Consider the following 57,671-nt stretch of genomic DNA (forward strand, 5'->3'; position numbering starts at 1 on the left):
GCAAGCTAAAGCGTTCTCGTGCGACTTGCATGTGTTAAGCACGCCGCCAGCGTTCATTCTGAGCCAGGATCAAACTCTCCAATTAAACCCTCTGCGGCCAATAAATCGACCGAGAATTGACTCTTGACCCTCTCTTCTCTCCCACTACCCAGTTTTCAAAGATCAAATCGCTCGACCCAATGGGCCAAAACACCAAATTAAGCGCGAAAACTTTTTTGGCAAGCGCTTTTTTTGAATTCAAAAAAAGCCAGGCTTCTTTACAGGGCAGTTGACCTGTTGTCAACTGAAAAAAGTTTTTTCGCACCGATTTTCGGTGAATCCGAACCGCCTTCACCAAAACCAGAGATAACTACACGGACCTTTTGGACTTGTCAACAAAAAAATCTTTTTTTTCCGGGGTCCTCAAGCCCACAGCACCGATTCGCCCGGAGGACTTCGCCGCCCCTTTGCCGGGAAATCGCGTGCCAGGGGCTGCCATCACCCATTGCCGCCCCGCAACAAGATGCTGGCTGCGTCTCAAGAGGGTTGGCCGAAGCGCTGGAAAGCGCTATAGAAATAAATCGGGTGCAAAACACCGGTATCCTTTCCGGGGCTGTGGGGCGGCGATGAGGTGCCGCGGCTGCCATCGATTTGAGGAAATTTGAAATATGTTATCAGAGCACAGGCGGTGGGCAAGCGGGCCGGCGCCGGCGGCCCTGATCGCTTTCGAGGCGGTCTCCCTGCGAATTGGCCGAAGCCGCATTCTCGAGGGGGTTACCTGGCGGGTCAGGCGGGGGGAGCAATGGGTTGTACTGGGACCCAACGGCGCCGGCAAATCCACCTTGCTAGCGGCGGTCGCCGGGCGAGTGGCGGCAGTGGCCGGACGAACTTACCGGTCAGACGAGATGGCGCGCCGCAGTGCGGTCGGTTATATCTCCTTCGATCTCCAGCGTCGGATTCTGCAACAGGATGCCGACCGGGACCAAGCCCGGTATTTCAGCCGCGATTTCAGTCGCGGGCTTCCGGTTCGAAGCCTCGTTTTTCCCGATGGCGAAGGGGAGCAAGGCATGCTGCAGGGCCCCGGTCTCATCGGGCGCCTCAAAATCGGACATCTGATGGACCGCGAGATACGGGCGCTTTCAACCGGTGAGATGCGCAAGGTGCTGATCGCCCGGGCGCTGGTGGGAAAGCCGGGCCTGCTGATTCTCGATGAGCCCTTCGACGGGCTCGACCGCGGTGCCCGGGAAGACCTCGCCGCCATGGTGGACGTCTTGATGCGCGCCGGCTTGACGGTGATTCTGGCAACCAACCGTTTGGAGGAAATTCCCCAGGGCGTCTCCCACGTCCTTGGGCTGAAAGAGGGGCGGGTGATGTTCAGCGGCTCCCGCGCATCACTTCTGAAGGCGGCATTTCTCGATCGGTTGTATGGCGCGCCGGCGGCGGCCGCCGGCCGTGGGCGGGTTTCTGGATCACCCCGCTCGGCCGCACGGGAATGGGGCGGGCGGCAACCCCTGGTTGAGATGCGAAAGATAACGGTCCGCCATGGCCCGCTGACGGTGGTTGAAAATCTCGACTGGGTCATCCGAAGGGGTGAAAATTGGGCCTTGGTGGGCCCCAACGGATCAGGCAAGACCACGCTGGTCAAAATGATCAGCGGTGATCATCTCCAGGCGTACGCCAATGAAATTTATCTGTTCGGCAGGCGCCGGGGCAGCGGTGAGAGCATCTGGGAGATCAAAGAAAAAATCGGTCTGGTATCCTTCGAGCTTCAGGTGGGCTACCGGGCGGAAATTGCGGCTTTATCCGTGGTGGTCTCCGGGTTTTACAGTTCCATCGGGCTCTACCGGATCGCCGAGCGCGAGCAGCGTCGGGCCGCTTTGGGCTGGTTGGCCTTGCTGGGGATCGAAGACCTGGCCCCAAAGCCTTTCGCCCACCTTTCCCAGGGTCAGCAGCGGATGGTGCTGCTGGCGCGGGCGATGGTGAAACGGCCGCTGCTGCTCTTGCTGGACGAACCTTGTCAGGGGTTGGACCCGTCCAATCGCCGGATGGTGTTTGAAGTCATCGAGGCCATCGGGCGCCAAGCCGGGACCCAGATCCTGCTGGTGACCCATTTCGAAAGCGAAATGCCGGACTGTATCCGCCATGTCCTGCGGTTGGGAGGCGGCTTGCAGACCGATCAGAGCGTCCGCAAAGCGCGGTAGGTTGAAAGCGCGCCCCAGAGGGTTCAGGGATTGAGGCGGAGGGGTTTGGCGTGGGGAATGCGTTCGTCTTTTTTCCCTTTACGGCGTCGAATGACGCTGCAGCTTCCGACGGCAACGGATTCCTCGATTCTGGGGTTCTGGGTTCGCCCGCTTTGTTCAATCAACTTGCGAAGCCGGGCTTCAATCTCGTTTTTTTTGTTTTCATCCATTCTTTAATCTTTCAAAACGTCATCATCGGCCCCTTTTTTGGGGTTTTTTCGGCGAATTATGCCGGCAAGTCCGATCATGACACAGCCTGTTGCAAAGACGGCCAGGGGTTCCGGGTTGAGGCCCTGCACTGATCCCTCAAGGGGAGTGAAAGGGCTGTAATAGACCGCGTAAGCGATCCCTGAAAAGAGCGAAATCCCCACAAGCACACTGCTGAACAGCCATTTCATTTTCTGCCTCCTCCAAATCGCGGGTGAAGTTGCGCTGAGGAGTCAGCAATAAGTGTGCCCTGGGAGTGTTTTTGGTGTTAAGTCTAATAAAAAAAATAGGTTGTGGTTAAATTGGTATTGGTCGGGGCCTCAGTTTTTGGGATGGCGCCTTCTTGTATCTTGGGAAAAGCGTTTCTCAATTGGTAAAAAACCTTCTCACGTCCGAATGCCGCCGCAAGGACCCGTCGCTGGACAAAAGCGCGAATTCTGTGTGGTTGAAGGGCAAAGGGCAATCCGCAGCCGGCGCTGGGGCGGTAAGGCATCCCCGGCCGTCGCTGCGAAAAACCCGGTTTTTCGGCAACGGCTGCGTTTTTGCGGGGTGAAACGCTCAATTCTGGGCTGCGGTCGAAGTTTGGGCATATTTTGCTGGGCGGGCCCGACGGCATGACGTGGTATTGTGCTGATTGGGTTAACGATCCCAGGGTTTATGCGCGGTGCGGCGCTTTCCGCAAGAAATTGTGCTGGAGAACTTATCGGTTGTCATTCGGGATGACTTGATGGTGTCGGGCGGCCCGCAGCACCGGGGCGGTTGTGCAAGCGCCCGATTTCTGTCTTCCACGGTTTCCGGGTGTTTGTGACAAAACCTGAAGCCCGCGCTATTTGTCGCAATTTCTGCGGCGCAAGTTGACCTTTTCAAGGGGCGTCATTTTTTTCGAGGCTGTTTAGAAAATCGCGAAACCAAGCCGGGTTCCATATCAAGATGTAGGCCAGAAAAAGAGCCGTCAACGGCAAGTAAAAAACCACGGCATCCACGATGAGAATGACCAGCGCCACCACTATCCGATATGCACCGCGCATGGGTCTGGTTGTCAAAAGCAGGGAAAGTCAGGAAAAGCGGCCAATCGGTTGAGCACATGGATCGGCCGCTGATTTGAGATTCGCGCCCGCGTGTGAACCATATGGGCCTTGAAAGGGAGTAACGAGTTGATTTTTTTTGGTGGAGCTGAGGGGGCTCGAACCCCTGACCTCATGACTGCCAGTCATGCGCTCTCCCAGCTGAGCTACAGCCCCTTACCGAAAAGGCTCTATTAGCGGGGATTGCCGGAATTGTCAATCTTTTTTTTATCCACCCATCGACGGCCAGAAGGACCCGCACGCTTGGCCTCGCCCCGCCTCTGGCGGCGGCTTGCGGCGCAGACTGCGGGACTTTCCGCAGGAGCTTGCTTCATATCGAATTTGTTGACAAAAAAGGAGATTCTCCATAGGATTGGGCCAACCACTAAAGGCCTGCCGCCGGCGCGGCGGCCCAAAATAAAGATTGCATCATGAGACCCAAAGGTGATTTCAAGAGCCGGCTGATGCCCGGATTTCAGACCCCTTCGGCCGCTGCGAGGTTCAGTCCGAAGCCCACAGACGCGCAGGGTTTTTTCGAGGACTTCGATGCCGCCGAACTTTACTGTCCCCAGTGTGGACAGGCCGTCCCCGTCATTAAACGGCTGTTTTTGATCCTTCCGGAAGGAGACAGATACGAATACCGGTGCCGTTTTTGCGGGACAACGGTGGGCACCAAGATCGAACGCTCCGGGCGTCCCAATATTCTGGTCAAATAGCCGGTTTCCAACCTGCCCTGGCGGGTTGCGTCGGATGCGCAACCACCTTGGCAGCCGGTTCACGTGTCATCCTCTGGCGCCAGGGCCTCGCGACCCTTAACCTGCCCGAAAAACCGCTGCGAGTCGCCACCCGCGGGGCGGTCACGACGTGGGTCAAGGCTCACCCGACGCTGACCGCAGCCTGTCCGCCGGCAGTTCGCAGCGTTCTGTCGGCGGCTTTGCGCACGGGGTTTGCCGAATGGTGCGGTGATTAAAACTTTATTGCCTCTCGTCGATAATTACTGAACTAAAGGTGAAATAAAATGTTGAGACTCATGCGCGACTACGCGACCAGTTGGTTGATCAAGGTCTTGTTGGGTGCGTTTGTTATCGTCTTTATTTTCTGGGGGGTGGGCAGCTTTCGGGAGCGGCGCGCGGGGCGGGTGGCGCTGGTCAACGGCCAACCCATCGACGTTGCGGCCTACAACCGTGCTTACAACAACCTGATTGAACAATACCGCGGGCGATTTGGCGGCAACCTGACCGATGAGATGCTCCAGATGTTCGGGGTCAGAAAACAGGCCCTGGAAGCCCTCGTCAACCAGAAACTGCTGCTTCAGGAGGCGCAGAAACTGGAATTCCATGTTTCCGAAGACGAGCTGGCCGCGGCAATCCGTGAAATTCCGGCCTTCCAGCAGGCCGGCAGCTTCGACCCGCGCCGCTACAACGCGCTCCTGACGCAGTTGCGTTTTAGCCCCGAGGAGTTTGAAGTCCAGCAAAAGGAAGCCATGCTCATCGACCGGTTGCGGGCGTTTGTGCTGGGCAATGTCAAAGTATCAGAGGGCGAGGCCCGCGCCTGGTACGATTGGCAGAATACCGAGGTGAATCTCGACTATGTGCGCTTCAGCCCGGAGTCCTACGGGGAAATTGAATTAACGGCCGAGGCGCTCAAGGCCTACTACGATCAGCATCAGGAAAACTACAAGACCGAGCCCCAGGTCAGGGCCTCCTACCTGGTCTTTAATTTCGATGCCTACAACGACCGCGCTACGGTGGGCGATGACGAGCTCCAGGAGTACTATGACCTGCATCGCAGCGAGTTTGAGCAAGCTGAAACCGCTGAGGCGCGCCATATTCTGTTCAAACTGGAGGCCGGCGCCACCGCGGAAGAGGCTGCCAGGGCAGAGCAGAAGGCCCGCGAGGTCCTCAAGCTGGCGCGATCAGGCCAGGATTTTGCTGAACTGGCCAAGCAGTACTCCCAAGGCCCGTCCAAGGATCGGGGCGGGTTTTTGGGGGCCTTTACGCGCGAGGAGATGGCCGCCCCCTTCGCGGAAAAGGCCTTTTCCATGAAAGCCGGCGAAATCAGCGAGCCGGTGCGCACCGAATTCGGGTGGCACATCATCAAGCTGGAGAAGATCACCCCGGCTTCGGTCCAAAGCCTGGATCAGGCCAAGCCCGGCATCCTTGAGAAGCTAAAAGCCGAACGGGCCAAAAGCCTGGCCTATGATGATGCCGAGGCGGCCTACGAGGCGTCGCGGGACGGCGAAGATCTTGCCGAACTGGCCAAACGCCTGAATCTTGCGGTCCAAACCACCGGTTTTTTCTCCCGCCAGGGGACTGAAATCGATCTCAAGGAACCTGCCCGCTTTGCGGCCGAAGCCTTCGAACTGGCGCCGATGGCGATCAGCGATATCCAGGATTTCGGTGATGGTTATTACCTGTTGCAGACCACCGAAAAAAAACCGGCCCAGGTGCAACCGCTGGAGTCGGTGGCGGCGGCGGTGCGGGCCGATCTTCTCAAAGAAAGACAGGCTGAACAGGCCGCCAAGGACGCCGAAGCTTTCCTGGCGGAAGTCAGGCAGGGGAAAACGCTCGCCCAAGCGGCCGCGCCGCTTAACCTCACGCCGATGGAAACCGGCTTTTTCAAGCGCAATGCCGCTATTCCCGAAATCGGCTATGAGCAGGATCTCTCCGCGACGGCCTTTGAGTTGAACGCCCAAAACCCGCTGCCGGAAAATATCATTAAAGGCGCCGAAGGGGTTTATGTAATTCATTTCAAAGCCCGCAGGGCCCCGGAAGCCGATGGATTTCAGGCTGAAAAGGCGGATATCGAAGCGATGCTCCTGCAACAGAAAAAATCCAAGGTTTTCAGCGAGTGGCTGGGGCAGATCAGGAGCCGAAGTGAAATTAGCTACGAGGAGAACTACCGGGAGTAGGGGTAGTGGCTGCTGAAAGCGGCGCCTTGCATCGGCCTGGTCACCCCCGGCCAATGCGGACAGGCCCCCTTTTCAGGCGGCGCGTGTGAAACACCCTTTTCAGGGAGAGACACCCAATGGGATTCTTGAGGCCAAAAGCGCAAAACACGGATCATTTCGCCATGAAAAAATGCCCGGAGTGTCTGACCGAGTTGCCCATAGAGGCCAAGGTCTGCGATGCTTGCCGACGAAAGGTCGGTCCGGTCACACCTTACGGGCACGCCAAAAAACCTTTTGACTGGAGGGCCTACAGTCTCTGCCTGGTGGCCTGGGCCACTCTGGGCATTTATGTCTGGTGGGCCTTTCTGAGATGAAGCCACAAACCACGAGGAATTCCATGGCGGCATTGTCCCGGACGGAGAAGGCGCGCCTGCTGCACCTGGCGCGCTCGGCGATTGTGACCTGGCTGGACACGGGGGCCTCCCCCCCGTTGCCGGCGGATCTGACACCGATAATGCTTCAAAAACGGGGGTGCTTCGTCACCCTTCACAAACACGGAGCGCTGCGCGGCTGCATCGGCACGCTTGAACCGGTCAAAGCCCTGGGGGCCTGCGTTGTTGAAAACGCCATCAACGCGGCTTTCCGCGATCCGCGCTTCACACCCCTGGAGTCCTCCGAACTGCCCGCCGTGGAAATTGAAATAAGCGTCCTGACGCCCCCCCGGGAGCTGCATTTTCAGGAGCCGGAAGGGTTGAAAAAGCAGCTCGAGCCCGGCAAACACGGGGTCATTCTCAGCCAGGGGGGGGGCTCGCGCGACGTTTCTGCCCCAGGTCTGGCAGCAGTTGCCCGATGTCGAAACCTTCCTCACCCACCTCTGTCAAAAGGGGGGCATGCCAGGCGCCTGCTGGAAAGACCCAAACACACGGGTATCGGTCTACGAGGTTGAGTACTTCAAGTGAGGCGGGCGGCTGCGGCTGCCGCCCGACCTGCTTTGAGGGCCCCGGAAAAAAAATAATTCCACATCTTGCTTGTCTTTTGGCCCGTCCCCGGCGTTACAGCCGCCGGCACATATCTCGATATGCGCCAACGGATGTGCCTTGGTGACGAACCAAAATCCGGCGCCATATTGTGGAATTATTTTTTACCGTGACCCTGAATCAGCGGGCGATCATGGCCCGCATCATATCCCCGGCGTTCTGGGCATGATCTGCGATGGAGCCGACAATCTCCGCCAGGCGGACCATATGGAATACGGTGATGGGATCGGTTTCGATCTGAAAGATTCTCAACTTCAGATGGTCTTCGGCCTCATCGGCCAGGCGCTCCTGCTCCCTTAAGGTGCGGACAATTCTTTTGACGACCATCCGCTGATTTTCAGAATAGCTGCTGAAGTACTTGCGTGCTTCGGCCACCATCCTGCTGAGCTCATCCACCGGGTCGATAACCGCATCCACCAGCAGAAGAAAATCTTTTTCGAGTTCCCCGGGAACGCCGGGCTCGATCCTGAAGGAAATCCAGTTCAGGGCATCTTCCAGCGCATCCAAAACGCTGTCCTGTTCGCCCAGGTAGCGGAAGAGGGTGAATTTGTCCACCTGCAGGATCGCCCCTTTGGGGATATGGCCCCGGATGCGGCGCTTGATGGCGTCGGCCTGGCTTTCGATCCGGGCGACCTCTTTGCGCAATTCCTCGAAGGAATCGCATTTCTGGACCAGGAGGCACTCGATTGCGTGCTGGAATATCCAGGCGCATTCTTTGACCTTTTCCGCGTGCTCCTCCAAACCGCTGAAGGGCGAGGTCATGAACATTGAAACGAAGGGGATACGCATCACCGTCTCCTCAGATGAAAAACCGGAGCAGTTTGAAAATCACCATGCTGGTGAGGGCTGCAGCCGGGACCGTTAACACCCAGTAGATCATTATTTGAACGACCACCCCGAAGTTAACCGCCTCCATGCCGCGCGCAAGACCCACGCCCATGACACCCCCCACCGCCGCGTGGGTCGTGGACACCGGCAGCCCCAGCTTGGAGGCCAAAAGGACGGTGGTGGCGGCCGCGAAGTCCACGCAGAACCCGCGCGTGTTGGTCAGCGTCGTAATCTTGTTGCCGATTGTGTGCATCACCCGGTGCCCGGCCATGGCGATCCCGCAGGCGATTCCCACACCGCCGAAAAACAGCAGAAAAATCGGAACCGGGACCTTTGTGCCGACATTCCCGGTTTTGACCAAAAAATAGATGACCGCCACCGGCCCGATGGCGTTGGCGACGTCATTGGCGCCCTGGGCCAGGGCCACGTAACAGGAGGTACCGATCTGGATTCGGCGGAAGATCTCCTCCACGCCGCTGCGGTGGTCCCGGATATAACGTCGGATCAGCCCTTTGCCGGCCATTCCGAAAAAAACGGCCAGCAGGAAGGCCAGGAGCACCGCCATTGGGGCGCCGATGGCGATCTTGCTGCCCAGCGGGGTCTTGAAAAGAAACGAGAGGGCGATCACAAAAATGGTTGCGCCGATAAACCCGGGTGAGAGCCTGATCGCCGACTGGAAGGCATCCTCACGGGAAAGGATGAACTTCAGGATGATCTTGAAAAGGGCGATGGCGATAATCAGACTGAAAACCGGCGAAATGACCCAGCTCAGGACCACCGCCGCGAGTTTGCCCCATCGAATGCAGTCCGTCCCGCCGGCCATGATGCCGAAGCCGATCATCGCCCCGACAATGGAGTGGGTGGTGGAAACCGGGAGGGATTTCCAGGTGGCGAAACTGACCCACAGGGCGGCCGCCAGCAGTGCGGACAGCGCGCCGATGAGCGCCAGGTGGGGATCGGTCAGGATGTCGGTGGAAACGATGCCTTTGCGGATGGTGTCGGTCACGTGGGAGCCCATGAAAACCGCGCCCACCACGTTGAGGATCCCGGCGATGAAGATCGCTTGGCGGATGGTGATGGCCTTGGCGCCCACCGCGGAGGCCATCGAATTGGCGACGTCGTTGGCGCCGATGTTCCACGCCATGTAGAAGCCAAACGTAAAGCCGATTATCAGAATAGAATATTCTGGCGTCATCGAAATTTCAAGCCGGGTTTCCGGTTGGCCGGATCGTCTCAGCGTCTGCGCCCCCGCAACCGGCGGCGGGGATTGCGGCCGGAGCTGAAAATGATGACACTCCTGGGGCCGAGTCTTTCAGTGCGCACCGCAGCAGTGCCTCACACCGATGCGCAGCGAGAATTCCGCCGTTCGGCCGGGTCCGGCCAGGCTGCGCGCTCACGCTGACGGGGCTTAACACGCCGGGGGCGAAAAATAAACCCCCAGACCCAAACCGAATTCCCCTTCGATGGCTCGCCCCGCTTGGCTGCGGTTTATCAGCCAAGCACTGCAGCCGATCAGCGGAGACGTTTGGGTCGGCCGGCCGCAAGGCGGTTGAATTCCCGGCGGGTGCGCTTATCTTGTCCGTCATGCGCGTCGGCTCGCGGCCCTTTTCCGCCGCTGAGGGTGTGTTTACGGCCGGAGGTTGCGGTCGGCCCGACGCTCCGCCGCGCTTCCGTTGACCGCCGAAATATCCTTCCCAAGGAGCTGTCATGACCCACACCACATCCGCAGGCCGATATCTCAAGGCCAAGCGTTGGCCGCTGGTTATTTTTCTGATCATTTTGCTGGGCTTGCTGGGCGGCCTGCCGGGCGCATCCCCGGGCGAGGCTGCGGGGCCCGGCTGGCCCCATGAAACCAGCGACCTGGCACCGGATCCGGAGGTGACTTTTGGCCGGCTGCCCAACGGGTTCCGCTATGTTTTGATGCCCAACCGAACCCCCCGCGCGCGGGTCAGCATGCACCTCAACATTCAATCCGGGTCTTTGCAGGAATCCGATGCCCAGCAAGGCCTGGCCCACTTTCTGGAGCACATGCTTTTTAACGGCTCCACCCATTTCCCGCCCGGAGAGCTGGTGAAGTATTTTCAGAGCATCGGGATGCAGTTCGGGCCGGATGCCAACGCCCATACCGGCTTCGACGAGACCGTCTACGACATTCTGCTGCCCGACGGCGACCGCGCCAGCATCGAAAAAGGTCTTCTGGTGCTGCGGGATTACGCCGACGGCGCACTATTGCTGCCGGCTGAAATCGACCGCGAGCGCAAGGTCATTCTGGCGGAAAAGCGGACCCGCGACAGCGCAGCCTACCGCACGTTCGTGGCCTCTTTTGCATTTTCGTTCGGTGATGCGCGGATTGCCCGACGGCTGCCCATCGGCCTTGCGGAGGTCATCGAAAAAGCCGGCCGGGCGGAGCTCGAGGACTACTATGAAACCTGGTACCGGCCCGAGCGCATGGTTCTCGTGATGGTCGGGGATTTCGATCTGCCGACGGTCGCTTCGGCCATCCAGGAGCGGTTTGCCAGTCTCACCGCCCGGCGCACCCCCCAGCCCGATCCCGACCCCGGCCAACCGGAGAACAACGGGGAGCGTTTTTTTCACCATTTTGAAAAAGAGGCCGGAAAAACCCGGGTGAGCATCGAGGTGTTGAGCAGGGTCGACGAGGAGGCCGATAGCGTCGCCCTGCGCCACCGTGAACTGCTTGAAGAGATGGCCGACCGCATGGTCCAGAATCGACTCGACGCCCTGCTGGGCGAGCCGGAAACCCCCTTTACGGCCGCGAGCGTGGGATCCGGGCGTTATCTGGGACATTTCGACTACGCCGAAATATCGGCGGACTGCGACCCGCAAAAATGGGCCGAGGCCCTTTCCCAAATTGAACAGGTGCTGCGCCAGGCCCTGGCCTACGGGTTCACCGTGGCTGAACTGGATCGCGTCAAAAAGGACCTTCAATCCGAGTTGGATAAGGCCCTGGAACAAGCCGGTACCCGCGATAGCCGTGACCTGGCGCGCAGCATCATCCGCAGCGTCAACACGGGCCGGGTGTTCACCTCCCCCGCCCAGGAGAAAGCACTGCTCTCCGATGCCGTTCAGGCCGCCACCCCGGAGTCAGTTGCTGCTGCCTTCAGAGGCAACTGGCCGTCCGATCACCGCCTGGTGCTGGTGACCGGCAATGCCCCCCTCGGGGATACGACCCTGGCGGCACGCGATGCGATTCGGGCCGTGTACCAGACCAGCCGAAGCGTGGCCGTGCTCCGGCCGAGTGAAGCCGAGACGCCCCGCTTCCCCTACCTGGCGCCGCCCACCGCCGGTGGGGTAATCGTTCGGCGGGAGCATTTCGCCGATAACGGGGTCACCCGTCTGAGCTTTGCCAACGGCGTGAAGCTCAACCTCAAGCCCACCGATTTCAAGGAAGGCGAAGTGCTGGCCACCCTTATTTTCGGCGACGGCCGTTCCGCTCAGCCGCTGGACAAACCGGGGCTGGCGCCGCTGGCCGAGGCGCTGATTAACGAAAGCGGCCTCGGCGGGCTGACCAAAGACGCCTTGGAACAGGCCCTGGCCGGCAAAACCAGCCGGGTGGAGTTCAGCGTCGAGGATCAGTGGTTTGTCCTGCGCGGGCGGACCTTGCCAGCGGAGCTCGACCTCCTGTTTGCGCTGCTCTATGCGCATCTGCAGGACCCGGGGATGCGGGTTGAGGCCTTCGGTCTGGTGATGCAGCGCTTCGATCAGGCCTTCGAGGCCCTGTCCCGTTCGCCGGACGGTGCCATGGAGCTTGAAGGGAGCCGTTTCCTGGCCGGCGGCGATCCGCGCTTCGGACTGCCGCCGCGCGAAAAACTCCAGACCCTTACCCTGGCCGATGTTCGCACCTGGCTCATGCCGGCCTTTGAAACCGAGCCGCTTGAAATCTCAGTGGTCGGGGATTTCGATCCTGAAGCGGTGGTCCAGGCGGCCGCCCGCTACTTCGGCGGCCTGCATGCGCGGCCCGGCCGCAAGGGCCCGGCGGCAGCTGCGGCGCCGCAGTTTCCGGTGGATCAACACCTGGCGCTGGAGGTAAAATCCGACATCCCCAAGGGCCTGGTGGTGGTGGCCTACCCGACGGATGACTTCTGGGACATTCACCGCACCCGCCGGCTGTCGGTGCTGGCCGAGGTTTTTTCCGACCGCTTGCGCCTGCGGGTGCGTGAAAAACTCGGGGCGGCCTATTCCCCCCATGCCTACAACTGGTCTAGCCGAGCCTTTCCGGGTTTCGGGATTCTGCGGGCGATGGTTTCGGTTGATCCCCGGGACGCCGAGCGGATTGCGGCCGAGGTGCGCGACATCGCCGCTGCGTTGGCCCGCGAGGGGGTCGCCGCCGACGAGCGCCAGCGCGCGTTGGAGCCGATTCTGACCAGCCTGCGGGAGATGCAGCGGACCAACCGCTACTGGCTGGAGCGGGTGTTGACCGGCTCCGCGCGCTACCCCCAACAGTTGGACTGGAGTCGCAGCCTCACCCGCGACTACGCGTCCATCAGCGAGGCGGAGTTGTCGGGGCTGGCACGGCGCTTTCTGGACAACCGGCGCTCCGCCGAGATCATCATCAGGCCGGAGGCGGGGGCGGACGGCAGTCTGGCGGATGCCGCCGGCGATGGCAGCGCCGCAGGCCACAGGAGATAGAGCTCTGCCGGCGCTTCTGGCGGATGCCTTCCGGCGGGCCCGAGAGGTCCCCGTTTGCTCCCTTTTTTACGTGACCCCAGCGCGGTTGGGTGTTTTTTAGGAGGCTGAGATGCTGTTGGATAAAGAAGCGCTGCGCTATCACCGGGAGCCGCGCCCCGGGAAGATCGAAGTGGTGCCCACCAAGCCGACCCTCTCCCAGGCCGACCTGAGCCTGGCCTACACCCCCGGTGTGGCCGCTCCCTGCCGTGCAATTCACCAAAACCCTGAAGCCTCCTACGAGTACACCGCCCGCAGCAACCTGGTGGGCGTCATCACCAACGGCTCGGCGGTTCTCGGTTTGGGCAATATCGGACCCCTGGCGGGAAAACCGGTGATGGAGGGCAAGGCCGTTCTTTTCAAACGCTTTGCCAACCTGGACGTGTTCGATATCGAGATCGACGCCGCCGACCCAGACGAGTTCATCGCCACCGTGGCGCGTCTGGAGCCGACCTTCGGCGGCATCAATCTCGAGGATATCCGGGCGCCGGAGTGCTTCTACATCGAGGAGCAGCTCAAGGCCCGCATGCAGATCCCCGTCTTTCACGACGACCAGCACGGGACCGCGATCATTTCCGGGGCTGCGCTGCTCAACGCCTGTCACCTGACCGGGCGGCGGATGGCCGATATCCGTCTGGTGATCAACGGCGCCGGGGCCGCGGCCCTCGCCTGCGCCCGGATCTACTGCAAACTGGGGGTGCAGCCGGCGCATCTCCTGGTGGTGGACTCGCGCGGGGTGATCCACACGGGCCGCACCGAGGGCATGAACCCCTACAAAGCGGCGTTTGCGGCCGACACTGCGGCCCGCACCCTGCTGGAAGCCGTCCGGGGTGCGGACGTCCTGGTGGGCCTTTCGGTCAAGGGCGCCTTCACCCCGGAAATGCTGGCCGCCATGGCCCCCAAGCCGGTCGTGTTTGCGCTGGCCAACCCCGACTCCGAAATCGACTACCAGCAGGCCAGGTCCCTGCGGCCGGATGCGGTGGTGGCCACCGGCCGTTCCGACACCCCCAACCAGGTGAACAACGTGCTGGGGTTTCCCTATATCTTCAGGGGCGCCCTGGACGTCCGGGCAACCGCCATCAACGATGAGATGAAAATCGCCGCGGTCATGGCTCTGGCGGCGCTTGCGCGCGAAGACGTGCCCGACAGCGTGGTGCGCGCCTACGGGGGGCGGCCGATCCGGTTCGGGCCGGAGTACATTATTCCCAAGCCCCTGGACTCCCGGGTCCTGCTGCGGGTGGTGCCGGCCGTGGCCGCCGCGGCGGTGAAATCCGGCGTGGCCCGCCTGCCCCTGCCCGGGCAGAGCGCTTACGTGAACCGCCTGGAGACCCTGCTGGGGCCCGAGCGCGAGATCCTGCGCAAGATCATCACCCGTGCCCAGCAGGCCCCCCGGCGGATCGTGCTGCCCGAGGGCAACCACCCGGTCATTCTGCGGGCCGCGCACCATGCCGCCAGGGAAAATATCGCTCGCCCGGTCCTGTTGGGCAACGAAGCCGAAATCAGAAACCTGGCCGACGAACTGCAGCTCTCCCTGGAGGGCATCGAAATCCTGGACAACCTCAAAAGCCCGCTCTACAATTCCTTCGTGGCCAAACTCTTTGCCGCCCGCGGCCGCAAGGGGTGGTCGCTGGCCCACACCCAGCGGCGGATGCGCAGCCGTTACGTCTTCGGGGCCATGTTGGTGCTGGAAGGGCTGGTGGACGGGCAGGTGCACGGGATTGTGCGTTCCTACCCTGAGGCGATCCGGCCGGTGCTGCAGGTGATCCCCCGGCGGGCGGGGGCGGCCAAGGTGTCGGGGGTGTACCTGATGATCACCCGCGACCGGACCCTGCTGTTTGCCGATACCACCGTCAACATCCACCCCGACGCCGCCGATCTGGCCGAAATTGCCCTCATGACGGCCGAGATGGCGGAATTTTTCGACCTTCGGCCGCGGGTTGCGATGCTTTCCTTCTCCAATTTCGGCAGCGTGCGGCATCCGGACGCCCTGCGGGTGGCGGCGGCGGTTGACCTGGCCCGTAGGCGCCGCCCGGACCTGATCATCGACGGTGAAATGCAGGCGGACACCGCCGTGGTGGGGGAGATCCTCAACCGCGAATTTCCCTTCAACCGGCTCGCGGAAGCCGCCAATGTGCTGATTTTCCCGGATTTGGCGGCCGGCAACACCGCCTACAAGCTGTTGGAGCGCCTGGGCGGGGCCAAAGCGGTGGGGCCCCTTTTGATGGGCATCAGCAAGCCCTTTAATGTTCTTCAGCGGGGAGCCGATATGGAGAATGTCGTCAATGTCATGGCGATTACCGCCGCCCAGGCCCAAGACCTGGCCGCAGCCCGGGGGACGGCCGTGGTTGGCTGAGAGGTGCCCGGCCGGATCCGCGGATGCCATCACCGGGGAGGCTGCCCAGCAGCCGGCGCGGCCCGATGGCGCTGAGAAAGAAACCGTCGCGGCGCGCGCTGCGTGGCAATCCTGGTCACGCGTCCACCCCAGCACCGCAGGCAGGGAGTCTAGTCAATGGCCGTTGCCGCAGATTTTGCGCCTTTGATGCCGCTGATTCGTAAAATCCTGATCTTCTCTTATTTCACCGACGGGGAACTCAACCGCATGCTGGGGCTCTGCGATCTGCTTCGATTGCAGGCCGGTGAAAAGCTGTTTGTTCAGGGCGACGACAGCCTGGCGGTCTATGTTCTGATCCAGGGCCAGGTGGATCTTTCCTTTCGCAAAGCCAGCGGCACCCGCGTCAGTGTGGGGGCCGTTTCGGCGGGAGAGGTGTTCGGTGAGGCGGGGGTCTTCATGACAGTCAAACGCTCCGCGGACGCACTGGTGGCCGTCGAGAGCACCTTGCTGAGGATCACCCGCAGGAACATGATGGCCTTCATCAAGCAGCATCCCGTGGGCGGCAACAAGCTTTTGATGCTGATGATCTACGGTCTGCTGAGCAAGCTGCGCGAGGCCAACCAGATGCTTTCGCTGGAAAACCCGGGGGCCATCGCGGTGGATTCGATCGATCCCCTCTTCCAGGATTTCATGAACGAAACCTGACCCCCGGCAGTCGTCCGCCGCCCTGCCGCGGGCGTGGGTCTAACCCAGCAGCAGGGTGCGCGCCCTTTCATGGGCCGCCGGCGTCGATCCGGCCCCGCTGGCGCGCCACCGACTGCAGCCACCTGGGGTTGCCCCGCAGATAGAGTTCGGCCAGTCGGTTGAACTCCCGCGCCTGATCAAAATTCCCCTTTTGCAGCCAAGCTTCGCCAAGAAAATAGTAGTTGCGCCCGTTTTCCGCGTCCAGGCTCAGGGCCCGCTCCAGGACCGTGATGGCGTCGTCGGGGCGATCGGCGGCCAGCAGTTTGCGCCCCTCTTCGGTCAGCTGGTGCGCGGCGATCTGCTGCGGGGTGGGCGCCGGGGCTGCGGGGGGCTCGGGAAGCCTGATTGCCGGGCGCGGCGGCGCTGCCGGCCGATCGCTGGGTACGCGGGCCACCAGCGGCTTCTGGCAGGCGGCCAAAAAAATCGCCGCCGCCAGCGCCGCCAGCGTGCAGCGCAGCTTATTTGTGGATCGAGCTGTTTTGGCTGTCATCCCAGAAGCTCCTGAAGGACTTGCGGCGCCCATGCAGCGGACAGGGCGCCGTGGGCGCATTGTTTTCCAGGAAGTATTCGCTGATCGGCTTGGGGCAGTTTTTCTGCGCCAGTTGACCGGATTGGCTGCAGACCCTGCGCTGAACGACGCCCGGAGGGGCGCTGAACCAGGCGCCGGAGACCGTCTGGGGGATCGCTTTGAGCAGGTCGGCCCAGATGGGCAGGGCTGCCGAAGAACCCGACGCGTGAATGCTGGCGCCGTCATCGAATCCCACCCAGACCAGCGCCAGCAGCTCCGGGGTGTAGCCCACGAACCAGGCATCCCGTGAATTGTCGGTGGTGCCGGTTTTACCGGCCGCCGGAAAGTTGATGCCGTGCTTGGCCAGGGAGGCCGCCGTTCCCTCGGTCACGACGCTGGCCAGGAGCGAATTCATGATAAACGCCGCGGCCGGGCTGATAACCCGCTGGATTTTCATGTGCCGCCGCTCGAGCACCTCGCCCGCCTCGTTGACCACCGCCTTGAGGGACAGCGGAAAGGGCGCCAGGCCCCCGGCCGGAAACGTGCAGTAGGCCCTGGCCAGCTCCAGCGGGATCACCTCGAAGGCGCCCAGGGCGATGGCGGGCAGCGGGCGGAGGCGGGTGGAGAAGCCGAAGCGTTCGGCGGTGGCCACCACCGCCTCCAGGCCGGTCTGCATGGCCAGGTAGACCGTCGCCCGGTTGGCGGAGTGCGCCAGGGCCTGGCGCAGGCTGAGTTCAGGCACGCTTTCACGCTCGAAGTTGCGGGGCTCCCAGCGCCGGCCGTCGTGTTCAACCACCTGGGGGCGGTTGGACAGGCGTGAGGCCGGCGTGAAGCGCTCCAGGCCGGCCAGAAAAACAAAGGGTTTGAAGGTGCTGCCCGGCTGGCGGCGGGCCTGGCTAATGCGGTTGAACTGGCTTTGGGCATAATCGCGCCCCCCCACCATGGCCAGGATGTGGCCGGTCTTGGGCTGCATCACGATCACCGCGCCCTGGAGTCTGGCGGACGCCTGCCGGTCGCGCAGCGCGGGGGTCTTTTCCAGGCGTGCCAGGCCCCGCAAGAGAGCGCTTTCGGCCGCGGATTGGATCTGGCTGTCCAGGGTGGTGTAAATCGACAGGCCCATGCTGGCCAGGACTTCGGGTGGGTAGAGGGCCCCCAGCTGCGCGGAAAGGTAATCCATGAAGTAGGGGGCCTTGCGGTGGTAGGTGCGAAAGCCGGCCGTGACGAGGGGTTTTTCCAGAGCTTGGAGAAGCTGATCCGCGCTCAGCCAGCCGTTTTTGGCCATGGCCTTTAATACCCGGTCGCGCCGTTGACGGCACCGGTCGGGGTTCTGGTAGGGGGAATAGAGGTTCGGGGCCTTGATCAGGCCCGCCAGGGTTGCGGCTTCGGTCATAGAGAGGGCCGCTGCCGGCTTGCCGAAGTAAAAATCGGCCGCTTCGCCGATGCCGTTGATGGAAACCGAACCCTTCTGCCCGAGGTAGATCTCGTTGAGGTAGATCTCCAGGATTTCATCCTTGGCGTAGTGGGCGTCGATGACCAGCGCCATGAGGAGTTCCTTGAGCTTTCGGCGCAGGGTTCTTTCCGGGGTCAGGAAGTAGTTCTTGCTTAGCTGCTGGGTGATTGTCGAGCCGCCCTGGCGGATTTCGCCGGCGCGCAGGTTGGCCCACAGGGCCCGCAACAGCCCCCGCGGGTCGACCCCGTGGTGATCGTAAAAGCGGCTGTCCTCGGCGGCCAGAACGGCCTGGATCAAGGGCCGCGGCACGTGGTCGATGGCCACCAGTTTGCGCTGCTCGCGGGCGGCGCCGAAGAAGAGCCCAATTTTTTCAGGCTCCAGCTCAAGCAGTGGTAGAACGCGTCCCGAATGCTGGTCGGTGATGGTGCCGATCCGGTTTTGAACCAGGGTGAGTTGGACCGGAAAGCCGGCGCGGCTTTGACTGGGGGTTTTCAGATCGTTGAGGAAAATCTCCAGCCGGCCCGGCTGCAGACGGTATTCGCCGCTGGCCGGGGGACTGTTGACGCGCCGGTAGCCCAAGGCCTCCAATTTGGCCAGGAAAAGGTCGCGGTTGCAGCCCTGGCCGGGAAAAAGGAGCGTAGAATCGGAATAGACGGTGGAGGGAATCTGCCAGCGTCGGGAGGAGAAGCGGCCGTCGATCTGCACCGCAAGATAGCCGACATAGACGCCCAGGCCGGCCACGGCGGCAACCGCCAGCATCGCCAGACAGAGCGCGAGCCGTTTGATGGTAGGTCTGGGCAAGGATCTCGCTTTTTCAGCCACGCCTGCCGCCCGTCCCCTTTGGTCCTTGACCCAAGCCCCGCGTTGCGGGGTGCCGATGAGCGCTGATGCCGGTCAAAGGCGCTTGCGCCGCTGTGTTGGGCCGCCACCCGGTTTTCAAGCGGCTGGTTAAAAGGTTTGCCGGACAATCGTCAGGATCTCTGCCCGGGTATAGAGCAGACCCTGCCCGATGCCGGGGCATTGGGCTGCGGCCTGCTTCCACCTGTATTGCGAGCGCAAGTTGTCGAACCAGAAGGGATAACTGCGGCACTGCCGGGGCCGCACGGAGTAGATGCGGCACCCCCCGTCAAAGAGAACGCAGGCCCCGGATGCGGTTTCACGAAGGCTGAAGCTGTCCCGAAAGGGATAGAGCATCTCGGCGATCAGCTGGGCCGGCGGCAGATCGAGATGGGCGGCGATGGGGCCGATCTCGTCGGCGGCCACATAGACGGTGCCCGGCTCCCCGGTGCAGCAGCGGCCGCAGCGGACACAGGCAAAGCGCAGACCACGGTCGAAAAAATAGGGGCGGTCTTGCAAAGTGGCCATGGGCGGTGGCTCGGATTCAACACATCAAAAAAGCCGGCAGGCGGAAGGGCAACCTCCAGGGTGCGCCGACTTCCCGCCTGCCGCGATGCAAATCAGGGGGCCAAGGGTTTTCTATCCCTCCTGAATCGGCACGATGACGATGCTCACCCGCCGGTTCATTTCGTGGCTAGATGAAATCGGCATGGATTCGCCGTAGCCAACCGCCTGGATGCGCGCCGGGTTGACGTTGCGCTGGATCAGGGCGTTTTTGACGGCTTCGGCGCGTCGCTCCGACAGCTGCTGGTTGTATTCTTCCGCGCCCTGGGTGTCGGTGTGGCCCTCGACCCGGATGGTGGTCTGGGGATATTTGTTCAAAACACCCGCCACCCGGTCGAGCTCCATATAACCGCCGGGTTTGAGGGCGGCAGAGTCGAAATCGAACATCACATCGCCTTTGAAGGTGGCCGTCAGAACATCCTGGCTTCTGGCCAAGCTGACCGCATCGGACTGGGCCATGGCGTTGCGCAGCTCCGCTTCCTGACGGTCCATGTAGGCCCCGATCTGGTGGCCGGCCAGCCCGCCCACGGCCGCCCCGATGGCGGCGCCGATCAGCGTGCCCTGGGTGTTGCGCCCGATGGCCTGGCCCAGGCCGGCGCCCGCCGCCGCCCCGATCAGCACACCGGCGCCCGTACCTTTCTGGGCTTGGGTGGTTTGGGAACTGCAGGCGGCAAGGGTCCACAGCATGGTGAGGCTCAACAAGCCCGAGGTCAAAGCGTTTGGTTTCATGGAAGATCTCCCAGGGTTGATAAACGGCCGGGCCGTCTGAGGGCCGGGCCAGGGGCGCTGTCAGCCCCGTCCCGTCTTTATCGGCAGAATTAAAGCGCCAATTTAGTCCGCCGCAGTTGGAATGTCAAGGCTCCCGAAGTGGTCCAAACCCGCGCTGCGCCGAGCCTGGGGACCCCATCTTGGCTTGACATCGGGGTCGGATTGACCTAATTATGCTGATCTCCAGGGCCATGCCGCGGGCCTTTGCAGACCCTTGGGGGGGCTGTCCGGCCGAAGTGGCGGCCGCCGGTCGGCTTCCGCTGCCCTCAGACGGCACCCCGTCGACCACTTAACCGGTGGGCCGCGCCCCAACCGCCAAAAGGAAACCCCCCGCGTCATGAAGCCGGCCAAACCCCGCAAGCGCGTGAGCGCCCCGGCATTGCTGTTGACGGCGTTCTGGTTGCTGCTCTTCGGGGTGGCTCAGGCCGGGGCCGCCCAGGGAGATCCCGACCTTCCCGGAGAGCCTGGAGGGCGTGCCCCGCTGGCTGCCGAAACGGTGGCGCATCTGTATTTCGCCGATCCCCAGGGCCTGCTGTTGACATCCGAGGCGCGGGTGATGCCCCGCCAGGCCGATCCCCGCCAGCAGGCCCATTGGCTGGTGACCGAGCTGATGCGGGGGCCGCGGCACGGCGGGCTGACCACGCTCCCGCCGCAAACCGAGCTGCGGGCGCTTTTCGTTACACCCGATGAAACCGCCACCGTCGATTTTTCCGCCGCCGTTCGGGAGCATCACCCCGACGGGGTGCGCAGCGAATTGCTGAGCGTTTACGCCGTCGTCAACACGCTGATTTTGAACCTACCTGAAGTCAGCGCGGTTAAGATTCTGATCGAGGGGCGCGAGGCGGCGACCCTTGCGGGCCATGTCGCCCTCACGGTCCCTCTCAATGCTGACATGCTGCTGATAAGATAATGAAAAAAACACGCATCAATCAGATTCGCAATATCGGTATCATTGCCCACATCGACGCCGGCAAAACCACCGTCACCGAGCGCATTCTGTTCTATACCGGGCGTTCCCACAAACTCGGCGAGGTGCATGACGGTGAAGCCGTGATGGATTGGATGGTGGATGAGCAGGAGCGCGGCATCACCATCACCTCGGCGGTCACCAGCTGCAACTGGCGCGACAACGAGATCCACATCATCGACACCCCCGGGCACGTGGACTTCACCATCGAGGTGGAGCGCTCACTGCGGGTTCTGGACGGGGCCATCGGGGTTTTCTGTGCGGTGGGCGGGGTGGAGCCCCAGTCCGAAACGGTCTGGCGGCAGGCCGACAAATACCGGGTTCCCAAGATCGCCTTCGTCAACAAGATGGACCGCATCGGCGCCAGCTTCGAGCGCACCGTGGAGATGATCAAAACCCGGCTGGGGGCCACCCCTTTGGTCGTCCAGCTGCCGGCAGGCGCCGAGGACGGCTTTGCGGGGGTCATCGACCTGATCCGGATGGAACAGATCACCTGGGAAGAGACCACGGCCGGTGAAAAATACGCTTACGGTGCGATTTCAGCCGTCTACCGCGAAGCGGCCGAAGCCGCTCGCGAAAAGCTGATCGAAACGGTGGCTGAAAACGATGACGCCATCATGGAACGTTACCTAGGTGAGGAAGCCATCGACGAAGCCGACCTGGTGGCCGCCATCCGGCGGGCGACCATCGGGCTGAAGCTGGTCCCCGTGCTGTGCGGCAGCGCCCTCAAAAACAAGGGGGTGCAGCCCCTGATCGACGCCATCGTGGCACTGTTGCCCAGTCCCGTGGATGTCCCCCCGATCACCGGCCACCACCCCGAAACCGGTGAGCCAATCTCCTGTCCGCCCCGGGAAACGGCGCCGCTGGTGGCCCTGATCTTCAAGGTGTCGATGATCGAGGGGCGCAAGCTTTCCTTTGTGCGGGTATACAGCGGCAAGCTCGTCGCCGGCACCGAGGTCTACAACGCCTCGCGCAGCACCAAAGAGAAGCTTTCCCGGATCATGCTGATGCACGCCAACAAGCGCGAGCGGGTGGATACGGTCGGGGCCGGCAGCATCGTGGGGGTCGTGGGCCTCAAGGACTCCTCCACCGGCGAGACCCTGTGTCACAAAGACCACCCCGTGTTGCTGGAAAAAATCGAGTTCTACGAGCCGGTGATCTCCATCGCGGTGGAGCCCAAGACCCACGCCGATCAGGAAAAATTCGAGGAGGTGCTCGCAAAGTTCATGGCCGAAGACCCCACCCTGCGGGTGCGCCAGGACGAGGACACCGGCCAGACCATTCTTTCCGGCATGGGCGAGCTGCACCTGGAGATCATCATCAGCCGCATGCAGCGCGAGTTCAACACCCGCGTCAACGTCGGCAAGCCCCAGGTGGTCTACCGCGAAACCATCGCAAACCAGGCGGTCGGCTCGGCGCTCTTCGACCGCGAAGTCGGCGGCCAGCGGCACTTTGCCGAAGTGAGCTTGAAATTGCTGCCGCTGGCGCGCGGCACGGGCAACCGCTACCGCTCCGAGATCGGCGCGGATGGGCTGCCGGCGGCTTTTTTGGCCGCGGCCCAGCGGGGGATCCTGGAGGCCTTGGAAAGCGGCATCCTGCTGGGCTATCCGGTGGTGGACGTGGAGGCCGTGCTGACCGGGGCCGCTTCCCGGGAGTCGCTTGGCACCGAGCTGGCCTTTACCGTCAGCGCCTCGATGGCCTGCAAGGATGCCATCGAAAAGGGGGGCGCCTTTTTGTTGGAGCCGATCATGGCGGTGGAGGTTTACGTGCCGGACGCCTTCTTGGGGGAGGTCATCGGGGATATCAACGCCCGCGGCGGGAAGATCGAATCCATCGGCCCCAAGAGCGGTCTCCAGGAGATTCGCGCCACGGTTGCGCTCTCCCAGATGTTCGGCTACTCCACCGCCCTGCGTTCGGCCACCCAGGGGCGGGGCACCTTCACGATGCAGTTCGCGCGTTTCGATCGCAACGGCTGACCCCTTTCGCTTCATCAAGCTTGATGAACCAGTAAAAAGTCAAAAACCAGACGGTTTCGAAAAAAGTTCAATTTACGGCGTGCAAATCTCGAGGAATGAGGACTACTTAGGTACGCTGCAGCGACTTCGAGATGCAGCGCAGCGCAGAAAGTGGACTTTTTGCGGAACCGTCAAAGCTTGGGACCCGCCCCATTTCAATCGCAAGCCGGTCCTTAATGCCGCCCACAGCCGCACCTCCGCTTACACGCTGGGTGCCTACCGGGTGCGCTCGGGCGCTTGCTTGGCTTGCAGGGCCGACTTCTTGCTGATCTTCAGGAGGGTCGCGATCTGCTCCGATTTTTGCGGGTCGTTGATGCTTTCCCGGGCCTTTTCCAGGTGGAAAACGGCGTTCTGGTGTTCTTTTTTTTGGTTGTAGTAAACCCCGAGGTTGTAATGGGCGTCGCCCATTTTTCCCAGTTTGCCGTAAGCCTGCCCCAAGTAGTAATAGACCTGCGGGTCTTCGGTGGTCCGGGTCAGCAGGGCCTCGAAGGTCGCGACGGCGTCGGCCAGGCGGTTCATTCCAAGCTGAGTCCGGCCCAGAAGGATTTGCACCTCGGGGTCCTCGGGCAGGATGTCGGCGCTGCCCTGCAGGATTTTCAACGCCTGGGCGTACTGGCCGTCCTGAAAATAGATCCCGCCCAGGTCCCGCAGCACGTAGGGGTCAAGGGCCCTATAGGTCAGGGCCGCACGCAGCTGGGCGATCGCCTCGCGGCGGTTACCGCTGCGGGCCAGGGCCAGGCCGTAGCCGTAATGGGCCACCGGGGCGCCCGGCCGGGCGGCCAGGGCCGCTTCAAAACGTTTCAAGGCGATCTCCTGGTCGCCGTAGACGGCGATCAGACGCGCCTGGGTCCGGCGAAAGGGGTAGGGGTCGGCCGCCGGAAAGGGGGCGCCGGGTTCCTGGTGCGCCACCCATCGGTCGACATAGGCGATACGGTCTTCGGTGGCCGGGTGGGTCATGAGATAGTTGGGGATCTGCTGGTTGTCGTACCACTGCTTGGTGCGCATTTTTTTAAGGACGTCGATGATGCCCTGGCCGCTGTAGCCCGCCTCGTTGAGGTACCTGAGGCCGACCTGGTCGGCTTGGATTTCATCTTCGCGGCTATAGGCCAGCATGGCCGACTGGCCGGCCGCCATGGAACCGATGGTCAGGGCACTGGCAGGCGAACCGGCCCCGCCGATGCCCAAAAAAACGCCCGCAGCGACCCCCGCCAGGGTGGCCAACTGGAGCTTCTTGCCGCGTTCGATCTTCTGCGAAATGTGGCGGCAGACCACGTGGGCGATTTCGTGGCCCAGAATGCCGGCCAGCTCCTCTTCGCTTTCCATCGCCGCGATCAGACCGCTGTTGATGAAAATGTGGCCCGCGGGGGTGGCAAAGGCGTTGTAGACATCCTCGCGAATGATGTGAAATTGGTAGTTGAAGGGCTGGGATGGCACCGTTGCCAGCACCTTGGCGCCTACTTCGCGGACATAGGCGTTCGCCATGGAATCATTGATGATTTCGAAATGGTCACCCACCACCTTGAGAAACTCCCGCGACATCTCCTCCTCCTCCCGGATGGTGATGGCGTGGGCGGGCGGCTGGGGCCAGCAGAAGGCCAGAAGGAAACCGGCTATCAGCAGGCTGACGGATTTGAAAAACGGGTTCATGGGACTCCTGTGGCGCGACGCGACCGGTGCTGCTCCAGGGTGCGCCGGGTATTTCGTTTCGAATCATAAATTTTAACTATAAGGGTGGATGTCAGAAAATTCAAGCGTTCAGAAACGCTGGCGGCCGGTGGAGATGCTTTTCAAAGGGCCGCTTTTATGTTAAAGGCTCAAGCACTATGGCCTACACCATCTGTATCGCAAACCAAAAGGGCGGCGTGGGGAAAACCACCACGGCCATCAATTTGGCGGCGGCCCTGGCGGTTTCCGAGAAACGCACCCTGCTGGTGGACTGCGACCCCCAGGCCAATGCCACCAGCGGTGTCGGGATCGACAAGGCCGCCATCCGATACTCCCTCTACCACGGCATGATCGGCCAGGTCGGCGCCGAGAGTCTGGTGCTGGATACGGAAATCGAGACCCTCAAGGTGATCCCATCCCGGCTGGAGCTTATCGGCTTCGAGGTGGAGATGATGGCGACATCCGGCCGCGAGCAGACCCTCAAAAATCTGCTGGCCGGGCTGGGGGACGCTTTTGACTACATCATTCTGGACTGCCCCCCCTCCCTCAGCCTGCTGACGGTAAACGCCATGACGGCCGCCGATGCGATGCTCATCCCCCTACAGTGTGAATACTACGCCCTCGAAGGGTTGGGGCAGCTGCTGCAGACCATCAAACGGATTCAAAACAAGCTCAACCCGGGGCTCGCCATCGCGGGCATCCTGCTGACCATGTTCGACACGCGCACGAATCTCTCCCATCAGGTTGCCGAAAACGCGGAAAAGTATTTTCCCGAGCTGGTCTTCCGGACCCAGATCCCCCGCAACGTGCGCTTGGGGGAGGCGCCAAGTTTCGGCAAGCCGATCCTCCTCTATGACGCCGCCTCGGCAGGGGCCAAAAGCTATTTCGCGCTGGCCGACGAAATTCTGCACCGGTGAAATACCCGCTGCCGCTCCGGTTGAAGGAAGGCCGCCATGGCTAAACCAAAAGGCACCCCGCAGGGCGTTGCGGCTGTCGCCAAACGCAAGAAACTGGTCTTGGGCCGGGGGCTGGATGCGCTTATCCCCGATTTCCAGCCGGCGGCGGGCAGTTCCTCCGCTTACCGCCGCTGCGCGGTGGATCAAATCCGCCCCAATCGCTATCAGCCCCGGATCCGTTTCGCCGAGGAGGAGCTGGCCGAGCTCGCCGACTCCATCCGCAGCCAGGGGATTATCCAGCCGCTTTTGGTGCGTCAGGATGAGCACGGGTTTGAGCTCGTGGCCGGCGAGCGACGCCTGCGGGCCGCCAAAATGGCAGGGCTGACCGAGGTGCCCGTGGTGGTGCGGGAGGTCCCGGATGCCCAGATGCTGGAGTTTTCCATCGTCGAGAACATCCAGCGCGAAAACCTCAACCCCATGGAGGAGGCCGAAGCCTATCACCGGCTGATGGCCGCCTTTGACCTCACCCAGGACCAGGTGGCCGCACGGGTCGGCAAAAGCCGTTCGGCGGTGGCCAACATCCTTCGGCTGCGGCAGCTGCCCGAGGACATCAAAGCCAGCATCACCGGGGGCGAAATCGCCATGGGGCATGCCCGGGCGCTGTTGGGGGCCGAAAATGCCGCCGTGCAGCGCGCCGCCTGGCGCAAGACCGTCGCCGAACGGCTCTCGGTGCGGCAGACAGAGGCTCTGGTCAAACGCTTGAACGCCGCCAAAGACCGGCCCTCAGCCCTTCCGGATGCCGCCGGCAGCTATTTTCGCGGGGTCTCCGAAGACTTGTCGCGCCATTTCGGCACCAAGGTGGAGATTCGGCATCGGGGCGAAAAGGGCAAGGTGGAGATCGCCTTCTACAGCCTCGATGACCTGGACCAGCTGCTCGGACGGCTCAAGGGCCGCTGAGGCGCGTTGCTGCCGGCGGCTTCACCCCCCCGGCAATGGATAATTCACCCCAACAGGCAGCCAGGATGGTGATCAGGCAAATCGGCGTGATTGACGGGCAGGGCGGCGGTATCGGCAGCGCCATCATTCGGAAGCTCAAGGAGCGGGTGGGCGAGCGGGTGGAAATCATCGCCCTCGGCACCAATGCCATCGCCACCGCCCAGATGTTGAAGGCCCATGCCAACCGGGGAGCGTCCGGGGAAAACGCCATCGTTCAGACCGTCGCCAAGCTGGACGTGATCATCGGGCCCATCGGAATCGTATTGGCCAACGCCATGATGGGGGAGGTCACGCCGGCGATTGCGGCGGCGGTGGCTGCTTGCCCCGCCAAAAAACTACTGCTGCCCCTGACCCAGGAGAATATCGAAATCATCGGGGTGGCGGCCACGCCGCTGCCCCAGCTGGTGGACGAACTTTTGCAGCGCCATCTGGACAACCTTTCGCAATGATGCAAGCCGCGCACGCCCCCGGGCCCGAAGACCGCTGCGACCCATCGTCCGGCGGGGCGGGGCGATGAAGCTGGTCGTCGCCCGCACGGCGGGATTCTGCATGGGCGTGCGGCGGGCCGTCGAAATGACCCTTGAAGCCGTGGACACCTGCCGCAAGCCGATCTGCACCTTTGGCCCGCTGATCCACAACCCCCAGGTGCTGAATCTGCTCAGTCAGAAGGGCGTTGCGGTCATCGAGACGGTCCCCCCGCGGGGTCACGGCACGGTCCTGTTGCGGGCGCACGGCGTTCCGCCGACGGTCAAAGCGGCGCTGGCGCGTGCCGGCTTCCGGGTGGTGGACGCCACCTGTCCACGGGTCATCAAGGTCCAGACCATCATCCGCCGCCATGCCGCCGAGGGCTATGGCACCATCATCGTCGGTGACCGAAACCACCCGGAAGTCGTCGGGCTTTTGGGGTATGCCGGCGCCTGCGGGCATGTGGTCGGATCCTTGGAAGAGTTGGCGGCCCTGCCGCGTTTCAGCCGGGCCATCGTCGTGGCCCAGACCACCCAGAACACCGCTTTTTACCAGGGGATTAAAAGCTGGGTAGGATGCCACTGCCCCCGCTATCACGTCTTTGACACCATCTGCGATTCCACCGAGAAGCGCCAGAGCGAGGTCAAGCAGCTGGCCGAGGCCGCCGATGCGGTGGTGGTTGTCGGTGGCCACAACAGCGGCAACACCAACCGTCTGGCGGAAATCGCCCGGCAGGCCGGAAAACCCACCCAGCAGGTCGAAACCGAGCACGAGTTGGACTTTGGGGCCTTGGCGGAGGCGCGCACCATCGCGGTTTCGGCCGGTGCTTCGACCCCCGAGTGGATGATCCGGCGGGTGATCCAGGTTCTGGCCGAACTGGGGCCAGAGGACGGTTAGTCAAAGGCCCGCGGCTCGGTGCCCCGCAGCAGACGCCCGATATTGGTACTGTGGCGCCAGAAGATCATCGCCGCCAGCAGGGCGGCGCAGGCGGTGAAGACCGGGCTGGCGGTTGCCCCCCAGACGGCCGGCGGCAGGGATGCGGCCCCGGCCAGGGAGGCCGCCGACACGCGGCTGGTCAGGCAGAGGAAAAGCGTGAACACCAGCAGGGCCACCAGGCAGGCCAGCGGCGAAATCGCCAGAAAACACCCCAGGGTGGTGGCCACCCCCTTGCCCCCGTCCCGGAAGCCCAGGTAAATCGGATAGAGATGGCCCGTGAAACAGGCCAGGGCCAGCAGGCTGAGATAGGCCGCGGCCCAGGAGGTCGGTCGCGGACCCACCAACGCCAAGCCCAGCATCAGGGGCACCAGGCCTTTGAGGAGATCGCCGACCAGGGTCAGCAGGCCGACGGTCATGCCGCCGATTCGGTGCGCATTGGTGGCCCCGATGTTGCCGCTGCCGGCACGGCGGAGGTCGGTGGCATGCAGGCAGCGGGTCAGTATCAGCCCCCAGGGGATCGACCCCGCCAAATAGGCGGCGGCCGGCAACAGGATGAATTTCAAAATGGTCGGCATCTCGGGTGGCCCTCGGGTGCTACAGCCGGGGTGGGCATGGGTTTCGTAGGATCTCCGACGGCGAGACTACCCGAAACCCGCTCGATGATCAAGGGCCTGTGCCGGTCGATGGATTTAAAGCGAAATATCACCCAAAGATGAACCCCGTCCTCCACACCCCTGAAACCCGCTGCCCCGCCTGCCAGAGCCCCTGCCGGGTAGATGCGCATTTGGGCGATCAGCCGGTTTCCTGTCCGAAATGCGGCCACCGCTTCACGGTTCAGCCCGAGCAGCCTGAGAGCGCCTATCCCGTGCTGGGGCGGCTGGCTGTCAGCTACGGCTTCCTCAGCGAGGAGGATCTCAAAGGCGCCCTGGCCTTTCAGGATGCCCAGGCCCGGACGGGGGTCAGCCTGCCCCTGGCCAAGGTCCTGCTGGCGCGCCGGCTGGTGACCCCGGAGCAGGTGGACCAGCTGGAGGCGGCCCGAAAGTTTCTGGAAGCCCGCCAATCGGACAAGCGTTTCGGCCGTCTGGCCGTCAGGCTGGGGCTTGCCAGCGCCGAAGCCGTCGCCTCCGCCCTGGCGGCCCAGGCCCGTGAGTTCAGTGCAAGCCAGCGCAGCCGCTCCCTGGGCGATTTCCTGCTGGCAGCCGGTGCACTCACCGTCCAGGGGCGGGAGTTGATTCTGGCCGAACAGCAGCGCTTGGAAAGCGGCACACCAGACGGCGCGGCAACCGGCGCTGGGGCTGCGGACCCCGCCCCGGCGGCGGAGCTGCCGGCAGGGGTGGGACTCACCATGGCCCCGGATGGGCTCTCGGTCCACCTGACCCGCGGTGGCCCGGGGGAGCCGGCACCTTCCCTGGCGGCCGTCAAAACTCTGCTGGCCGAACACGGCGTTGTCGCCGGCGTGGTGGCGGACGATCTCATTGACGCTTTTTTGCAACACCCCACCCCGGCCGGGGCGAGCCTCCAGGTTGCCACCGGCCGGCCGCCGGCTGTGGGGCGGGACGCCGAGGTGCGCTATTTTTTCGAAACCGATTTTCGGCGGGTGGGGGCGGTGACCCCCCAGGGCACCATGGACTTTCGCGACCGCGGGGAGATACCGCACGTCAAACGCGGTGAGTTGCTGGCCGAAAAGCAGCCCGCAACCCCCGGCACCCCCGGGCAGGACGTTTACGGCCGCCCCATCGCGGCACCCCAGGGGCGGGACGTCCGGCTGCGCTGCGGGCGCGGGGTGCGGGCGGCCGATGGCGGCAGCCGGTTCTTCGCCCTGAGCGACGGCCAGCCCCGGGTGAGTGTGACCGGCAAACTGATGGTGGCCCCGGCCCTGACCATCCCCGGCGATGTCGATCTGAAAGTCGGTCATGTGGATTTTGACGGCATCATCCGGGTCCAAGGCGCCGTTTGCGAGGGCTTCAACGTTGCCGGGGCCGGCCTCTACGCCATGGAAATCCGCGGCGTGGAGGTGAAGGTCAGGGGGGATGTGACCGTCAGCGGGGGCATCATCGGGACGCGGGTCATCGTCCAGGGGGACCTCAAGGCGCGTTACATCAAAAATGCGACCGTCTCGGCCTTCGGCAATGTCCTCGTTGAAAAGGAGATCATCGAATCCACGATCGAGACCAGCGGGGCCTGCAAGGTCCTCAGGGGTGCCATGGTGGCCTCCGAAATTTCGGCCCGCTACGGCATCGAGGCCCGCGATGTGGGCACAGACGCCTCCAAGCCCTGCACCCTGCGGGCCGGCTCCGAACAGCACATCCAACGCGAACTGGGCGGGCTGCGAAAGGCCATCGGCCGCGCCAGGGAGCAGCTGGGCGCGCTGCGGGCCCAGGAGGCGGCCCTGGCGCCGGCCGAGCAGGAAAACCACCGCCAGATTGCCGAGTTGGCCCAGATCCAGGACCGCGCCATGCTGCGCCAGCGGCAGCTGGGCGAGGAGCTGCGGCTGCAGCGTGATCGGGATGCCCCAGCGGCGGCGGCCAACCGCCGCGAAATCGCTCTTCTGGAAGCCCGCGCGCGTCAAGCGGAAGCCGACCTCGGCGTCCTGTTCGCCCAGCAGGAGCAAATCGAGGCCCGGCGCAGCGCGCTTCAGGCCGCCATTGACGCCGCCGATGCTGAAATCCAGGACCTTTGCGATGAAAGGGATGCCATTCTGGACTGGTCCCGCAAGCGCCCGGGGGTGCCGCTGGTGGTGGTCGGCGGCGAAATCTGCGCCGGCACCCGAATCTATGGCCTGCATGCGTCGGCCGAGCTGAAAAAAGCCTATCGGCATGTGCAGATCCGGGAAATCAAACGCATCGACCCCCAGGCCGGGGAGTCCTGGGAGCTGCGGATCCAGCCGGGCGGCGGATAAGGGGCGCGGCCGGTGGGCGGGCCAGGCGGCGGCCGCGGCCCGGGATTTCGATTTGGCAACGGGCCGCTCAAAAAACCGGAGATTTGCGCCCACCGCGACGGGCTTTGAGGAGGCAAGATGGTGGCGAGCGATTTTTTCATGATCATTCCCGGCTCCGCGTTCTGGTCCGGGATCCTCTGGGTGCTGCTGGGGCTGGCGGTTCTTTTTTTCGCCCGCGCCCCCGCCCATCAGGCCATTCTCAGCCTCGGGCGGCTGGTATCCGGCGTTTTTCGGATGGCCTCGCGCAGCGCTGGTCGAACGGCGCTGCGGGTGGCGGCGCGAAACCGTGAAATTCTTCTGACGGCCGGCATCCAAGCCGCCGAGCAGCAGCTGGAAAACGATTTCCTGCGTGTGGCGAACCTGGTACGCAGCGATCTCAGCGGCTTCCCCAGTTTGCAGCAGGCCCTTCTGGCGGAGCTGGCGCGCCTGGACAGCTGCTACCGTGAAAGCGCCGAACTGCCGCCGCCGCCACCCAGCTGGCTGGAAGCGGTGGATGCCGTGGCCCGCATCCCCGCCAGCGGCGACTCCGCCACGACCCGGATTCTGGAGGTGATTCACAAGACCACCATCTCCCAGTACCAGGCGGCCATGGCGGAGTACCGCAAAAACATGGGGGGCCGCCACCAGTTGCTCAAGCGCATGCTGCCCTCGTGGCGCAAGGTTTCCGAGGCCTTGGGCCGCCTGGAGGATAAAATCGTCCGGCTCCAGACCCAATCGCAGCGCGTCGATCAGCGCATGGAGGAATATGCGGCGCTTCGCTCCGGCACCGACACCGCGCTGCGAGCGCTGGCGGCCTCCACCGTCAGCCGCTTCGTTCTCTCGCTCTTGGCGCTGCTGGTGATGGCCGCCGGGGTGATGCTCAACTTCAACCTGATCGCTCTGCCGATGTCTGAGCTGGTGGGGGCCGGAAGCACCATCGGCAACTTCCAGACGGCTGACGTCATGGCTCTGGTGCTGATTTTACTGCAGCTGGCGGTGGGGGGCTTTCTGATGGAAGCGCTACGGTTGACGCGCATTTTTCCGGCCCTCGGAAACCTCGAGGAAAAGACCCGCCGCCGGGTAATCACGGGGCTTCTGGCCCTGCTGCTGCTGCTGGCCGGCGTCGAAGCCAGCCTGGCCTTTTTGCGCGACCGGATTGTCGCCGATATCGCCGCCCTGAACCAGTCCCTGAACGATCTGGCGGCGGCCCAGCCGGTGGACCCCTGGATACCCGCCGTCGGGTATCTGGTACTGGGGTTTGTTTTGCCGCTTATCCTGTCGTTTAGCGCCGTTCCGCTGGAGGCCTGGGTGCATGCGGCGCGCACCGTTTTCGCGGCCATACTCCAGGTCCTCTTCCAGGCGGTCGCGTGGCTGCTGCGGCTGGGGGCGCAGATCATCGGCCTGGCGGCGGATTTGCTGGTCAAACTCTACGATCTCCTGATTTTCCCGGCGCTGTGGCTGGATGCCCGAATTCATGCCCGTCGTCCGGCGGCAGACGCACCGGATCTGCCTCAGGAAATCGCGTGAGCCGCAAAGTCGCCTGGCTCTGGCTGGTGCTTGCGGCGGGGGTGCTGGCGGGCTGCGCCGACAGGACCAGTCAGGTGCGCGCTGTTTTCCTCCTGATCGGCCCGGGGGCTCCGGCGGCGGAGAGCCAGGCCTCTGTGCGCGCGGTGACCCATGCGCTGCTGGGCCATCTGAGCCCCGGGGATTATTTTGCCGTCGGTCGGGCCGACGCGCCCCACTTCGGTCCCCAAAACATCGTCGCCCGGGTGCGTCTCAGCCGCCGACCGACGGTCGCCAACGGTCAGAAGCGGCTGCTGCGGCACCAGATCGACAGGCTGCTGGACGCGCCCGGTGGGCCCCGCGGCGACTTGACCGGCGGGCTGCTGACGGCCGTTGAGTTTCTCAAAAACAGCGCCGCCCCCCGCCGGGTGATTCTGATCGCGGCCGATCTCGGGGCCGCCGGCGCCGGGGCTGAGGGCGGCGACTTCCCCATCCAGGTGGAAGGCTGCCGGGTGCTGGCCCTGGATGGGGCCCCCCCGACGGCAGCACCCGACGACGACCCCCCCGACGACCCGCTGGGTTTTTGGCGGCGGCGCATCGTTTCGGGCGGCGGCAGCTGGCATCCTTTCAGCGACCCGCAGCAGCTGGGCGAACTGCTGGCCGGCTGAAGCAGCTGCGGCCGGCAGTGTGGACCACCGATGATCGTCCTGATGCGACACAACCTGCTGCTCCAGGACCCCCCCGAGGCCCTGCGCCGGGTCTTGATGGAACGCCTGACGCTGCTCAACCCCCGCTGGGTCGAGAACCAGCGCATGGGCCGCTACAATTTCAAGACCCCCAAGGAACTCAGGTTTTATGGGCGCATCCGCAGCGGCGGTTTGGTGATTCCGCGGGGCTATATTCGACAGCTGATCGGCCATTGCCGTGAGTTGGGCGTGGCGCTGAGCCTGGATGACCGCCGGCGTCGGCTGCCGCCGGTGGCATTTTCGTTTTCGGGCCGGCTCAAGGGCTTTCAGCAGGCCGCGGTGGCGGCGATGCTGGCCAAGGATTTCGGCACCCTCTGCGCCCCCACCGGCTGTGGCAAGACGGTCATGGCCCTGGAGCTGATCGCCCGCCGCCGGCAGCCGGCGCTGATCGTCGTTCACACCCGGGAGCTGGCCCTGCAGTGGACCCAGCAGGTGGGGCGTTTTCTGGGGATTGAAGCGGGCCAGGTGGGATTGATCGGGGCCGGCAAAAAAACCATCGGCCCGGCCGTGACCGTTGCCCTTGTCCAGTCCCTGTGCAAATGCGCCGATGAGGTGGCCCCGCAGGTCGGCTATCTCGTGGTGGACGAATGCCACCGCACCCCCAGCCGCACCTTCAGCGAGGCGGTCAACCGCTTCGACGCCCACTACATGCTGGGGCTTTCGGCCACTCCCTGGCGCAGGGACCAGCTTTCCCCGCTGATTTTCTGGCACCTGGGGGACATCCACCACGAAATCGCCAAGGCCGACCTGGTGGCAACCGGGGATGTGCTGGCAGCGGAGGTGGTGGTGCGCGAAACGGCCTTCAGTCCCTATTTCGATCCCTCCACCGACTACAGCCGGATGCTCTCCGAGCTGACCCGCGATGACGACCGCAACCGCCTGATTGCCGCTGACGTCGCCGGCGAGCTGGCGGCGCGCCAGGGCGTCTGTTTGGTGCTCTCGGACCGCAAAAAGCACTGTCAAACTCTTCAGTCGCTGCTGCGTTACCGCCACCAGGTGGCGGCCGAAGTGCTGACCGGAGACGTGTCCGGCGCCAGCCGGCGGGAGGTCCTGGCACGGCTGGCGGCGGGTCAGGCGCGGGTCCTGATCGCCACCGGGCAGCTGGTGGGGGAGGGATTTGACCTCCCGAACCTGGCCACCCTGTTTCTGGCGACCCCTGTGCGGTTCAGCGGCCGGGTGGTGCAGTACCTGGGCCGCGTGCTGCGGCCGGCGCCCGGCAAAACCAGGGCCCGGGTGTTCGACTACGTAGATGCGGCCGTGGCGCCGCTGGTGGCGGCAGCCAGGGCCCGACAGCGGGTTTACCGGGGCTGAAGCGGCAGGGGGGGCGCATCGGGGTGAACGCTGCCGGCGGCGAAGAGCGTCTGCCCGTCGCGGAGCTTGAAGCGCAGCGTGTCGCCGGCCGTCTGGAGTCCGGCCGTGAGGGAGGTCGTGCCGAGATCGATTTCGTGGTAAAACTGGATGGCCAGCCCGCGGGGGCTGAAGTTCGGGCCCAGCGCCCGGTGCAGCAGGGTCTGAAGATAGTCGAAGTAAACGGCGTTGTTGACGTGGCCGTTGGGGTCGAAGTCGCTGAAGCGGGTGGTCAGCGGCAGTGTCAGCTCGGGGGCGAAGGCCGAATCGGCCTTCCAGTGGTCGAGATCCCGGGCGAAAACGCGGTCGTTCTCTACGGTGTAGGCCGCCGCCATCTCCTCTGAAATCCGGGAGAGTTTTTTCGTGCCCACCTCGCAGAAGAGCCACAGGCTGGCGGCGGCCGCAACCCGCGTGGGGCCGGCGTAGATTTCGAAATCGCGGTAGGCCCTGAAGTGCTTGGCGCCCCTGAACCAGGTTAGGACCTCCAGGCGCTCACCGTAAACCGGAACCCGCTGGATGGCCACCGCCAGACGGTTGAGCACCCAGCCCAGGGACCGGCGCTGCAGGGCATGGATGCCCAAGCCGATCTTTTCGGAGTGAAAAATGGCCGCCTCCTGCAGCAGGTTGACCAGGGCGCCCGGTCTGAGGTTGAAATTCGGATCCACCTCACCGTAGCCGATTCTTCGGGGATAGATAGCCTTCATGTCGCCTCCTTGGCGTCGATGCCGCCAGCTGGGAGCCGGGATGCCCGGCCTTCCGAGTCTTTGTAGCGGTTTTTGGCTGCCGCTGGCAATCCTTGATCGTCGGGCGCGGCGGCGGTTGACACGTTGAGGCAAGGGCCTTATTCCTAGCGGTTAAGAAGCGGCAAGGAAATCAGCATTTGGGATTGGTGGTGTAGAAGTCCGACTTCGGCGTTGCGCTGAACTTCGAAGTCGCTGCGGCCGGCGCTATCTTCCAGCCCCCTCAACCGTCGCCAAAGGAGGAGTCTCATGGAAATGAAAAAAGTTCTCTGGCCCACCGATTTTTCAGGCCGCTCGGCCCAGGCCCTGCCCTACGTGACCTCCCTGACCGAAAAGTACGGGACCGAAATTCACGTGCTCTTCGTGATCGAGGACTTGACCAAACACAAGGGCTGGTACGGCGAGTTTGACCAGGAGCGGGTGGAAAAGTTGATGAATTGGGAGCAGCAGGCTGCCAAGAAAAAGCTGGATCAGATCTGCCAGAATCACCTTCAGGGCTGCCCGCTCTACATCAAGCATATCGCCGTGGGGGACCCGGCCGAAGAGATTCTCAAGCTGGTGGAAAAGGAGAAGGTCGACATGGTCGTGATGGCCACCCGCGGCCAGGAGGGCAAATTCAGCTTCGGCAGCGTGGCCGAGAAGGTCGTCAAAAACTCAACGGTGCCGGTGGTGACCATCCCGCTGGCCGGAAGCTAGCGCCGGTGGCAGCCCTCGACCCCCCGTCGGAAGGTCTCCCGCCCGCACCTGGTTGGACCCCTGGGCGCCTGTTGGAAGTATCGGGCAGCTACTGGCAGACGTGCGCCCTGCACACCGCCGTCAAGCTGGACCTCTTCTCGCATCTCGCCCCGGGCTCGCGCTCCGCGGAAGCTCTGGCTCGTGAGCTCGGGGTCGACCCGCGCGCCCTCGAAATGCTGCTAAACGCCGTGGCCGCCATGGGCCTGCTGGAGAAATCGGCCGGCCGCTTCGGCTGCAGCGGCCCTGCACGCACCTACCTCAGCCGCAGTTCCGAGCACTACTTGGGGCATATGCTGCTGCACCACCACCATCTTTTTGACGCCTGGGGGCGGCTGGATGAGGCCGTCCGGACGGGACAGGCCGTCCAGGTACGGGGCGGCGCCGATGAAACGCTGCGGCGTGAAAGTTTCCTGATGGGGATGTTCAACCTGGCCATGCAACTCGCCCCCAAGGTAGCGGCGGCGGTCGACTTGGCCGGGCGCAGGCACCTGTTGGACCTGGGCGGCGGGCCCGGTACCTACGCCGTCCATTTCTGCCTTGAAAACCCCGGTCTGCGCGCCACGGTTTTCGATCTGCCCACCAGCCGACCGTTTGCCGAAAAGACCATCGCCCGCTTCGGCCTGCAGGGGCGGGTGCACTTCGCCCCCGGTGATTTTCACGTGGACCCGGTCCCGCAGCCCTGCGACGTGGTGTGGCTGTCCCACATCCTGCACGCCGAGGACCCCGCCGCCTGCCGCCGCGTCATCGCCAAGGCCGTGGCGGCCCTGTCCCCGGGTGGCATCGTCCTGGTGCACGATTTCTTTCTGACCGACGATCGCGCGCACCCCCTCTTTGCGGCCCTCTTCTCGCTCAACATGCTGTTGGCCACACCCGCCGGGCAGGCCTACAGCGAGTCCGAAGTCCGCCACATGCTGGCTGAAAACGGGGTCTCGGCCGTCCGGCGGCTGGACCTGAAAACGCCCAACGACTCCGGCGTCCTGATGGGCAGCGTGCCCTAACCGCGGGCGCGGTGCGCGCCCGGCAGTGTCAACCGCCCAGGGGGTCAGTCCCGCCCACGAGCGCTTCGGTCGGTGGCGGCCCATGGAGGACATAACGTGTACATCGCTCAGCAGCGCAAGGGCCGCGAGCTGGAATTTGTCATCCGGGAATCCTACCGGGACGGCGCCTGCTGGAGAAGCCGCGACCTTTTCCCGCTGGGGAAGGACCCCGGCCGCTTTCTGGTCTACCCCGGGGGCAACAGTTTTTACGTTCACGAGGCGGTAACCGACGTGCTGGCCGAACAAGCGGTTGCGCCGAGCCTGGATGAAATCGACGATCTTTTCTGGCCCTACCTGCGGCCGGACATACGGCGCGCGCTGGAGTCCTTCCGGCAGAAAGCCAGTGCGCGTGCCGGGCGGGCGCCCCTGGCGGCCGACGAGGAGCGGCACCTGCGGCAACGGGTGCACCAGTTCGACAAGCGCCGGGTCCACTTCCTGAAATTCGGGCGCCTGGATCAGGGCGCCATCGGGCAGATGCCCATCTCCCTTTTTAGATGGATCTACGGCAAATCGCGCGATGAAATCGAGCAGTGCTTTCTCCGGAGCGAGCGCATCCTCAAGCCCCACGAGCTTCGGACCTATGTCTATGTGATATTCGACCTGCAGCGCTTTTTCACCGAGGCCATCGCCCGGCGGATGCCCCAGGGCCTGGATGAAGGGCGCCTGGAGGAGCATTTTTTGGCGGAGATCTGCCGCTTGAACCAGGCGGAGGGGTTCTGGGAAGGAGAACTGCCCGACGGCAGCTTGCACGCTTACCTGGTGCGCTATGCCGTCATGTTTTTCGATTTCGAGTGGGTGGCGTCACCGTTTCTGCAGGACTACCTGCGTGATTTCATGGACCGCCACCGGGCCTATCGACCACCGAGCGTGCCCCAGGCGCGGGTTTCGGCCGAGGAGGCCGGACCGCTTTTCGGGGTCACGGCGGCCGTGCTGCGGGCCATGTCGCGGCGCGAGCTGACCCGCCTTTTCCGCCAAAAAGCGCGTGAGCACCACCCGGACACCGGGGGACGGGCGGAGACCTTTATCCAGCTGCAGGAGGCCTACCAGTCCCTGGTGCGGCGCAAGTGAACGGCCGCGGTCCGGGTGGACGCACCGTTTGCCAGCCTCTCATGACCGGGGGCGCATGAGCATCGTTTGGGGGAAACCGCAGGAGAGATCGGGCGGCTGGAGGGCTTTGGGGGGCACCCTGCTGTCGGCCGCAGCACTGTGGGCGCTGCTGGCCTGGCCGGCCGCCGGCGGAGAGCAGCCGTTGCCGTTCCAGCCCGGGGAGCGTCTGCGCTACGTGCTCAAGTGGGAGATGGTGCCCGTCGGCGAAGCGCTGCTGGAAGTGTTGCCGATGAAGGAGATGGCCGGCCAGATGGTCTTTCATTTTGCGCTGACGGCGACCTCCTACCCGCTCATTGACCCCTTCTTCAAGGTCCGCGACCGGGTCGAATCCTTTGCCGACCGTGGCATGACCCGCTCGCTGCACTACCAAAAAGACCAGCACGAGGGCCGCACCCGGCGCCGGGTGGTGGTCCGCTTCGATTGGGAGCGGGGTGAGGCCCGGATGACCAATTCCGGCCGGCAGCGGGAGCCGATCCCGGTGGCCCCCGGGACATTCGACCCGCTGGCCGCTTTCTATTTTTCCCGCCTTTTCGACCTTGAAACCCATCGTCTCATCGAGCGGCCGGTCAGCGACGGAAAACGCTGCGTGATCGGCCGGCTGCGGGTGGTCAAACGGGAAACGATCACCGTGGGCAGGCGCGTCCACGACACCTTTCTGGTGCTGCCCGAGATGACCCACATTCGGGGCATATTCGAGAAGAGCAAGAATGCCGGCATCGCGCTGTGGGTTTCCGCCGACCACCGCCGCATCCCCGTAAGAATCCAGAGCCGGGTGGCCATCGGAAGGTTTGTGGCCGAGCTGGTGAGCGATGCCGCCGAGCCCGGAACAGCCGCGGCGGCGGAAGTCCCCAGCGCTCAGCTCGCCGGCGTGCCCTGAGGTGGGGTGGCGCATCTTTCGGCTACCTGCTGCGGGCGCCGCAGCATATGGCGCATAACCACGGTCTGCAGTCCCGAAAGGCCGATGAAATACCCTATCCAAGCCGGTACCCCCAGGACAACGGGATGGACCCGGCCCCAGGCCCAAAAATCCATTGCCAGGATGAAAATGCCGGCCTGCAGGTAGACGCAGGGGTCCCGCAGCCACGGCGGCATCCCCGAAGCGAGCGCCCACGGCCTACCGTGCAGCACGGCGTGGACGGCCAGATAAACACCGAAGCTCACCAGCATGACCCATACCACCGGCAGAAAGGCCGGGCTGGGCAGCCACTCGAAATAGAAACAGACGACAGCCGCCTCGCCGGCGACGATGGACGCGATTGCGGCGGGTGCAAAAACCCGGCGCAGGTAGAGCCCGAAGAGAACGCTGGGAAACAGCACCGCCAAGCCGGTGAAGGTCTGGGTGGCGATCTGCAGGATCGTGGCCGGCGGCTTGTAGGCCAGCGCCAGGCCGGCCAGGCTGAGGATCACGACCGCGATGCGCCCGGCCAGGCTGGTTTCCCCCTCACCGTGGGGGGGCCGGGTGGGGGGCGCCAGGTCGCGGGTGCAGATGGCGCTTAAGGTCAGCAGCTGGCTGTCCATGGTGGACATCAGGGCCGCCAGCCCGGCGGCGATCACCAGGGCGGCCATGAAATCGCCCGAGATCAGCGTCATGACCAGCGGCAGGATGCGGTCGGCCTCCTTGCCCGCAAGCTCCGGAAACGACAGGCGGCCCAGCACCCCAACCGAGATGGGCAGAAAAAAGACCAGGGTGCAGACCGTCGGGTAGAGGAGCATCGTGCGGCCAAGCGCGCGTTCGCTGCGGGCCGTGAAAAACCGTTGGAAAAGCTGCGGAAACATGGGGTCACAGAAAAACCACAGGAGGATATAGCTGAACCAGATGCCCAGGGTGTAGCGGCCCTGGCCGCCCGGCCGGGAGAAAAGCTCCGGGTTGAGGGCCAGGACTTTTTGGTTGGCGGCCGCAAACCCGCCATGATGGTCCGCCACCAGGAAAAGCGAGACCAGCAGCAAGGCGAACATCAAAACCCCCTGGAAGAGGTCCGTCCAGGCCACCGCCCGCAGACCGCCGCGCAGCGTGTAAAGCAGGATGATCGCGGTGACCAGGGCGCAGCCGTAAAAATAGGGCAGGCCCACGAGCGCCTCCAGGGCATAGCCGGCCGCCATGGGCTGCAGGGCCAGGTAGGGAAGGGTGAACAGGATCATCACCACCGCCGTGATCACCCGCACCACGCGGCTGTCGTGGAGGGCACCCAGCAGTTCGGGCGGGGTGACCAGGCCGCGCTCCCGGCCCACCTGCCAGATCTTGCGTCCGACAATCCAGAAGGTCAGGGCCATGAATCCGGTCCCGAAACCCATGATCGGGAAAAAGGCGTAGCCGTCCCGGTAGCCGGCGCCCGAAGTACCGAATACCGTGAATGCCGAAAAATTGGTGGCCACCATCGTTCCCAGCAGCACCACCGTGCCCAGCCGGCGATCCGCCAGAAAATAGGTCACCGGCGACGAGCGCCAGCGGGTGCGAGCCACCAGCCCGATGATCAGAACTGCCAGGAAATAGGCGATCAGAACCCCGATACGAACCGCCATCTGCTCTCCTTTCGGACCCTCTACGTCCGGCCGGCGGCGGACCGCCGGGCGCCGCAATAAAAAAAGCCATCCCGTTCAGGTCGGGATGGCTTCCGGCGCCCCTGGAAGTCAAGGGCGCAAAAAACCTGACATAACCTTGCCGCAGACCGCCCCCTGGCGGCCGTTACATGTCTTATAGCCCCCGGTTCCGGGGCCTGTCAAGCAGACGTTCTGCAACTATCCCGGGATATTGTTTTTTTGGGGCTTGACAGGCCGCCCGGCATCGGTCATCAAGACCCATTCCCCGCCCCGGGGTCCCGCGTCCAGCGGCTTTCGGCAACCCCTGTCCAAGGAGCGCAGCAGCCCCCATGAAACAGCGACTCAGCAGCACCCTTTTCGATCTGCCGGTGCAGGAACTGCGCCGCGGCTACCGCAGCGACATCTATTTCTGGCGCGAAAAGATGAGCCTTGAAAAGCACAACCTGCACCCCCAGGTCACCATGCAGGTATTTCAGAAGAAGGATGCCGTCCTGTGCGGCATCGACGAGGCGATCGCCGTCTTAAAGCTGGCCTCCGGCCATTACACCGATCATGACCGCGCCTGCAAGCTCTTCGACCGTCTGATCGAGCTCAAGCGCAAGGCCAGGGGTCATTTTCTCAGCAACCGGCAGACCTATCTGCAAATCCTGGAGCAAAAGCTCGAGATTGCCCAGCAGCTCGACAGCCTCTGGGTGGAGGGCTTCAGCCAGCTTAAAATCGACGCCCTTTACGACGGCGACCCCATCGCCCCGCTGGAAACCGTGATGCACATCAGCGGCGACGCCAGCCTCTTCGCTCACCTGGAAACCATCTACCTGGGGGTTCTCGCCCGGCGCACCAAGGTCGCCACCAACGTGCGCAATGTCGTCAACGCCGCCAACGGCAAGATCGTTCTTTATTTCCCGGCGCGCTTCGACCACTGGGCGGTTCAGGGCGGCGACGGCTACGCGGCCCATATCGGCGGGGTTGCCGGGGTCTCCACCACCGCCCAGGGCGAGTGGTGGGGCGCCAGCGCCTCCGGCACCGTTCCCCACGCCCTGATTGCCGCCCTGAACGGCGACACCCTCCAGGCGGTCAAAATTTTCAGCGCCACCTACCCCGACACCAACCTGGTGGCCCTGGTGGATTTCGACAACGATTGCGTCGGCACCGCCCTGCGATGCGCCGATGCCTTGGGCGACAAATTGTGGGGGGTGCGCCTGGACACCTCCGAGAACATGGTGGACAGGTCCATCGTGCCCATCATGGGCAGCTTCAAACCCAACGGGGTTGTCCCGGAACTGGTCTGCATGACCCGCAAGGCCCTGGACAAGGCCGGCTATCAGCACGTCAAAATCGTGGTTTCCGGGGGGTTCACACCGGAGAAGATCGCGAAATTCGAAGCGCTCGGGGTGCCCGTGGACAGCTACGGGGTGGGCAGCTGCCTGCTGGGCGGGGCCTACGATTTCACCGCCGACATCGTTCAGCTGGACGGCCGCCCCTGCGCCAAGGCCGGGCGCGGTTATCGGCCCAATCCGCGCCTGGGCGGTGTCGGGGAGGGGTGAAAAAGGGGGTGGACTAGGTTTTGAACATATGTTAATAACCATCCCATGTGTGCCATGACGCAAGGCGTTGGCATGCGTCTTCCTTGGCCACTGTCGGTCAAGGCAACATACGCAGAAAAAGGAGACCCCAGATGAAACCGAAAGACAAATTGGTCATCATCGGATGCGGGGGCGTGGGCGGGCCGGCCTCCATGCTCTCCAAGAAACTCATGCCAGAGGTGGAGGTCACCAACATCCGGGATGAGAAATGTTTCATTGTGCGCTGAGCGCTGCCCCACGTTGTGGCCGGTCTGGTCACGGGCGAATCGATTGTGAATCCGGATGCCAAGCTGGCGGATGCCGGGGTGAAGGTCGTGGTCGACCGCGTAACCCGGGTGGATCCTCAGGCAAAGAAGGTCTTCGTGGCGGGCGGGGACGAATACGCCTACGACAAGCTGATCCTGAGCACCGGTTCCAGCCCCATCTTGCCGCCGTTACCCGGCAAGGACCTGGAGGGGGTGTTCATGCTGCGCTCCCTGCAGCATGCCGAGGACATCTGCCAATTCCTGAGCACCCATGCGCCCCGCAAGTTGACCTTCGTCGGCGCCGGCTTCATCAGCCTGGAGGTGGCGGTCCTGCTCAAACAGGCCAACCCGGATTACGAGATCACCATCGTGGAGCTTCTCCAGCATCCCCTGGCCACCATGCTGGACGCCGAGCTGTGCCAGCGGGTGGAAAAATATCTGACCGAAAAAGGGTTCCAGCTCCAAATGGGGAAGAAGGTGGTCGGCATCCAGGGCAACGGCCGGGTGTCGTCCGTCACGCTGGATTCGGGGGAAGAGATCGCCGCCGACATGGTCTTCATGAACGTCGGTGCGGCACCCAACCTGGAGCTGGCCAGGGAGATGGGGCTGGAGATCGGCCGCTTCGGGGTCAAGGTCAACGAGTTTTTGGAAACCTCCGACCCCGACATTCTGGCGGCCGGAGACTGTGCCGACAACAAGCACTTCGTCACCGGAACCTCCAACCCCGGCGCCCTGCGGGGCCCCGCGGTGATCATGGGCAGGCTGGCGGCCAAACGCCTGGCGGGCTATGAGATCCCGTTTCCGGGGCTGCTGAATGCGGCGGCCTGCAACCTGATCGATTGGAACGTGGCTGCCACCGGCCTGACAGAAGCCCAAGCCCAGCACGAGGGGATCGAAACGGTGAGCGCCACGGTGGATTCCCGGAGCAAGCACGGGATGATACCGGGCATGACGCCCTGGACCCTGAAGCTGGTTTTCGACCGCAACCGGCGGACCCTCATCGGCGGGCAGATCCTGAGCCGGGAAATAGCGCCGGTCAAGGAGATCGACGCCGTCAGTGCGCTGATTCTGGGGCGCAAGACGGTCGAAGACATCACCGTTTTCGTCACGGCGGGCAATCCGGACATCTCCTCGGAGCCCAGCCTGGAGCCCCTGACCATCGCCGCGGAGCAGTGCTTGCAGAAGATGGGCCGCCGGCAGGGCGTCTGATAACCGGTCCAGGCGGGGTCTCGGGCCTTTACGCACCGGGTGTCCGTTTGCAATTTTAGCGGCGCCTCCGGTGGGGGGGTGCCTTTGCCACCCCGCCCCAAAAAAACGACCGGCAGCCGGAGTTCTTTTCTTGAACTCCGGCTGCCGGCCGTTTTTTTTTGGCACCGGCATCCGTGGCCGACACGATTATTTTCTGCCGGCGTAGGCCAGCGCCGCCCGAATGAAGTCCCTGAAGAGCGGATGGGGCGCCATGGGGCGCGACTTGAACTCGGGGTGGAACTGGCAGCCGAGAAACCAGGGGTGGTCTTTGAGTTCGACGATTTCCACCAGATCCCCGCGCGGCGAAACGCCGCTGACCACCAGGCCGTGCGCCTCCAACTGGGCCTGAAAGGCGTTGTTGAACTCGTAGCGGTGGCGATGGCGCTCCGAGATGTCGGTCTGGCCGTAGGCCGCAAAGGATAGGCTGTCTTTCTTCAGCCGGCAGGGGTAGGCCCCCAGGCGCATGCTGGCGCCTTTTTCGGAGGACGCATTGCGTTGCTGCAGCGTGCCGGTCTTCTCGTCGTACCACTCGGTCATCAGATAGATCACCGGGTAGGGGGTGTTTTCATCGAACTCTGAGCTGTTGGCGTTTTCGAGACCGGCCACGCTGCGGGCGAAGTCGATCACGGCGATCTGCATGCCCAGGCAGATGCCGAAGAAGGGCACCTTGCGCTCGCGCGCATAAGCCGCGGCGCAGATTTTGCCCTCGATCCCGCGGGAGCCGAAACCGCCGGGCACCAGGATGCCGTCGGCCGTTTCCAGCTGGGGGCCGCAGGCATCGGGGCTGATTTTTTCCGAATCCAAAAAGATCAGGTTCACCCGGCAGTCATTGGCGATGCCCCCGTGATAGAGGGCCTCGTTGAGACTCTTGTAGGACTCGGTCAAATTCACGTATTTGCCGACAATCGCGATGGTCACGGTGTGTTTGGGCGCCATGAACTTCTGAACCACCTCCTCCCAGGCCTCCAGCCTGGGGGCGCGGGTCCAGATGTGCAGCAGCTCCACGATCTTGTCGTCGAGCCCCTCCTTGTGGAAGAGCAGGGGACACTCGTAGATGCATTTGACGTCCTTGGCGGTGATGACGGCGTCGATGCCCACATTGCAGAAAAGCGCGATCTTGGCTTTGATCTCCTTGGACAGAAACCGGTCGGTGCGGCACAGCAGGATATCCGGTTGGATGCCGATGCTGCGCAGTTCCTTTACGCTGTGCTGGGTCGGTTTGGTCTTCACCTCGCCGGCGGTGGCGATGTAGGGCACCAGGGTGAGGTGGATGTAGAGCACGTTTTCCTTGCCGACATCAGTCTTGAACTGGCGGATGGCTTCAAGAAACGGCAGGCTCTCGATGTCCCCGATGGTGCCCCCGATTTCGACGATCACCACGTCGACGCCGTCAGCCGCCAGCTGGATGCTGCGTTTGATTTCGTCGGTGATGTGGGGGATCACCTGAACGGTGCCGCCGAGATAATCCCCGCGGCGCTCCTTGGTGATGACGGAATAGTAGATTTTTCCGGTGGTGAAGTTGTTGTCGGCCCCCAGCTTGGCATTGGTGAAGCGCTCGTAGTGACCCAAGTCGAGATCGGTTTCGGAGCCGTCGTCGGTGACGAAGACCTCCCCGTGCTGAAACGGGTTCATGGTGCCGGGATCCACGTTGATGTATGGGTCCAGCTTCTGAAGGGTGACGCTCAACCCCCGGCTTTCCAGAAGCGCACCGATGGAGGCGGAGGCCAGGCCCTTGCCCAGGGACGAGAGCACCCCGCCGGTCACAAAAATAAATTTGGTGTTAAAGGCCATTGATCTTCCTCAAGCCGCCGTGGCAGCCCCCGCTGGAGGGTTGCCCCGGGGCCCTGCATAGGTGCGGCATGCCAGCCTCAGGGAGCGCTTCGGCGAGGAATCGCGCGCCCGCCGCCGTGGCCGGCAGCTCTCCCCGTGCCGACGCTGGATACACCGCCGGTTGGTGGACGTTCTCGACGCATGTCCAGACGACATCAGTCAAAAATCTTCTTGAAATCATCGAGGGTTTTTTGCACATCCCCCCCGCTTGGGGGCTGCTCCGAAACCGGAGCGGCGGTCGTTGCTGCCTGATAGCGGCGCTTGAGCTGCCCGAGGTCGAAAAAATCCGCCGGCAGGGATGGGTCTTTTTCCACCCGGCTGATTTTCAGCTCCCGCTCCAGCCGGTCGCCGCGGTAGAAGAGGATATGCCACGGGTACCAGACGGCGTTGGTTTCACGCCAGTTTTGGAAGCGGATGTCCAATGCAGGATCTTCCCAGGAATCGGGCGCCGCGGGCAGGATGAGGCGCATGGGGCGAAAACTGCGCTGTTCGATCCATACCTGCGGGGCGGAGAAGTCCGGGTAGCGGGCCCCGATCACGAAGGCGGTTTCCATTTCCAGGCGGCCGAAGCTGGTGACCGAAAGGTCCACGCCCAAACGGATCAGGTGGTTTTGGAGGCGCACCCGCTCCCGGTGGAGAAGCAGATCTTTGTAGCGGTCCGCGGCCGTTTCGGCCTCAGCCGTGAGTACCCCGTCGGTCACCGTCAGTGATGCGTCGCGGTTGACCACGTGCAGTCGCTGGCGGCCCTGTCCTGCAAGGTCCGAACGGAACCGGTCGGGAAACCGGTAGATGATGGTTTCGGCGAATTCGGCGCTGGGGCCCTCCGGGCTGCCGCCATGGACCACCAGGGTCTGGACGACCCGCAGACCTTTGAGTTTTTTCTGCTGCCGGGCCATCAGTTCCAGGACCTGGGGGCCTTCCAGGACAAAGGCCCCGGCAGGCCCGGGAACGTTCGGCAGCAGGCACAGCGCGGTGAAGAGAACCCAACCGAGGGGTAGCAGTCGCTTCATGTCAGGGGATGTCCCGCTTGAACCGGGTGAAGAACGGCCCGTGATCGCCGCTATTCCGTCACGAAAATACCGTCGGCAAAGCGGGCGGCGGGCCCCAGGGCCTCTTCAATGCGGATGAGTTGGTTGTATTTGGCTACCCGGTCGGTGCGCGACAGGGAGCCGGTTTTGATCTGCCCGCCGTTGACCGCCACCACCAGATCCGAGATGAAGGTGTCCTCGGTTTCCCCCGAGCGGTGAGAGATCACGGTGGTGTAGCCGGCATGGGCGGCCATGGCGATGGCATCCAGGGTTTCGGTGACGGTCCCGATCTGGTTGAGTTTGATCAGGATGGCGTTGCCGACCCCCTCTTCGATGCCCCGCGCCAGGATCTGGGGGTTGGTGACAAAAATGTCGTCACCCACGATCTGCACGCCGGCCCCCAGGCGTTCGGTCATCACGGCCCAATTTTCCCAGTCCTGCTCGGCCAGCCCGTCTTCCACGGAGAGGATCGGATAGCGGTCGATGAGGTCCTCGTAGTAGTCGATCATCTCAGCGGCGGTCAGGGCCTTGTCCTCGGATGCCAGACGGTAGCGGTCGTCTTTGAAAAACTCGCTGGCGGCCGCGTCCAGGGCGATTCCAATATCGCTGCCGGGCACGTAGCCGGCCGCATCGACGGCCTCCAAGATGAACTTCAGGGCGGCCTCGTTGGATGCCAGATCCGGCGCGAACCCGCCCTCGTCGCCCACGGATGTCGCCAGGCCCTTGGCCTTGAGCAGTTTTTTGAGGGCATGAAAGGTCTCGGCGCCCATGCGCACCGCCTCGGTGATGGACTTGGCGCCCACCGGCACGATCATGAACTCCTGGATGTCGAGGTTGTTGGCGGCGTGGGCCCCGCCGTTGATGATGTTCATCATCGGCATCGGCAGTTCACGGCCGTTGATGCCCCCCAGGTAGCGGAAAAGGGGCAGGCCGTAGGCGGCGGCGGCCGCCCGGGCGGCCGCCATGGAAACGCCCAGGATGGCGTTGGCGCCCAGCTTGGCCTTGTTGGGGGTGCCGTCGAGGTCGATCATCGCCCGGTCGAGGGCCGCCTGGTCGGCGGCGTCAAGCCCCCGGATGGCGGGTGCGATGGTCTCCATGACGTTGTCCACGGCCTGGGCGACGCCCTTGCCGCCGTAGCGCGGGGCGTCGATGTCGCGCAATTCCAGGGCCTCCCGGGTGCCGGTGGAGGCCCCCGAGGGCACGGCCGCCCGGCCGGTGGCGCCGCAGGCCAGGTCGATATCCACCTCGACGGTCGGATTTCCCCGCGAATCCAGGATCTCCCGCGCACTCACCTCGATGATTTCAGTCATTTGATTCCTCCAGCATCCAAAAGTTGCTAACCCTTTAAGTAACACCGAGTTTTGCGATTCGAGCCGGAATACACTCTGAAACTCCACAAAAGTCGCTGGGTCCGGTCCCGGGCCGCCCACCCCTCAGGGCTGCACCAAGGGACAGGATGCGACAGAACGGAGGTTTGCCGGAACCCCTCGACGCAAACCCAAACACCTACCCGTGCAGGAGCGCCGGTGGGCCGCCCCCTGGCTAACTGTCCAATAAAGTTGATTGAAATCAATTGGTTGGGGTGTCGAAGGCCGTGGCGATTGCCCATCCCCGAGCTTGACAATTTGCGCAAAAATGTTACTCTGCTTCGCCTTGCATGTCAAGCAGCACGCCTGGCGTGCTACTAAAAATATACCGGATTCAACCGTACGGTTCGCCGAACCACCGCCCATTCAGGAAAAAAAGAATGACCGCCCACCAGACCCTTTACCATGATGCCCATCTCGTGGTTGCTGCCATTCGCGTTCTCGAACATCAGCACCAGGCCCCGCCGACTCTCGAGGCTGTCTGCGGGAGTCTGTCGTACCCTCTTGAAAAAGGCAACCGCATCTGCCTTAAACTGCATGAAATGGGGATTCTGCGCCTGGTGGAGGGCGGCTACGGTGTCAGGCTGTTTATCCGGGATCACCTGAAACTGGAGGACCTTCCCCGTGAAGCGGCGGGCCCGTCTTTGGAGGACGCCCTCGAGGATTTCCGCCGCACCCGCCTGGCAACCGACCGGTCTTTGGACGCCCTCAAGGCCGAGCAGCAGAAATTGAAGGAGGGGCGGGTTTCCGCGATCGAAAAAAAGCTGCGGGAAGAGTTGCGCAAAGGCAAATCCGAGAGCACTTGAGGCCCTCGCCATCCGCCAATTGCCCGCGCCGGCTAACGGGCCCCGGGGCTTGCCCGCCACACCGCAAAAAGCGTCATCATCGCTCACTTCTGAGGGTTGCGGTAATCGAGAATTTTACAAGATGAGGGCTTGTTTTTTCGAGGCCTTGGATGCGAAGTCAGTGCCATGCATAATGCCATGAGCAGTTGGATGCAGCGATTGCTGATTGTCGGCCTCGGCCTGCTCGCCACCCTGGAATTCGGCCTGGGATTCGGCCGGTTTTCCTCCGCGCAGGGGACGCCTGCGGTTTACGTTGCGCCGATTCAGGGAACCATCGACTTGGGTCTCGCACCTTTTGTCGCGCGCACGCTCCAGGAGGCCACCGATGCCGGCGCTGCGGCCGTGATTTTTGAGATCAACACCTTTGGTGGGAGGGTGGATGCGGCGGTCCTTATCCGCGACGCGCTGCTCAATGCCCGGGTTCGGACCGTTGCCTTTGTGAACAAGCGCGCCATCTCCGCCGGCGCCCTCATCGGTCTGGCGGCCGAGACGATCGTCATGACCGACGGCGCCACGATCGGGGCCGCCACCCCGGTAAAGATGGGAGAGCCCGGTGCCTCCCCTCAACCGGTGGAGGAGAAGACCGTTTCCTATGTACGAAAGGAATTCAGCGCCACAGCCGAGGCCCGCAAGCGGCCCCCACTTATCGCCGAGGCGATGGTGGATGCGGACGTCGAGATCCCCGGCGTCTCCGAGAAAGGCAAACTCCTGACCCTGACCACCGACGAAGCCATCAAACTTAAAGTTGCGGATTTACGCGCCCCGACCCTGGAGCGCTTGCTGGATCAGTTGGATCTTGCGGGGGCTGAAGTGCGGCGGGTGTCGCCCAACTGGGCGGAGGATTTGGTCCGATTCCTGACAGGCCCCGTCATCAGTTCGCTGCTCATCACGATCGGCATGCTTGGGATTATCCTGGAAATCCGCACCCCGGGCTTCGGCGTGCCCGGATTCCTGGGCATCGCAAGTCTGGCCCTTTTCTTTTGGGGTCACTGGCTGGTTCAACTGGCGGGCTGGGAAGAATTGCTGCTGCTGGGTGCCGGTGTCGTGCTGGTGGTCTTGGAGGTATTTTTCATTCCGGGCTTTGGTATCGCCGGGGTGCTGGGGAGTGTGGCCCTCCTGGCGGGCCTGAGCCTGAGCCTGATGGGAGATGGGGTCACGTGGGATTTCGCCCTCAGGGCAGTGGGGCGCGTTGTTTTTTCCCTGCTTTTAGCCGTGGTGGCAACTCTGGTTTCGCTGCGCTTTCTGCCGCGCCTGCCCTTCGGTCGACGCCTGATTCTGGAGACCGCGCTTCCGTCGGATCAAGGCTACTCCTCTGCGCCTGCGGGGGACAAGAGTTGGCTGGGGAAGGTCGGGACAGCGGTCTCGCCTCTGCGGCCGGCGGGCATCGCCGAGATCGAAGGTGAGCGGTTGGATGTGGTGTCCGACGGGGAGTTGGTCGAGCCCGGGGCGCCGATTGTCGTGACCCGTGTGGATGGCAATCGCATTGTCGTGCGGCGCCGGCGCACACCAACAGAAAGGAGTCAAGGATGATAGGATTCGAGACGGGTATCGCCGGCGGTGTTATTTTGTTGGTGGCGATTCTGGCGGTCTTGGGCTTTGTCCTTTACCTGGTTCCCGTCCCGCTTTGGATCGCCGCCTGGGCATCGGGTGCCTATGTGGGACTTATGACCCTCGTCGGGATGCGGTTCAGGCGGGTACCGCCCAGCATCGTCGTCACGGGGCGCATCAGTGCGGCCAAGGCCGGGCTGCCCCTGCCGATCAACGATTTGGAAGCGCACTATCTGGCCGGTGGAGACGTGGTCCGGGTCGTCACGGCCCTCATTTCAGCGGACAAGGCCAACATCCCCCTGCCTTTCAATCGTGCCGCCGCCATCGATTTGGCCGGGCGCGACATCGTGGAGGCGGTCAAGATGTCGGTCACCCCTAAGGTCATCGAGACGCCCAAAATAGCCGCCGTGGCCAAGGACGGGATCCAGCTCATCGCGGTCTCGCGCGTGACCGTCCGCACCAACCTCGACCGTCTGGTGGGCGGCGCGGGGGAAGAAACTATCATTGCGCGCGTCGGGGAGGGCATGGTCAGCACCATCGGTTCTGCGGCGACGCACAAGGATGTGCTGGAAAATCCGGATCACATCTCCAAACATATTTTGGCAAAGGGGCTGGATTCGGGGACCGCCTATGAGATCCTCTCGATTGACATTGCGGATGTGGACGTCGGCGAGAACATCGGCGCCAAACTGCAAATCGACCAAGCCAATGCCGACAAGCAAATCGCGCAGGCCAAAGCCGAGGAGCGACGCGCCATGGCGGTTGCTTTGGAGCAGGAAATGCGGGCCCGGGTGGTTGAGGCGGAGGCCGAAGTGCCACGCGCCATGGCGGAGGCTTTTCGCCAGGGAAATCTCGGCATCATGGACTACTACAAGATGAAAAATGTGCAGGCCGATACGGCCATGCGCGATGCCATCGCCGGCACGGATGAAAAGCCCGATAGGACCCCGAAAAAATAAGGGAGGACGCTGTGGGAGAATTGAACTTCGGTCAGATCGTTTTTATGGTCGGCTTCATCGTGCTGCTGCTGATCAGGTTTTTGCGCCAGCGAGCCCGGCGGCGCCTGGAGAGTCGAGAGCCGGATCAAATGGTGCCGGAGGCGTCCGCGGCGCCGCTTCGCCGTCAGACCCAAGCACCTCCCGGGCCGCAGTCGACACCGCGTTCGTCGGGCGGCCGCGTGCGCGAATCGCGGATGCAAAGTACTCGCCCCCCGCTTGGGGAGTGTCATTTTATCAAAAAAACGCTTTTGGAAAACCCGCACGATGCGCGCCGCGGCATCATTCTCATGACACTCCTGGGACCTTGTCGGGCGTTCGATCCACGGGAATAGCCTTGCCAGGCAGCCAAGGCCGTGGTGTGCCCTCGTATTGGCGCAGCGGCCGAAAGGGGTTCCGCCCCCTGTTACCGGCCTGAAACCGTAATAAACAAACGCTACCGACACCCGGGCCTGGAGATCCATCGGGGTCTATCCACAAACGACCATCCGGAAACAAGCCCTTATCCGTTGTCTGTTATCTGGTGATCTGTATGATCCGGGACTCCCTCGATGGATTCAGTTGGTTCAGGAACGAGATCCGTTTTTTGGGCGGGTTCGGGTGGTAACGGCAGCACCTCATCGCTTTGATCTGGTGAACCCTCCGGCAACGGGACAATGACCTCCCGGGGTTTTTGTTCCTCTATGAGTTTGTTGAGACGATCAAAGGCTCTTTCCAACGAGGTGTCAACCACCACGCTTTCTTCTGCACTGACAATCACCCGTTTCAGTTGAGGAATTTTAAGGGGCCCGCTTGCCTCGAGATATAGGGGCTGAATGTAGAGGATATGTTTGCCAAGGGGGAAAATAATCATTTTGCCCCGCTTGACCTCCGATCCCAGCTGATCCCATAAAGTGATAATTTCGGCAATGGTGGTATTTTGATCGATGAGGGCATTCATCTGGGAGGGGCCATACACCTGAGATCCCCGCGGAAACAAATAGACGATAATCCGCCCGTAGTTGTCCCCGTCGCATCCGGCAAGGGCCAGTGCCCGCAGGTTTTCGCGGTTATTGGGAAGCATGGGGGTAACCAGAATAAATTCCGGCTTGTTGTGCTCGATGAGATCCAGGGTCAGGTAATAGGGCTGCATGCGGATTAAACGGTCTTCGTGGACAAGCTCCGCGAATTGCCATCGGTCCTCATCCTTGTAAAATGTTTCCGGGTTGGTCTGGTGATATTTTGAATACATTTTCATTTGGATTTCAAACAGCTTTTGGGGATACCGTATCTGTTTGCGTAATTTTTCGGGCATTTCCTCCATTGGTTTGATGAGGCCGGGATACATCCGCTGATAGGCGCGCGCGATCGGGTCCTTGGCGTCCACGAGATAGTATTTTACGGAACCGTTATAAGCGTCCACGGTGATCTTGATCGAATTTCGGATATAATTGAATTCCTGGTCGTAGGGGGCCCCCTGGGGGTACCACTTACTCAGCGTATAGGCGTCCTGAATCCAGTACATAACATCATCAGTAACCACCAGGTACGGATCTTCATCGAGCCGAATGAACGGCGTCAAAGTACTGATACGCTCCTGAATATTTCTTCTGAATAGAATGCGACTTCCTGAATTGGTTTTGGTGGTAAAGAAGATATTCCTGTCCTTGAAGTAGACGGCAAATAATGCCTTTTTAAACAAAGAGTTGACGGATACCCCGCCGGTGCCTTTGTAGTCGACTAAAACCTCTTCCAAGTCACCGGGATAGTGAAATTCTCGGCTGTCATTGGGAGCGATGGCATACTCGTAATCACCCGCGCCGAAATAAATGCTGGGTTCTTTGATCGAAAAGCCGTAAGAGGATACCGGCGGCATTTGATGGATAAACCATTGCATTCTTTCTTCGCCCGCTTGCGCCGCAGGAACCATAACCGGTGCGAATCCATGGGTGTACTTGAGGTGCATGTTGATCCAGTTTTGAGCCGGTTGGGGAAGCTTGTTCAAGTTGATTTCACGTGCGGCCAGGTAAACTTGATACGTAAGGTCGTTAACGGTATAACGCGCCACATCGATATCGGTGAATTGATAGTAAGGGCGAATTACCTGCACCTCCTGGAAAACATCCATGAGCAGTTCCCTGTCCCAGAGAGGAATGTTTTCTAGGTCCGTTCTGAGTTCCGGATCGGTGAGGCTTCGAAGGTTTTCCATTCTGCCGTAATCGCGACTTTCAACATGGGTCAGATTATAGGCACCCAGTGTTGATATCACCGCGTTTCGAATGTACGGGGCTTGGCGGGCAATCTCATTGGGCTTGACAAGATATTTTTCAACCGTGTCCGGTAAAAAATCCCACGTTCTGGCCGCATGGCTGAGGGCAAACAATACCGCAAAAATGGCAAGCGAATAAATCCCCTTGTCAGTGTGGACAAAAACGATCAGCGAGACCGCCATGGCCAGGAAAAATATCGCCGAAAGCCATATCAGCGGCAGCAAGACGGTCATTTCGGTATAGCCGGGACCATAAAATAGGGGTTGATTGTTAGTGTTGTAAACCAACATGTGTCTTTCGAGGATGTACCCCCAAGCCTGAACCAGAAATGCCAGCAATATCACAACCGAAAGATGAATTTTTGCAGCCTTGTACAACGGCTTGTGTTCCACAGCCAGCATGCGGCGTTCTATGTAGTAAAGAATAGCCAGGCCCACAAAAAGGAGCAATAACGTTATAATCAGGCGATTCTGAAGAAGGTTATAGATCGGGAGGGAAAACAGGTAATAACTGACATCGATGCCGTAAATCGGGTCTCTGATTCCGGCGTTGGGCCCGAATACGTATAGTAGTGTGGACTCCCACTGTTTATGAAGCGGGATGGCCAGAGGGATTGCAAGGATCACCGAAAGCGGGGCATACACCTTCAATGAACCGGAGCGAAAGGCCTGAATCAATTTTCCTGTTTTTGTTGCCTCAGGTTTGCACTCGCCCGCGAGGGTGCAGCCCAAGTATCTTGAGGCCACCCAAAAATTGAGAAAGATGACCAGAAAAAAAAACAGCGTCGCCCCCACGAATATCAAGTACTTGTAAGTCAATTTGAGGAGCAGCACGCCGGTGTAACCGAGTGCGCCGTACCAGTAAAGATCTACGAAAAAATTAACAAAAACAAAGTTCAACACCACATACGCAATGACCAATGCCGCAATCAGGGCCACAAACGCTATAAGCCATTTCTTCCAGCGCCCCATCGTAATCTCCTCACCATTATACTATGTTGGATAACGCTGATTTCCGATTTCACAGCTTGAAATCTGTTTTTTGATTATTCTTTTTTTACTGGCGCTTCATGTCATTAAACAATTTATCAAGCTATGATGCAACAATAAATTGTCAATCCCTCTGCTGTGCGCGTTCTGGCGCTAACGGCCGATTTGCGGCAGCCACGCAGCAATCCCGGTTCCGGGAAGGTTCAAATAGAGATCGCGCCCAAACTCTCTGAAATGGGTTTCCCCAGGCGTGCTTTGGATTCCCTGAATCAGGTCAAACGCCCCACGAGATTTCTTTGAAGGACTCCGGTTAAATGGCTGCCTACCCGGCATGGTGGATCCGCCGCCCCCCAAAGACGATCCCCGATAATCGGTTGGCCGTGGTTGACATGTCGGGATGACGACTTAATCTTCCCGATATTTTAACTTGACATGATGAGCGGCGTTAGGGAACTGGCCCAGGGATCGCCCGGCAACCTCTTCTTCCTGAAGGTGCCAAATCCAGCCCAAAAAGGGGAACATGTGGTCTTGATGACAAGGGAACCCCCGCGTTTTGCCAAGCGATTTCTCGCGTCACCATTCCACCATTGAACACACGTTTTTTAAGACCCGTCGCCTTCGACCCGATCAAAAGCGCTGCATCCATCGAGTGCCGTTTTCCAAGGTTTGAGCTTGGGAACCTCGCGGCCTGCTGCCTTATGCGATCGGTAACTCTGCTTCCGCTTGGCGGTCGACAACGCCCGACCAAAATGAGCGCTGCAGAGTTTGCAGCCTGCGGTGTTTTCGATAAAACCCACGGTGGGCAAAGAAATGGGAGGTTTGCCAAATGAAAAAAACCGTATTTCTATATTCGGGTGAAGGAACCCATAGCAGTCAAACCCGTTTCACGCTTTTGAAACAATCGCCGCGCTGGGCCGAAATTGAAAGTATTCTGCGCGCACAAATGGATCTGGAACTGGAGCCGCTCTGGGAGCGGGAAATCGGCAGGCATCGATGCCCCTACAGCCCTTTGCTGACCGTGGTGTCCCAGATTTGTCTGGCCGATATCTGGTGCCGCTGGGGTTACCACCCGGATGTGGTCATCGGCCACAGCACCGGGGAACTGGCGGCAGCCTACCAGGCCGGTTTCCATACGCTGGAAGAAGTGCTGCTGCTGGCCTATGGGATCGGCGAGGCGGCTGCCAACCTCGATGGGGTGATGGCCCATGGCCGGGTATCCGAGGCGCGCCTTGGGGACCTGCCGGTGGGTCCTTCCTCGTTCAATTTCAAGGTCGAAAACGGGCGGCATGTCACCCTCTCCGGCTATGCCGGCGAGATGGAGGAATTTCTCCGGAAATACCCAGATTTTGTGAGAATGAAACTGCCCCACCCCTGGCACCACCCGGATTACCGACGCTTTGCCGACCGGCTGCCCCGTTTCCCATCGGCTGCGGTGGGGGGACCTGCTTTCTTATCGGGGGTCACCACGCGGTTTGAAACCCGCCTCGCGGATGACTACTGGCACGAGTGGCTGGTCAAGCCCATCGATTTCATTCGGGCCATGCAGGCCCTCAAGGACAACCACCAGGACGCCCCCATCGATTTCATCGAAATCGGTTTTCACCCGGTGCTGGAAAAGTGCTGCCAGATTTTCGATGACCATACCTACGTTTCCTCCATGTTCCGCGGCGAGGATGACGCCGGCTGGATTCTATTTCAGAGGAAAAAACTGGATCAGAATGTTTTTTTGAAAAGCCTCCAAAAGGCCCTCGCCGCATTCAAGCCGGAGCTGGATTTCACTGCGCCGCTGGCCTACCAGGGGCTGGGCTCCCTGGAATTTGCCGAACTATCCGTGCTATTGCAGCCCTATTTTCCTTCACTTGCCCCCCAGGATTTCTATCGCCATAAAACAATCAACCACCTGATCGGCCACTTCGGCCTGAGGAAGGCGGTTGAGCCGGCGGGCAGGGAAACACTGCGCAAAAACCCGGTGGTGATTTCCGGGATGAGCTGCCGTTTCCCGTCCAGCGTGGAGACCCTGACCCAGTTCTGGGATATGCTGGTCAGCCGGGAAGACCAGGTGCGGCATGTGGCCGCCAGGGGGGGCGCGGAAGGGGGCTATCTGGCGGATGCCGTCACCCGCTTCGATCATCGCTACTTCAACATCCCTTCGGCCGAAGCGCGCACCCTGGATCCCCAGCAGATCCTTGCCCTGGAGTTGACCGAAATGCTCTGGAAGGATGCCGGCATAGATCCCGAAACCCTGGACAAGAACCGGGTCGGTGTCTATCTCGGGGTCTGGAACCAGGAGTACGGGGGGGATAGAAGCTCCGTTTTCTACCCAACTGGGGTCAATCCGAGCATTATCGCCGCCAGAATCAGCTACCACTACGATCTGAGGGGGCCGAGCTGGGTTTCCAACACCGCCTGCGCCTCCTCACTGGTGGCGGTCCACTACGCCCTCAAGGATATCGAGGCCGGCCGGGTGGACTACGCCATCGCCGGCGGCGTCAACATGCTGCTGAGCGACGCGTTTACCGGCAGCATGCGAAACTCCGGATTCCTCTCCCGGGACAACCGCTGCAAGGCGTTCGACGACGCCGCCAACGGGTATGTGCGCGCCGAGGGCGGCGGCCTGGTGCTGCTGGTCAACAAAGAGCTGGTCGACGCCTACTACGCCGAAATCCTCGGGTCCGCCATCAACCAGAACGGCCGCCGCTCCCAGGTGATCACCGCACCCCATCCCGAAGCCCAGGAGGAGCTGATTTTGGCCGCCTGCCGTGACGCGGGGATAAGCCCCCGGGAGATCTCCTACGTCGAATGTCACGGGACCGGTACGAAGCTCGGGGACCCCATCGAAATTTCGGCCATCAAAAACACCATCGCCCGGGACAGAAAAGACACCTGCTACGTCGGCTCGGTCAAAACCAATATCGGTCATCTGGAATCCGCCGCCGGCATCGCCGGGCTGCTCAAAGCGGTGGCCAGCCTGTACCACGGCATCATCCCCCCCAATCTGCATTT

At 62.4% G+C, this 57,671-nt stretch carries 44 protein-coding genes, 1 tRNA gene, 1 rRNA gene, 2 pseudogenes and 1 riboswitch (1 of these 49 running past the window's edge); of the genes and pseudogenes, 29 read left to right on the forward strand and 19 right to left on the reverse strand.

Annotated elements, in window-relative coordinates:
• Positions 1-85 (reverse strand): 16S ribosomal RNA (locus LJE63_15370); the annotation flags it as partial.
• Between the two features lie 562 nt (positions 86-647).
• On the opposite strand from LJE63_15370, the gene LJE63_15375 reads away from it, so the two are divergent.
• Positions 648-2,180, forward strand: a complete 1,533-nt coding sequence (locus LJE63_15375) for an ATP-binding cassette domain-containing protein (GenBank protein ID MCG6907985.1) — start codon at positions 648-650, stop codon at positions 2,178-2,180.
• A gap of 23 nt (positions 2,181-2,203) precedes the next feature.
• Here LJE63_15375 and LJE63_15380 read toward each other — a convergent pair whose 3' ends face one another.
• From LJE63_15380 to LJE63_15395, 4 genes are all read right to left on the reverse strand, one after another.
• Positions 2,204-2,389, reverse strand: a complete 186-nt coding sequence (locus tag LJE63_15380; protein MCG6907986.1) for a hypothetical protein — start codon at positions 2,387-2,389, stop codon at positions 2,204-2,206.
• A gap of 3 nt (positions 2,390-2,392) precedes the next feature.
• Positions 2,393-2,617: a hypothetical protein gene (locus LJE63_15385; GenBank protein ID MCG6907987.1), complete on the reverse strand. Its 225-nt coding sequence runs from the start codon at positions 2,615-2,617 to the stop codon at positions 2,393-2,395.
• 974 nt (positions 2,618-3,591) lie between these two features.
• A tRNA-Ala gene (locus tag LJE63_15390) sits at positions 3,592-3,667 on the reverse strand.
• A gap of 17 nt (positions 3,668-3,684) precedes the next feature.
• The gene (locus LJE63_15395; protein MCG6907988.1) at positions 3,685-4,269 is read right to left on the reverse strand and encodes a hypothetical protein; all 585 of its coding nucleotides are present in this window, start codon (positions 4,267-4,269) and stop codon (positions 3,685-3,687) included.
• Positions 4,270-4,508: 239 nt separating this feature from the next.
• Between LJE63_15395 and LJE63_15400 the strand changes: the two genes are divergently transcribed.
• The 3 genes and pseudogenes from LJE63_15400 (at position 4,509) to amrA (ending at position 7,339) form a co-directional block, all read left to right on the forward strand.
• Complete coding sequence (locus tag LJE63_15400; GenBank protein ID MCG6907989.1) at positions 4,509-6,401, forward strand: SurA N-terminal domain-containing protein; 1,893 nt, start codon at positions 4,509-4,511, stop codon at positions 6,399-6,401.
• Positions 6,402-6,562: 161 nt separating this feature from the next.
• Positions 6,563-6,754 carry a hypothetical protein gene (locus tag LJE63_15405; protein MCG6907990.1) on the forward strand — a complete coding sequence of 64 codons (192 nt, stop codon included), beginning with the start codon at positions 6,563-6,565 and terminating at the stop codon, positions 6,752-6,754.
• Positions 6,755-6,777: 23 nt separating this feature from the next.
• Positions 6,778-7,339, forward strand: a pseudogene (gene amrA, locus LJE63_15410) (AmmeMemoRadiSam system protein A).
• Between the two features lie 198 nt (positions 7,340-7,537).
• Here amrA and LJE63_15415 read toward each other — a convergent pair.
• Both LJE63_15415 and LJE63_15420 read right to left on the reverse strand, forming a co-directional pair.
• On the reverse strand, positions 7,538-8,206 hold the full coding sequence (locus tag LJE63_15415; protein ID MCG6907991.1) for a TIGR00153 family protein: 669 nt from the start codon (positions 8,204-8,206) through the stop codon (positions 7,538-7,540).
• Between the two features lie 10 nt (positions 8,207-8,216).
• The gene (locus tag LJE63_15420) at positions 8,217-9,440 is read right to left on the reverse strand and encodes an inorganic phosphate transporter (GenBank protein MCG6907992.1); all 1,224 of its coding nucleotides are present in this window, start codon (positions 9,438-9,440) and stop codon (positions 8,217-8,219) included.
• 512 nt (positions 9,441-9,952) lie between these two features.
• On the opposite strand from LJE63_15420, the gene LJE63_15425 reads away from it, so the two are divergent.
• From LJE63_15425 to LJE63_15440, 4 genes and pseudogenes are all read left to right on the forward strand, one after another.
• Positions 9,953-12,892: an insulinase family protein gene (locus LJE63_15425; GenBank protein ID MCG6907993.1), complete on the forward strand. Its 2,940-nt coding sequence runs from the start codon at positions 9,953-9,955 to the stop codon at positions 12,890-12,892.
• Positions 12,893-13,001: 109 nt separating this feature from the next.
• Positions 13,002-14,222, forward strand: a pseudogene (locus LJE63_15430) (NADP-dependent malic enzyme).
• Positions 14,223-14,240: 18 nt separating this feature from the next.
• Positions 14,241-15,281: a phosphotransacetylase gene (locus tag LJE63_15435; GenBank protein ID MCG6907994.1), complete on the forward strand. Its 1,041-nt coding sequence runs from the start codon at positions 14,241-14,243 to the stop codon at positions 15,279-15,281.
• Between the two features lie 156 nt (positions 15,282-15,437).
• Positions 15,438-15,965, forward strand: a complete 528-nt coding sequence (locus LJE63_15440) for a cyclic nucleotide-binding domain-containing protein (GenBank protein MCG6907995.1) — start codon at positions 15,438-15,440, stop codon at positions 15,963-15,965.
• Positions 15,966-16,032: 67 nt separating this feature from the next.
• Here LJE63_15440 and LJE63_15445 read toward each other — a convergent pair whose 3' ends face one another.
• From LJE63_15445 to LJE63_15460, 4 genes are all read right to left on the reverse strand, one after another.
• Complete coding sequence (locus LJE63_15445) at positions 16,033-16,494, reverse strand: tetratricopeptide repeat protein (GenBank protein ID MCG6907996.1); 462 nt, start codon at positions 16,492-16,494, stop codon at positions 16,033-16,035.
• The gene (locus LJE63_15450; protein MCG6907997.1) at positions 16,463-18,763 is read right to left on the reverse strand and encodes a PBP1A family penicillin-binding protein; all 2,301 of its coding nucleotides are present in this window, start codon (positions 18,761-18,763) and stop codon (positions 16,463-16,465) included. Before LJE63_15450 ends, LJE63_15445 begins: the two co-directional genes overlap by 32 nt.
• A 147-nt stretch (positions 18,764-18,910) precedes the next feature.
• Positions 18,911-19,327 carry a YkgJ family cysteine cluster protein gene (locus LJE63_15455; GenBank protein MCG6907998.1) on the reverse strand — a complete coding sequence of 139 codons (417 nt, stop codon included), beginning with the start codon at positions 19,325-19,327 and terminating at the stop codon, positions 18,911-18,913.
• Between the two features lie 111 nt (positions 19,328-19,438).
• Positions 19,439-20,092, reverse strand: a complete 654-nt coding sequence (locus tag LJE63_15460) for an OmpA family protein (protein ID MCG6907999.1) — start codon at positions 20,090-20,092, stop codon at positions 19,439-19,441.
• Between the two features lie 376 nt (positions 20,093-20,468).
• Between LJE63_15460 and LJE63_15465 the strand changes: the two genes are divergently transcribed.
• Both LJE63_15465 and fusA read left to right on the forward strand, forming a co-directional pair.
• Positions 20,469-21,041, forward strand: coding sequence for a GerMN domain-containing protein (locus tag LJE63_15465; protein ID MCG6908000.1), 573 nt, complete (start codon positions 20,469-20,471; stop codon positions 21,039-21,041).
• The gene (gene fusA / locus LJE63_15470; protein ID MCG6908001.1) at positions 21,041-23,074 is read left to right on the forward strand and encodes an elongation factor G; all 2,034 of its coding nucleotides are present in this window, start codon (positions 21,041-21,043) and stop codon (positions 23,072-23,074) included. Before LJE63_15465 ends, fusA begins: the two co-directional genes overlap by 1 nt.
• A 255-nt stretch (positions 23,075-23,329) precedes the next feature.
• On the opposite strand, the gene LJE63_15475 is transcribed toward fusA, so the two are convergent.
• Entirely contained in the window at positions 23,330-24,760 is a 1,431-nt protein-coding gene (locus LJE63_15475; protein MCG6908002.1) for a M48 family metalloprotease, read from the reverse strand.
• A gap of 176 nt (positions 24,761-24,936) precedes the next feature.
• On the opposite strand from LJE63_15475, the gene LJE63_15480 reads away from it, so the two are divergent.
• From LJE63_15480 to ispH, 4 genes are all read left to right on the forward strand, one after another.
• A complete protein-coding gene (locus LJE63_15480; GenBank protein MCG6908003.1) occupies positions 24,937-25,695 on the forward strand; it encodes an AAA family ATPase in 759 nt (252 codons plus the stop codon).
• 36 nt (positions 25,696-25,731) lie between these two features.
• Positions 25,732-26,631 (forward strand): ParB/RepB/Spo0J family partition protein, encoded by a 900-nt coding sequence (locus LJE63_15485; GenBank protein MCG6908004.1) that lies wholly within the window; start codon positions 25,732-25,734, stop codon positions 26,629-26,631.
• Positions 26,632-26,696: 65 nt separating this feature from the next.
• Positions 26,697-27,119 carry a DUF3842 family protein gene (locus LJE63_15490; protein MCG6908005.1) on the forward strand — a complete coding sequence of 141 codons (423 nt, stop codon included), beginning with the start codon at positions 26,697-26,699 and terminating at the stop codon, positions 27,117-27,119.
• 64 nt (positions 27,120-27,183) lie between these two features.
• Entirely contained in the window at positions 27,184-28,032 is an 849-nt protein-coding gene (gene ispH, locus LJE63_15495) for a 4-hydroxy-3-methylbut-2-enyl diphosphate reductase (GenBank protein ID MCG6908006.1), read from the forward strand.
• On the opposite strand, the gene plsY is transcribed toward ispH, so the two are convergent.
• Positions 28,029-28,646 carry a glycerol-3-phosphate 1-O-acyltransferase PlsY gene (gene plsY / locus LJE63_15500; protein MCG6908007.1) on the reverse strand — a complete coding sequence of 206 codons (618 nt, stop codon included), beginning with the start codon at positions 28,644-28,646 and terminating at the stop codon, positions 28,029-28,031. The two genes, ispH and plsY, sit on opposite strands and share 4 nt — an antisense overlap.
• Positions 28,647-28,783: 137 nt before the next feature.
• Here plsY and LJE63_15505 point away from each other — a divergent pair, with 137 nt between their 5' ends.
• The 4 genes from LJE63_15505 (at position 28,784) to LJE63_15520 (ending at position 34,548) form a co-directional block, all read left to right on the forward strand.
• Positions 28,784-30,970: a FapA family protein gene (locus LJE63_15505; GenBank protein MCG6908008.1), complete on the forward strand. Its 2,187-nt coding sequence runs from the start codon at positions 28,784-28,786 to the stop codon at positions 30,968-30,970.
• A 117-nt stretch (positions 30,971-31,087) separates the two neighbouring features.
• Complete coding sequence (locus tag LJE63_15510; protein ID MCG6908009.1) at positions 31,088-32,515, forward strand: hypothetical protein; 1,428 nt, start codon at positions 31,088-31,090, stop codon at positions 32,513-32,515.
• Positions 32,512-33,159, forward strand: a complete 648-nt coding sequence (locus LJE63_15515; protein ID MCG6908010.1) for a hypothetical protein — start codon at positions 32,512-32,514, stop codon at positions 33,157-33,159. The genes LJE63_15510 and LJE63_15515 overlap by 4 nt, the downstream gene beginning before the upstream one ends.
• Before the next feature lie 30 nt (positions 33,160-33,189).
• Positions 33,190-34,548, forward strand: a complete 1,359-nt coding sequence (locus tag LJE63_15520; protein ID MCG6908011.1) for a DEAD/DEAH box helicase — start codon at positions 33,190-33,192, stop codon at positions 34,546-34,548.
• Here the strand turns inward: LJE63_15520 and LJE63_15525 are convergent.
• Positions 34,536-35,288 carry a hypothetical protein gene (locus tag LJE63_15525; GenBank protein MCG6908012.1) on the reverse strand — a complete coding sequence of 251 codons (753 nt, stop codon included), beginning with the start codon at positions 35,286-35,288 and terminating at the stop codon, positions 34,536-34,538. The genes LJE63_15520 and LJE63_15525 overlap by 13 nt on opposite strands.
• A 285-nt stretch (positions 35,289-35,573) precedes the next feature.
• On the opposite strand from LJE63_15525, the gene LJE63_15530 reads away from it, so the two are divergent.
• The 4 genes from LJE63_15530 to LJE63_15545 all read left to right on the forward strand — a co-directional run bounded on the left by LJE63_15530 (position 35,574) and on the right by LJE63_15545 (position 39,080).
• On the forward strand, positions 35,574-36,020 hold the full coding sequence (locus tag LJE63_15530) for a universal stress protein (protein ID MCG6908013.1): 447 nt from the start codon (positions 35,574-35,576) through the stop codon (positions 36,018-36,020).
• 5 nt (positions 36,021-36,025) lie between these two features.
• Entirely contained in the window at positions 36,026-37,057 is a 1,032-nt protein-coding gene (locus LJE63_15535; protein MCG6908014.1) for an acetylserotonin O-methyltransferase, read from the forward strand.
• Positions 37,058-37,153: 96 nt separating this feature from the next.
• Positions 37,154-38,164: a J domain-containing protein gene (locus LJE63_15540; protein ID MCG6908015.1), complete on the forward strand. Its 1,011-nt coding sequence runs from the start codon at positions 37,154-37,156 to the stop codon at positions 38,162-38,164.
• A 55-nt stretch (positions 38,165-38,219) separates the two neighbouring features.
• Positions 38,220-39,080, forward strand: coding sequence for a DUF3108 domain-containing protein (locus tag LJE63_15545; GenBank protein ID MCG6908016.1), 861 nt, complete (start codon positions 38,220-38,222; stop codon positions 39,078-39,080).
• On the opposite strand, the gene LJE63_15550 is transcribed toward LJE63_15545, so the two are convergent.
• Positions 39,059-40,723, reverse strand: coding sequence for a sodium:solute symporter family protein (locus LJE63_15550; protein ID MCG6908017.1), 1,665 nt, complete (start codon positions 40,721-40,723; stop codon positions 39,059-39,061). The genes LJE63_15545 and LJE63_15550 overlap by 22 nt on opposite strands.
• 347 nt (positions 40,724-41,070) lie before the next feature.
• On the opposite strand from LJE63_15550, the gene LJE63_15555 reads away from it, so the two are divergent.
• Positions 41,071-42,285: a hypothetical protein gene (locus LJE63_15555; protein ID MCG6908018.1), complete on the forward strand. Its 1,215-nt coding sequence runs from the start codon at positions 41,071-41,073 to the stop codon at positions 42,283-42,285.
• A 311-nt stretch (positions 42,286-42,596) separates the two neighbouring features.
• Positions 42,597-43,778: an FAD-dependent oxidoreductase gene (locus LJE63_15560; protein ID MCG6908019.1), complete on the forward strand. Its 1,182-nt coding sequence runs from the start codon at positions 42,597-42,599 to the stop codon at positions 43,776-43,778.
• Between the two features lie 186 nt (positions 43,779-43,964).
• Here LJE63_15560 and LJE63_15565 read toward each other — a convergent pair whose 3' ends face one another.
• The 3 genes from LJE63_15565 to eno form a co-directional block, all read right to left on the reverse strand.
• The gene (locus tag LJE63_15565; protein MCG6908020.1) at positions 43,965-45,608 is read right to left on the reverse strand and encodes a CTP synthase; all 1,644 of its coding nucleotides are present in this window, start codon (positions 45,606-45,608) and stop codon (positions 43,965-43,967) included.
• Between the two features lie 194 nt (positions 45,609-45,802).
• Positions 45,803-46,657: a hypothetical protein gene (locus tag LJE63_15570; GenBank protein ID MCG6908021.1), complete on the reverse strand. Its 855-nt coding sequence runs from the start codon at positions 46,655-46,657 to the stop codon at positions 45,803-45,805.
• A gap of 50 nt (positions 46,658-46,707) precedes the next feature.
• Positions 46,708-47,985, reverse strand: a complete 1,278-nt coding sequence (gene eno, locus LJE63_15575) for a phosphopyruvate hydratase (protein ID MCG6908022.1) — start codon at positions 47,983-47,985, stop codon at positions 46,708-46,710.
• 437 nt (positions 47,986-48,422) lie between these two features.
• Here eno and LJE63_15580 point away from each other — a divergent pair, with 437 nt between their 5' ends.
• From LJE63_15580 to LJE63_15595, 4 genes are all read left to right on the forward strand, one after another.
• The gene (locus LJE63_15580) at positions 48,423-48,848 is read left to right on the forward strand and encodes a hypothetical protein (GenBank protein MCG6908023.1); all 426 of its coding nucleotides are present in this window, start codon (positions 48,423-48,425) and stop codon (positions 48,846-48,848) included.
• A gap of 189 nt (positions 48,849-49,037) precedes the next feature.
• Positions 49,038-50,417, forward strand: coding sequence for a hypothetical protein (locus LJE63_15585; GenBank protein MCG6908024.1), 1,380 nt, complete (start codon positions 49,038-49,040; stop codon positions 50,415-50,417).
• Entirely contained in the window at positions 50,414-51,394 is a 981-nt protein-coding gene (gene floA / locus LJE63_15590; GenBank protein MCG6908025.1) for a flotillin-like protein FloA, read from the forward strand. The genes LJE63_15585 and floA overlap by 4 nt, the downstream gene beginning before the upstream one ends.
• An 11-nt stretch (positions 51,395-51,405) precedes the next feature.
• Complete coding sequence (locus LJE63_15595; protein ID MCG6908026.1) at positions 51,406-51,765, forward strand: hypothetical protein; 360 nt, start codon at positions 51,406-51,408, stop codon at positions 51,763-51,765.
• A 167-nt stretch (positions 51,766-51,932) separates the two neighbouring features.
• Here LJE63_15595 and LJE63_15600 read toward each other — a convergent pair whose 3' ends face one another.
• Positions 51,933-54,650 carry a UPF0182 family protein gene (locus LJE63_15600; GenBank protein ID MCG6908027.1) on the reverse strand — a complete coding sequence of 906 codons (2,718 nt, stop codon included), beginning with the start codon at positions 54,648-54,650 and terminating at the stop codon, positions 51,933-51,935.
• 445 nt (positions 54,651-55,095) lie between these two features.
• Positions 55,096-55,195, forward strand: a riboswitch (SAM riboswitch).
• A 299-nt stretch (positions 55,196-55,494) separates the two neighbouring features.
• Here LJE63_15600 and LJE63_15605 point away from each other — a divergent pair.
• A protein-coding gene (locus LJE63_15605; protein ID MCG6908028.1) for an acyltransferase domain-containing protein crosses the window boundary here: on the forward strand, positions 55,495-57,671 show its 5' portion. 589 nt of this gene lie beyond the right edge of the window; the window shows 2,177 of its 2,766 coding nt (coding positions 1-2,177); its start codon is at positions 55,495-55,497; its stop codon lies off the right edge, out of view.

The organism is Desulfobacteraceae bacterium, assembly GCA_022340425.1.
Taxonomy (GTDB): domain Bacteria; phylum Desulfobacterota; class Desulfobacteria; order Desulfobacterales; family JAABRJ01; genus JAABRJ01.

Bases quoted from the DNA above. Each gene is read 5' to 3' on its own strand.
- LJE63_15375 (MCG6907985.1), top strand. From the start codon at position 648: ATGTTATCAGAGCACAGGCGGTGGGCAAGCGGGCCGGCGCCGGCGGCC.
- LJE63_15380 (MCG6907986.1), bottom strand. From the start codon at position 2,389: ATGGATGAAAACAAAAAAAACGAGATTGAAGCCCGGCTTCGCAAGTTG.
- LJE63_15385 (MCG6907987.1), bottom strand. From the start codon at position 2,617: ATGAAATGGCTGTTCAGCAGTGTGCTTGTGGGGATTTCGCTCTTTTCA.
- LJE63_15400 (MCG6907989.1), top strand. From the start codon at position 4,509: ATGTTGAGACTCATGCGCGACTACGCGACCAGTTGGTTGATCAAGGTC.
- LJE63_15405 (MCG6907990.1), top strand. From the start codon at position 6,563: ATGAAAAAATGCCCGGAGTGTCTGACCGAGTTGCCCATAGAGGCCAAG.
- LJE63_15415 (MCG6907991.1), bottom strand. From the start codon at position 8,206: ATGCGTATCCCCTTCGTTTCAATGTTCATGACCTCGCCCTTCAGCGGT.
- LJE63_15420 (MCG6907992.1), bottom strand. From the start codon at position 9,440: ATGACGCCAGAATATTCTATTCTGATAATCGGCTTTACGTTTGGCTTC.
- LJE63_15425 (MCG6907993.1), top strand. From the start codon at position 9,953: ATGACCCACACCACATCCGCAGGCCGATATCTCAAGGCCAAGCGTTGG.
- LJE63_15440 (MCG6907995.1), top strand. From the start codon at position 15,438: ATGGCCGTTGCCGCAGATTTTGCGCCTTTGATGCCGCTGATTCGTAAA.
- LJE63_15445 (MCG6907996.1), bottom strand. From the start codon at position 16,494: ATGACAGCCAAAACAGCTCGATCCACAAATAAGCTGCGCTGCACGCTG.
- LJE63_15455 (MCG6907998.1), bottom strand. From the start codon at position 19,327: ATGGCCACTTTGCAAGACCGCCCCTATTTTTTCGACCGTGGTCTGCGC.
- LJE63_15460 (MCG6907999.1), bottom strand. From the start codon at position 20,092: ATGAAACCAAACGCTTTGACCTCGGGCTTGTTGAGCCTCACCATGCTG.
- LJE63_15465 (MCG6908000.1), top strand. From the start codon at position 20,469: ATGAAGCCGGCCAAACCCCGCAAGCGCGTGAGCGCCCCGGCATTGCTG.
- fusA (MCG6908001.1), top strand. From the start codon at position 21,041: ATGAAAAAAACACGCATCAATCAGATTCGCAATATCGGTATCATTGCC.
- LJE63_15475 (MCG6908002.1), bottom strand. From the start codon at position 24,760: ATGAACCCGTTTTTCAAATCCGTCAGCCTGCTGATAGCCGGTTTCCTT.
- LJE63_15480 (MCG6908003.1), top strand. From the start codon at position 24,937: ATGGCCTACACCATCTGTATCGCAAACCAAAAGGGCGGCGTGGGGAAA.
- LJE63_15485 (MCG6908004.1), top strand. From the start codon at position 25,732: ATGGCTAAACCAAAAGGCACCCCGCAGGGCGTTGCGGCTGTCGCCAAA.
- LJE63_15490 (MCG6908005.1), top strand. From the start codon at position 26,697: ATGGTGATCAGGCAAATCGGCGTGATTGACGGGCAGGGCGGCGGTATC.
- ispH (MCG6908006.1), top strand. From the start codon at position 27,184: ATGAAGCTGGTCGTCGCCCGCACGGCGGGATTCTGCATGGGCGTGCGG.
- plsY (MCG6908007.1), bottom strand. From the start codon at position 28,646: ATGCCGACCATTTTGAAATTCATCCTGTTGCCGGCCGCCGCCTATTTG.
- LJE63_15505 (MCG6908008.1), top strand. From the start codon at position 28,784: ATGAACCCCGTCCTCCACACCCCTGAAACCCGCTGCCCCGCCTGCCAG.
- LJE63_15510 (MCG6908009.1), top strand. From the start codon at position 31,088: ATGGTGGCGAGCGATTTTTTCATGATCATTCCCGGCTCCGCGTTCTGG.
- LJE63_15520 (MCG6908011.1), top strand. From the start codon at position 33,190: ATGATCGTCCTGATGCGACACAACCTGCTGCTCCAGGACCCCCCCGAG.
- LJE63_15525 (MCG6908012.1), bottom strand. From the start codon at position 35,288: ATGAAGGCTATCTATCCCCGAAGAATCGGCTACGGTGAGGTGGATCCG.
- LJE63_15530 (MCG6908013.1), top strand. From the start codon at position 35,574: ATGGAAATGAAAAAAGTTCTCTGGCCCACCGATTTTTCAGGCCGCTCG.
- LJE63_15545 (MCG6908016.1), top strand. From the start codon at position 38,220: ATGAGCATCGTTTGGGGGAAACCGCAGGAGAGATCGGGCGGCTGGAGG.
- LJE63_15550 (MCG6908017.1), bottom strand. From the start codon at position 40,723: ATGGCGGTTCGTATCGGGGTTCTGATCGCCTATTTCCTGGCAGTTCTG.
- LJE63_15555 (MCG6908018.1), top strand. From the start codon at position 41,071: ATGAAACAGCGACTCAGCAGCACCCTTTTCGATCTGCCGGTGCAGGAA.
- LJE63_15565 (MCG6908020.1), bottom strand. From the start codon at position 45,608: ATGGCCTTTAACACCAAATTTATTTTTGTGACCGGCGGGGTGCTCTCG.
- LJE63_15570 (MCG6908021.1), bottom strand. From the start codon at position 46,657: ATGAAGCGACTGCTACCCCTCGGTTGGGTTCTCTTCACCGCGCTGTGC.
- eno (MCG6908022.1), bottom strand. From the start codon at position 47,985: ATGACTGAAATCATCGAGGTGAGTGCGCGGGAGATCCTGGATTCGCGG.
- LJE63_15580 (MCG6908023.1), top strand. From the start codon at position 48,423: ATGACCGCCCACCAGACCCTTTACCATGATGCCCATCTCGTGGTTGCT.
- LJE63_15585 (MCG6908024.1), top strand. From the start codon at position 49,038: ATGCAGCGATTGCTGATTGTCGGCCTCGGCCTGCTCGCCACCCTGGAA.
- floA (MCG6908025.1), top strand. From the start codon at position 50,414: ATGATAGGATTCGAGACGGGTATCGCCGGCGGTGTTATTTTGTTGGTG.
- LJE63_15600 (MCG6908027.1), bottom strand. From the start codon at position 54,650: ATGGGGCGCTGGAAGAAATGGCTTATAGCGTTTGTGGCCCTGATTGCG.